Origin of the sequence: Streptomyces sp. NPDC028722, assembly GCF_040637655.1 — a bacterium.
Lineage (GTDB): Bacteria > Actinomycetota > Actinomycetes > Streptomycetales > Streptomycetaceae > Streptomyces.
Map to the genome: position 1 here is coordinate 113,214 of NZ_JBEZWU010000013.1, position 57,671 is coordinate 170,884.

General features: G+C 72.8%; 40 protein-coding genes and 2 pseudogenes (2 of these 42 cut by a window edge). 32 read left to right on the forward strand and 10 right to left on the reverse strand.

Features of this window, described 5'->3' with window-relative positions:
- The 5 genes from AB0F03_RS21155 to AB0F03_RS21175 all read left to right on the forward strand — a co-directional run.
- Nucleotides 1-350: the 3' end of an ABC transporter permease gene (locus tag AB0F03_RS21155; protein WP_361994049.1), read on the forward strand. 580 nt of this gene lie to the left of the window's left edge; only the last 350 of its 930 coding nucleotides appear in the window; the start codon falls outside the window, past its left edge; it ends in the stop codon at nt 348-350.
- Nucleotides 351-1,151, forward strand: coding sequence for an ABC transporter permease (locus AB0F03_RS21160; protein ID WP_361994052.1), 801 nt, complete (start codon nt 351-353; stop codon nt 1,149-1,151).
- A 22-nt stretch (nt 1,152-1,173) separates the two neighbouring features.
- Nucleotides 1,174-2,604 carry an FAD-dependent oxidoreductase gene (locus AB0F03_RS21165; RefSeq protein WP_361994054.1) on the forward strand — a complete coding sequence of 477 codons (1,431 nt, stop codon included), beginning with the start codon at nt 1,174-1,176 and terminating at the stop codon, nt 2,602-2,604.
- 175 nt (nt 2,605-2,779) lie between these two features.
- Complete coding sequence (locus AB0F03_RS21170) at nt 2,780-3,238, forward strand: hypothetical protein (RefSeq protein WP_361994057.1); 459 nt, start codon at nt 2,780-2,782, stop codon at nt 3,236-3,238.
- An 85-nt stretch (nt 3,239-3,323) separates the two neighbouring features.
- A complete protein-coding gene (locus tag AB0F03_RS21175; RefSeq protein ID WP_361994060.1) occupies nt 3,324-5,141 on the forward strand; it encodes a glycoside hydrolase family 18 protein in 1,818 nt (605 codons plus the stop codon).
- 49 nt (nt 5,142-5,190) lie between these two features.
- On the opposite strand, the pseudogene AB0F03_RS21180 reads toward AB0F03_RS21175, so the two are convergent.
- Both AB0F03_RS21180 and gabT read right to left on the reverse strand, forming a co-directional pair.
- Nucleotides 5,191-6,060, reverse strand: a pseudogene (locus tag AB0F03_RS21180) (phosphatase PAP2 family protein); the annotation flags it as partial.
- Nucleotides 6,061-6,137: 77 nt separating this feature from the next.
- The gene (gabT, locus tag AB0F03_RS21185) at nt 6,138-7,472 is read right to left on the reverse strand and encodes a 4-aminobutyrate--2-oxoglutarate transaminase (protein ID WP_361994063.1); all 1,335 of its coding nucleotides are present in this window, start codon (nt 7,470-7,472) and stop codon (nt 6,138-6,140) included.
- Nucleotides 7,473-7,751: 279 nt separating this feature from the next.
- On the opposite strand from gabT, the gene AB0F03_RS21190 reads away from it, so the two are divergent.
- The 3 genes from AB0F03_RS21190 (at nt 7,752) to AB0F03_RS21200 (ending at nt 13,180) form a co-directional block, all read left to right on the forward strand.
- Nucleotides 7,752-9,878: an ATP-binding protein gene (locus AB0F03_RS21190; protein ID WP_361994066.1), complete on the forward strand. Its 2,127-nt coding sequence runs from the start codon at nt 7,752-7,754 to the stop codon at nt 9,876-9,878.
- A 94-nt stretch (nt 9,879-9,972) separates the two neighbouring features.
- A complete protein-coding gene (locus tag AB0F03_RS21195; RefSeq protein WP_361994069.1) occupies nt 9,973-11,550 on the forward strand; it encodes a PucR family transcriptional regulator in 1,578 nt (525 codons plus the stop codon).
- A gap of 184 nt (nt 11,551-11,734) precedes the next feature.
- Nucleotides 11,735-13,180: an aldehyde dehydrogenase family protein gene (locus AB0F03_RS21200; RefSeq protein WP_361994072.1), complete on the forward strand. Its 1,446-nt coding sequence runs from the start codon at nt 11,735-11,737 to the stop codon at nt 13,178-13,180.
- Nucleotides 13,181-13,271: 91 nt separating this feature from the next.
- Here the strand turns inward: AB0F03_RS21200 and AB0F03_RS21205 are convergent, their stop codons facing one another.
- On the reverse strand, nt 13,272-16,106 hold the full coding sequence (locus AB0F03_RS21205; protein ID WP_361994074.1) for a glycoside hydrolase family 3 C-terminal domain-containing protein: 2,835 nt from the start codon (nt 16,104-16,106) through the stop codon (nt 13,272-13,274).
- Nucleotides 16,107-16,443: 337 nt separating this feature from the next.
- Here AB0F03_RS21205 and AB0F03_RS21210 point away from each other — a divergent pair, with 337 nt between their 5' ends.
- From AB0F03_RS21210 to AB0F03_RS21240, 7 genes are all read left to right on the forward strand, one after another.
- Nucleotides 16,444-18,132 carry an extracellular solute-binding protein gene (locus tag AB0F03_RS21210; protein WP_361994077.1) on the forward strand — a complete coding sequence of 563 codons (1,689 nt, stop codon included), beginning with the start codon at nt 16,444-16,446 and terminating at the stop codon, nt 18,130-18,132.
- A gap of 27 nt (nt 18,133-18,159) precedes the next feature.
- Nucleotides 18,160-19,194: an ABC transporter permease subunit gene (locus tag AB0F03_RS21215; protein ID WP_361994080.1), complete on the forward strand. Its 1,035-nt coding sequence runs from the start codon at nt 18,160-18,162 to the stop codon at nt 19,192-19,194.
- The gene (locus tag AB0F03_RS21220) at nt 19,191-20,138 is read left to right on the forward strand and encodes a carbohydrate ABC transporter permease (RefSeq protein ID WP_361994083.1); all 948 of its coding nucleotides are present in this window, start codon (nt 19,191-19,193) and stop codon (nt 20,136-20,138) included. The genes AB0F03_RS21215 and AB0F03_RS21220 overlap by 4 nt, the downstream gene beginning before the upstream one ends.
- A 351-nt stretch (nt 20,139-20,489) precedes the next feature.
- Nucleotides 20,490-22,658 (forward strand): sialidase family protein, encoded by a 2,169-nt coding sequence (locus AB0F03_RS21225; RefSeq protein WP_361994086.1) that lies wholly within the window; start codon nt 20,490-20,492, stop codon nt 22,656-22,658.
- On the forward strand, nt 22,655-24,625 hold the full coding sequence (locus AB0F03_RS21230) for a beta-galactosidase (protein ID WP_361994089.1): 1,971 nt from the start codon (nt 22,655-22,657) through the stop codon (nt 24,623-24,625). The genes AB0F03_RS21225 and AB0F03_RS21230 overlap by 4 nt, the downstream gene beginning before the upstream one ends.
- Complete coding sequence (locus AB0F03_RS21235; RefSeq protein ID WP_361994092.1) at nt 24,622-26,880, forward strand: glycoside hydrolase N-terminal domain-containing protein; 2,259 nt, start codon at nt 24,622-24,624, stop codon at nt 26,878-26,880. The genes AB0F03_RS21230 and AB0F03_RS21235 overlap by 4 nt, the downstream gene beginning before the upstream one ends.
- On the forward strand, nt 26,862-27,575 hold the full coding sequence (locus AB0F03_RS21240; protein WP_361994095.1) for a hypothetical protein: 714 nt from the start codon (nt 26,862-26,864) through the stop codon (nt 27,573-27,575). The genes AB0F03_RS21235 and AB0F03_RS21240 overlap by 19 nt, the downstream gene beginning before the upstream one ends.
- Nucleotides 27,576-27,620: 45 nt before the next feature.
- On the opposite strand, the gene AB0F03_RS21245 is transcribed toward AB0F03_RS21240, so the two are convergent.
- On the reverse strand, nt 27,621-29,663 hold the full coding sequence (locus tag AB0F03_RS21245; RefSeq protein ID WP_361994098.1) for a TIM-barrel domain-containing protein: 2,043 nt from the start codon (nt 29,661-29,663) through the stop codon (nt 27,621-27,623).
- A gap of 277 nt (nt 29,664-29,940) precedes the next feature.
- Nucleotides 29,941-30,954, reverse strand: a complete 1,014-nt coding sequence (locus tag AB0F03_RS21250; RefSeq protein WP_361994100.1) for a LacI family DNA-binding transcriptional regulator — start codon at nt 30,952-30,954, stop codon at nt 29,941-29,943.
- A 335-nt stretch (nt 30,955-31,289) separates the two neighbouring features.
- Between AB0F03_RS21250 and AB0F03_RS21255 the strand changes: the two genes are divergently transcribed.
- Complete coding sequence (locus AB0F03_RS21255; protein WP_361994103.1) at nt 31,290-33,227, forward strand: acyl-CoA dehydrogenase family protein; 1,938 nt, start codon at nt 31,290-31,292, stop codon at nt 33,225-33,227.
- Nucleotides 33,228-33,255: 28 nt separating this feature from the next.
- Here AB0F03_RS21255 and AB0F03_RS21260 read toward each other — a convergent pair whose 3' ends face one another.
- Nucleotides 33,256-33,714 (reverse strand): lamin tail domain-containing protein, encoded by a 459-nt coding sequence (locus tag AB0F03_RS21260; protein WP_361994106.1) that lies wholly within the window; start codon nt 33,712-33,714, stop codon nt 33,256-33,258.
- 175 nt (nt 33,715-33,889) lie between these two features.
- Between AB0F03_RS21260 and dxr the strand changes: the two genes are divergently transcribed.
- The 7 genes and pseudogenes from dxr to AB0F03_RS21295 all read left to right on the forward strand — a co-directional run.
- Nucleotides 33,890-35,161 (forward strand): 1-deoxy-D-xylulose-5-phosphate reductoisomerase, encoded by a 1,272-nt coding sequence (dxr, locus tag AB0F03_RS21265; protein WP_361994109.1) that lies wholly within the window; start codon nt 33,890-33,892, stop codon nt 35,159-35,161.
- Nucleotides 35,158-36,459 carry a site-2 protease family protein gene (locus tag AB0F03_RS21270; protein WP_361994112.1) on the forward strand — a complete coding sequence of 434 codons (1,302 nt, stop codon included), beginning with the start codon at nt 35,158-35,160 and terminating at the stop codon, nt 36,457-36,459. Before dxr ends, AB0F03_RS21270 begins: the two co-directional genes overlap by 4 nt.
- A gap of 170 nt (nt 36,460-36,629) precedes the next feature.
- The gene (gene ispG / locus AB0F03_RS21275) at nt 36,630-37,787 is read left to right on the forward strand and encodes a flavodoxin-dependent (E)-4-hydroxy-3-methylbut-2-enyl-diphosphate synthase (RefSeq protein ID WP_361994115.1); all 1,158 of its coding nucleotides are present in this window, start codon (nt 36,630-36,632) and stop codon (nt 37,785-37,787) included.
- Between the two features lie 99 nt (nt 37,788-37,886).
- Nucleotides 37,887-38,735: a GNAT family N-acetyltransferase gene (locus tag AB0F03_RS21280; protein WP_361994118.1), complete on the forward strand. Its 849-nt coding sequence runs from the start codon at nt 37,887-37,889 to the stop codon at nt 38,733-38,735.
- 20 nt (nt 38,736-38,755) lie between these two features.
- Nucleotides 38,756-39,286 carry a GNAT family N-acetyltransferase gene (locus AB0F03_RS21285; protein ID WP_361994120.1) on the forward strand — a complete coding sequence of 177 codons (531 nt, stop codon included), beginning with the start codon at nt 38,756-38,758 and terminating at the stop codon, nt 39,284-39,286.
- 109 nt (nt 39,287-39,395) lie between these two features.
- A complete protein-coding gene (locus AB0F03_RS21290; protein WP_361994123.1) occupies nt 39,396-41,102 on the forward strand; it encodes a proline--tRNA ligase in 1,707 nt (568 codons plus the stop codon).
- 109 nt (nt 41,103-41,211) lie between these two features.
- A pseudogene (locus tag AB0F03_RS21295) lies at nt 41,212-41,688 on the forward strand (GNAT family N-acetyltransferase); the annotation flags it as partial.
- A 237-nt stretch (nt 41,689-41,925) separates the two neighbouring features.
- Here AB0F03_RS21295 and AB0F03_RS21300 read toward each other — a convergent pair.
- Genes AB0F03_RS21300 through AB0F03_RS21310 form a run of 3 tightly spaced genes read right to left on the reverse strand, consistent with a single transcriptional unit; the run spans nt 41,926 to nt 43,899 of the window.
- Nucleotides 41,926-42,825, reverse strand: a complete 900-nt coding sequence (locus AB0F03_RS21300) for an aminoglycoside phosphotransferase family protein (RefSeq protein WP_361994126.1) — start codon at nt 42,823-42,825, stop codon at nt 41,926-41,928.
- A gap of 55 nt (nt 42,826-42,880) precedes the next feature.
- Nucleotides 42,881-43,372: a DUF4439 domain-containing protein gene (locus AB0F03_RS21305; protein WP_361994129.1), complete on the reverse strand. Its 492-nt coding sequence runs from the start codon at nt 43,370-43,372 to the stop codon at nt 42,881-42,883.
- Nucleotides 43,369-43,899, reverse strand: coding sequence for a hypothetical protein (locus AB0F03_RS21310; protein ID WP_361994132.1), 531 nt, complete (start codon nt 43,897-43,899; stop codon nt 43,369-43,371). The genes AB0F03_RS21305 and AB0F03_RS21310 overlap by 4 nt, the downstream gene beginning before the upstream one ends.
- Nucleotides 43,900-44,105: 206 nt before the next feature.
- On the opposite strand from AB0F03_RS21310, the gene rimP reads away from it, so the two are divergent.
- The 9 genes from rimP to AB0F03_RS21355 all read left to right on the forward strand — a co-directional run bounded on the left by rimP (nt 44,106) and on the right by AB0F03_RS21355 (nt 56,672).
- Nucleotides 44,106-44,645 carry a ribosome maturation factor RimP gene (rimP, locus tag AB0F03_RS21315; protein ID WP_361994135.1) on the forward strand — a complete coding sequence of 180 codons (540 nt, stop codon included), beginning with the start codon at nt 44,106-44,108 and terminating at the stop codon, nt 44,643-44,645.
- A gap of 2 nt (nt 44,646-44,647) precedes the next feature.
- A complete protein-coding gene (gene nusA / locus AB0F03_RS21320; protein WP_361994138.1) occupies nt 44,648-45,634 on the forward strand; it encodes a transcription termination factor NusA in 987 nt (328 codons plus the stop codon).
- Between the two features lie 122 nt (nt 45,635-45,756).
- Nucleotides 45,757-46,053: a YlxR family protein gene (locus AB0F03_RS21325; protein ID WP_361994141.1), complete on the forward strand. Its 297-nt coding sequence runs from the start codon at nt 45,757-45,759 to the stop codon at nt 46,051-46,053.
- 145 nt (nt 46,054-46,198) lie between these two features.
- Nucleotides 46,199-49,309, forward strand: coding sequence for a translation initiation factor IF-2 (gene infB / locus AB0F03_RS21330; protein WP_361994144.1), 3,111 nt, complete (start codon nt 46,199-46,201; stop codon nt 49,307-49,309).
- Between the two features lie 193 nt (nt 49,310-49,502).
- Nucleotides 49,503-49,796 (forward strand): DUF503 domain-containing protein, encoded by a 294-nt coding sequence (locus AB0F03_RS21335; RefSeq protein ID WP_361994147.1) that lies wholly within the window; start codon nt 49,503-49,505, stop codon nt 49,794-49,796.
- A 41-nt stretch (nt 49,797-49,837) separates the two neighbouring features.
- Entirely contained in the window at nt 49,838-50,296 is a 459-nt protein-coding gene (gene rbfA / locus AB0F03_RS21340) for a 30S ribosome-binding factor RbfA (RefSeq protein WP_361994150.1), read from the forward strand.
- Complete coding sequence (gene truB, locus AB0F03_RS21345; protein WP_361994152.1) at nt 50,293-51,198, forward strand: tRNA pseudouridine(55) synthase TruB; 906 nt, start codon at nt 50,293-50,295, stop codon at nt 51,196-51,198. The genes rbfA and truB overlap by 4 nt, the downstream gene beginning before the upstream one ends.
- Before the next feature lie 358 nt (nt 51,199-51,556).
- The gene (locus AB0F03_RS21350; RefSeq protein ID WP_361994154.1) at nt 51,557-55,594 is read left to right on the forward strand and encodes a trypsin-like peptidase domain-containing protein; all 4,038 of its coding nucleotides are present in this window, start codon (nt 51,557-51,559) and stop codon (nt 55,592-55,594) included.
- Between the two features lie 130 nt (nt 55,595-55,724).
- Nucleotides 55,725-56,672 carry a bifunctional riboflavin kinase/FAD synthetase gene (locus AB0F03_RS21355; protein WP_361994156.1) on the forward strand — a complete coding sequence of 316 codons (948 nt, stop codon included), beginning with the start codon at nt 55,725-55,727 and terminating at the stop codon, nt 56,670-56,672.
- Nucleotides 56,673-56,764: 92 nt separating this feature from the next.
- Here AB0F03_RS21355 and AB0F03_RS21360 read toward each other — a convergent pair whose 3' ends face one another.
- Nucleotides 56,765-57,671 carry the 3' portion of an SCO5717 family growth-regulating ATPase gene (locus tag AB0F03_RS21360; protein WP_361994159.1) on the reverse strand. It continues 2,750 nt past the right edge of the window, so only the last 907 of its 3,657 coding nucleotides appear in the window; its start codon lies beyond the right edge, outside the window — the gene reads right to left on this strand; the stop codon is at nt 56,765-56,767.

The window sequence follows — 57,671 nt, forward strand, 5'->3', positions numbered from 1 at the left end:
TCCTGCCGCTGTACAGCTCGCTGGAGCGGATCGACGGGCGGCTGCACGAGGCGGCCGGCGACCTGTACGCCAAGCCCTGGACCACCTTCCGCAAGGTGACCTTCCCGCTGTCGATGCCGGGCGTGGTCTCCGGGACCCTGCTGACGTTCATCCCGGCGGCCGGCGACTACGTCAACGCCGAACTCCTCGGCTCCACCGACACCCGCATGATCGGCAACGTCATCCAGACGCAGTTCCTGCGCATCCTGGACTACCCGACGGCGGCGGCGCTCTCCTTCATCCTCATGGCCGCGATCCTGGCCATGGTCACGCTCTACATCCGCCGGTCGGGGACGGAGGACCTGGTCTAAATGCTCCTCGTCAACTGGCTCAAGCGCCGTCTCGTCGTCATCGCGGGACTGCTGACGCTCGCCTATCTGCTGCTGCCGAACGTCATCGTCACGGTGTTCTCCTTCAACCGGCCGAAGGGCCGCTTCAACTACGAGTGGCAGCAGTTCTCCACGGACGCCTGGCGGGACCCGTGCGGGGTCGCCGGCATGTGCGGCTCGCTGTCCCTCAGCCTCCAGATCGCCGTGTGGGCGACGGTCGGCGCCACCGTCCTCGGCACGATGATCTCCTTCGCGCTGGTCCGCTACCGCTTCCGCGCCCGCGGCGCCGTCAACTCGCTGATCTTCCTGCCGATGGCCATGCCCGAGGTCGTCATGGCCGCCTCGCTGCTCACCCTGTTCCTCAACATGGGCGCTCAGCTGGGCTTCTGGACGATCCTCATCGCGCACATCATGTTCTGCCTGAGCTTCGTCGTCACCGCCGTCAAGGCGCGCGTGATGTCGATGGACCCGCGTCTGGAGGAGGCCGCCCGGGACCTGTACGCCGGTCCCGTGCAGACCTTCGTGCGGGTCACCCTGCCCATCGCGGCACCCGGGATCGCCGCGGGCGCGCTGCTCTCCTTCGCGCTGTCCTTCGACGATTTCATCATCACCAACTTCAACGCCGGTTCGACCGTCACCTTCCCCATGTTCGTGTGGGGATCGGCGCAGCGCGGCACACCCGTGCAGATCAACGTGATCGGCACGGCCATGTTCCTGGTCGCCGTGCTGTTCGTGCTGACGTCGATGGCCGTCACCGGTCGCCGTGACAAACACAAGGCATAAGCCCCTGTAGGGAGTTGAAATCATGGCCCCGAGCGCCATGAGCCGTGGCAGAGACAACTGGACCGCCTCTCTCTCCGAGGCACGACCGGTGCCGTACTGGCTGGAGGACCCCGGCAAGCCGCCCGCCGAACCCGCCCTCACCGGCACCGAGACCTGCGACCTGCTGGTCGTGGGCGGCGGCTACAGCGGACTGTGGACCGCGCTCAACGCCAAGGAGCGCGACCCGCAGCGCGACGTGGTGCTGCTGGAGGGCCGCGAGGTGGGCTGGGCCGCCTCCGGCCGCAACGGCGGCTTCTGCGCCGCCTCCCTCACCCACGGCCTGCCCAACGGGCTCGCCCGCTGGCCCGGCGAGATCCAGCGGCTCCAGGAGCTGGGCCTGCGCAACCTCGACGAGATCGAGGCCGCCGTCGCCCGGCACGGCATCGACTGCGACTTCGAACGCACCGGCGAGATCGACGTCGCCACCGAGACCTACCAGGCCTGGGAACTGCGCGACTGGCACCGGGAACTGGAGGAGAAGGGGCTCGCCGACGGCGTCGAGTTCCTGGACGCCGACGCGGTGCGCGAACAGGTGAACTCGCCGACCTTCGAGGCCGGCCTGTGGGACCGCAGGGGCGTGGCCATGCTGCACCCGGCGAAACTGGCGTGGGGCCTGAAGCAGGCATGCGTCAGGCTCGGCGTCCGGGTCTACGAACACACGCCCGCGCTGACGCTGAAGCAGTACGGCGGCGGCATGGCCGTACGCACCCCGTACGGCGCGGTCCGCGCCCGCAGGGTGGCGCTCGGCACGAACATCTTCCCGAGCCTGCTGCGCCGCGTGCGGTCGTACACCGTCCCCGTCTACGACTACGCGCTGATGACCGAGCCGCTCACGCCCGACCAGCTGGCGGAGATCGGCTGGAAGAACCGGCAGGGGCTGGGGGACAGCGCCAACCAGTTCCACTACTTCCGGCTGTCCGCCGACAACCGTGTCCTGTGGGGCGGCTACGACGCGATCTACCCGTACGGCGGCCGGGTCCGCGCCGAGTACGACGACCGGCCCGAGACGTACGCCAAGCTCGCCGGCCACTTCTTCACCTGCTTCCCGCAGCTGGAAGGCGTCCGCTTCACCCACGCCTGGGGCGGCGCGATCGACACCTGCTCCCGCTTCTCGGCGTTCTTCGGCACCGCCCACCAGGGCCGCGTGGCCTACGCGGCCGGCTACACGGGCCTCGGTGTCGGCGCGACCCGCTTCGGCGCGGACGTCATGCTGGACCTGCTGGACGGGGAGCGCACCGAGCGGACCGAGCTGGAGATGGTCCGCAAGAAGCCGCTGCCGTTCCCGCCGGAACCCTTCGCCTGGACCGGGATCGCCCTCACCAAGTGGTCCCTGGCCCGCGCGGACGCCCACGGCGGCCGCCGGAACCTGTGGCTGCGGACCATGGACCGGCTCGGCCTGGGCTTCGACAGCTAGGGCCTCTCGTTCGGATCATGCCGGGCTCGCGGGGTCCGGCCTGATCCGAACGAAAGACTCCGGCCACCACCCGGACCGCGGGACGAAGGCCGGGAAACCCGCGTAATGCTCGGGCCGGACCTCCCTCTCTCTCCCTGTGACGCGACCGCGTCGGACGAGAGAGGGAGGTTCTTCGATGACTGGGCCGAAGACGGCGGTCGAATGGCTGGCATCCGTCGCACCGGACCCCGGAGCCTGCCGCTGGGAGTGGGAACGCAACCCCCTCGGGGTCGCCCTGCTGCCCGCGGGCAAGGCGTGGGACGTCCTCATCCTGCCGGGCGACCTCGGCTACCCGACCCTGGACGTGCTCACCCGCATGCTCGACCGGCCCGGCCCGGTGCTCGCCGACTTCGGCGACAGCCGGGTCGGGTTCTTCGTGCCGCCGGGCACCGCGGCCCGCTGGCTCGGCACCGGCATCCGTACCGCCGGGTCCGGCACCTGGATCGTCGTGCCGTATCCGGGCCGGATGTCCCGGGGGGTGCGCTGGCTGGTGCCGCCGGACGGCTCGGGCACGCTGACCGACCCGGCGCTGCTGGAGCTGGCGATGCACGAGGCGGTGGCGGGGCCGGCCCGGGAGAGGAACGCGGACGGGTGACGCCCGGACACCTTGACAACAGGATTGGTCTGGACCAAGTTGTGTCCGCTCGGCCCCGTCAACTCCCCTGACCCCGGAGGCCCTTGTGGATCGCCCCAGACGTCCCGGCACCGTCCTCACCGTGCTCACGGCCGCGCTGCTGGCCGTGCCCGGCATCACCGCGCTCTCCTCGCCCGCCGACGCGGCCGTCGGGGCCGACGTGGACGCAGTCGTCAACGGCGGCTTCGAGTCCGGCCTGACCGGCTGGACCTGCACGGCCGGTACGATCGTCGGCTCGCCCGTGCACAGCGGGAAGGCCGCCCTCCAGGCGACCCCCGCGGGCGGCGACAACGCCCAGTGCGGCCAGACCGTGAGCGTCCAGCCCGACGCGCAGTACACCCTGTCCGGTTACGTCCGCGGCTCCTACGTCTACCTCGCCGCGGCCGGCACCGGCACCACCGACGTCTCCGCCTGGACCCAGTCCGCCCCCGACTGGCAGAAGCTGAGCACCACCTTCCGCACCGGACCCACGACCACCAAGGTCACGATCAACACCCACGGCTGGTACGGCACCGGCGCCTACGACGCCGACGACATCACCCTCGTCGGCCCCGGCGGCAGCGGCACCGGGCAGCCGCCCGCCGCGCCCGCCGGCCTGAGGGCCACCTCCGTGACGCAGTCCTCCGTCGGCCTGTCCTGGTCGGCGGTGACCGGCGCCACCGGCTACACCGTCTACCGCGACGGCGCCAAGGTCCAGACCGTGACCGGCACGTCGGCGACCGTCTCCGGACTCGCGGCCTCCACCGCCTACAGCTTCCAGGTCACCGCGGTCAACGACGCCGGCGAGTCCGCGAAGTCCACGGCCGTGACCGCCACGACCGGCGCGGGCACCGGCGGCGGCCCGGCCGACCTGCCCGCCCACGCCCTCGTCGGCTACCTCCACGCCAGCTTCGCCAACGGCGCCGGCTACACCCGCCTCGCGGACGTCCCCGACAGCTGGGACGTCATCGACCTGTCCTTCGGCGAGCCCACCTCGGCCACCTCCGGCGACATCCGCTTCAACCGCTGCCCGGTCACCGAGTGCCCGAACGTGGAGAGCGACGCCGACTTCAAGGCCGCGGTCAAGGCCAAGCAGGCGGCCGGCAAGAAGGTGCTGATCTCGATCGGCGGCCAGAACGGCCAGGTCCAGCTGACCACGACGGCCGCCCGCGACACCTTCGTCTCCTCCGTCTCGAAGATCATCGACACCTACGGCCTCGACGGACTCGACGTCGACTTCGAGGGCCACTCGCTGTCCCTGAACACCGGCGACACCGACTTCCGGAACCCGACCACCCCCGTGATCGTCAACCTGATCTCGGCACTGAAGACCCTCAAGGCCAAGTACGGCGCCAAGTTCGTCCTGACCATGGCTCCCGAGACCTTCTTCGTGCAGAACGGCTACCAGTACTACGGCACCGGCAAGTGGGGCGGCCAGGACCCGCGCTGCGGCGCCTACCTCCCGGTGATCCACGCCCTGCGCGACGACCTGACCCTGCTCCACGTCCAGGACTACAACTCGGGCCCGATCATGGGCCTGGACAACCAGTACCACTCCATGGGCGGCGCCGACTTCCACGTCGCCATGACCGACATGCTCCTCACCGGCTTCCCGGTCGCCGGCGACGCGAACAACGTCTTCCCGCCGCTGCGCCCCGACCAGGTCGCCATCGGCATGCCGGCGTCGACGAACGCGGGCAACGGCTACGTCTCCCCGTCCGAGGTCACCAAGGCCCTGGACTGCCTCACGAAGAAGACGAACTGCGGCTCGTACGCGCCCCACGGGACCTGGCCCGCCCTGCGCGGTCTGATGACGTGGTCGGTGAACTGGGACCGCTACGCGAACTGGGAGTTCCAGAAGAACTTCGACGCCTACTTCGGCTGACCGCCAGGACGAGGGCGGTCAGCAGCACCGTGCCCAGGCACCAGCCGGCCACCACGTCCAGCGGCCAGTGCCAGCCCCGGCGGACCAGGCCGTACGACACCCCGAGGACGAGCGCCGCACAGCCGGCGACCAGCAGGCGGCGGGCGGCGGGCGAACGCAGCCCGGGCAGCAGGAGCAGGGTCGCGGAACCGTACGCGACCACCGCCGTCACCGTGTGACCCGACGGGAAGTAGCCGGTCGCCGGGGGCACCACAGGGGTCCCCGGCCGGCCGGTGAGGTCCTTCAGCGGCACGACGACCGCCGGGACCAGCGCCATCAGCACGGCCGCGGCGAGCGGCGGCAGCCACCACCGGTCCACGCCGCTGGCACGGCCCCGCCGGGCCGCGTACGCGAGGGCCGCGGCGAGCGCGGGGACGGCGACCTGGACGTTGCCGAGGTCGGAGAGGAGCTCGGAGAACCGGTCCGGGCGGATCAGGGCCCGACTCAGCCGGGCGTCCGGTCCCAGCAGCGGGCCGTGCGCCAGGACCTGCCAGGTGATCAGGAGGAAGAGGACGGCCGCGACGGCCGGGACGCCGGCGAGCAGGGCGCGGCGGACTGAGGTCGACACGGCGACCAGCTTGGCAGACATCGCGGAGAAGGAGGCCGGCCGCCCCGGAACAAGGGGGGGTCGTTCCGGGGCGGCCGCCCGGACCGGAACGTCGCGCGCCCCGGGGGGTTTGGGGCGGCGACCGTCCGATCGGTGAGGAGATCCCGGAGCCGTCAGGCGCCGGATCTGTGCGCGAGGGCACGACCAGGTCGAAGCTGGGGAGGCCTCGGCCCGGCGCCGCCCACAGTCCCCTGTGGGCGGGGTGTATCTCTCATCTGGAGGAAACCTACGGCAGGCCGGGGCGCTTGGGCAGACGGAATCGGCTCCCGTCATCCACCCCGCACACCTTCTTCACACGGCCTGCCGCAGGCGTCCTACAGAGGTGCGAACCAGTCGCTCGGATGTGCGGCTCAGACGCCCGCGAAGGCCTGCTCGATGATGTCGAGGCCCTCGTTCAGCAGGTCCTCGCCGATGACGAGCGGGGGCAGGAAGCGCAGCACGTTGCCGTAGGTGCCGCAGGTCAGGACCAGCAGCCCCTCGGCGTGGCAGGCCTTGGCCAGCGCGGCGGTGGCCTCCGGGTTCGGCTCCTTGGTGGCGCGGTCCTTGACCAGCTCGACGGCGATCATCGCGCCACGGCCACGGATGTCGCCGATGACGTCGAACTTCTCGGCCATGGCGGTGAGGCGACCCTTCATGATCTCCTCGATGCGCTTGGCCTTGCCGTTGAGGTCCAGCTCGCGCATGGTCTCGATGGCGCCGAGCGCACCCGCGCAGGCGACGGGGTTACCGCCGTACGTACCACCGAGGCCGCCCGCGTGCGCGGCGTCCATGATCTCCGCGCGGCCGGTGACGGCGGCCAGCGGCAGACCGCCGGCGATGCCCTTGGCGGTGGTGATCAGGTCCGGGACGATGCCCTCGTCCTCGCACGCGAACCACTGGCCGGTACGGCAGAAACCGGACTGGATCTCGTCGGCGACGAACACGATGCCGTTGTCGTTGGCGAACTTCACGATCTCCGGCAGGAAGCCCTTGGCCGGCTCGATGAAGCCGCCCTCGCCGAGCACCGGCTCGATGATGATCGCGGCGACGTTGTCCGGGCCGACCTGCTTGGTGATCTGGTCGATGGCCTGCGCGGCGGCCTCCGGGCCGGCGTTCTCCGCACCGGTCGGCCAGCGGTAGCCGTACGCCACCGGCACGCGGTACACCTCCGGCGCGAACGGCCCGAAGCCGTGCTTGTACGGCATGTTCTTCGCCGTCAGCGCCATCGTGAGGTTGGTCCGGCCGTGGTAACCGTGGTCGAACACGACCACGGCCTGCCGCTTGGTGTACGCGCGAGCGATCTTGACGGCGTTCTCGACGGCCTCGGCGCCGGAGTTGAACAGCGCCGACTTCTTGGCGTGGTCGCCCGGGGTCAGCTCGGCCAGCGCCTCGGCGACCTCCACGTAGCCCTCGTACGGGGTGACCATGAAACAGGTGTGGGTGAAGTCGGCGAGCTGGGCCGAGGCCCGGCGCACGACGGCCTCGGCGGACGCGCCGACGCTCGTCACCGCGATACCGGAACCGAAGTCGATGAGCCGGTTGCCGTCGACGTCCTCGATGATGCCGCCGCCCGCGCGGGTGGTGAACACGGGCAGCACGGAGCCCACGCCCTGCGCGACCGCGGCGGTACGGCGGGCCTGAAGCTCCTGCGACTTCGGGCCGGGGATGGCGGTGACGACGCGGCGCTCCTGCGGAAGTGCGGTCATGGGGGGCTCCCTGATGATCTTGCGTTCCGGGCAGTCCCGGGCGGTTCCGGGTGGTGCGTTTTCGGACGCATACCTTCTTTTCTCGCAGGCTAAGACCGCTTCCGCGGGGTGGGCATGCTCCATGTGGGCGTTGTCGGCGGGACCCGTTGTCCGCGGTGGACATAGCCCACCCGGACGGGTACGGCGCCTTACGGCCACGTAAGCGGTGAACTCCCCAGGCCGGGGCGTTAGATTGACTCGCTGATGGCGGACGGAACGGCTGGTCAGGGGGCAGGGCGGATGGACAGCGACGGCACACACGACACACGCGGCACCCACACCACACCGGTACCGCATCCGGGGGGTCCGCCGGACGCCTTCGGGGTGCCGGCCATGCCCTCGATGCCGCCCGGCGTGCCGCCCCGGCCGGACGGCTCGGCGTTCCTGGCCTGGCTGCGGACCCCCCGCCCGGAGGCGGCGCCCGGCGTCTGGCGCTTCGGGCACCGGCCCCGGCCCGAACAGGAGCCCCAGCAGATCCCGGCCCGGCAGTTGCTCAGCGGCGCGGTGATCGCCTTCCTGGTGGGGTGGCTGGTGTGGTCCCTGCTGTGGAACAACTACCTCGGCGGCTGGTGGGTGCTGCCGCTGGAGCTGTTCACCCCCGACTCCTGGCGCCAGGGCAACGACCGCGTCGGCAACGCGATCCTCTGGTACTCGTACTACACCGTCATCGCCCTCGCCATCCTGCTGGTCGTCGGCCGCCTCGGCCGCTGGGGCGAGATCTGGCGCCGGTACGGCCCCCCCGCCTGGAACTCCGCCGCGCCCGAGGCGGCACAGCCGTCCACCCCCGACCACGACCCCGCCGCATGGCCCCAGCTGCGGCAGGCCGGGGCGTACGAGGCTGCTGAGCGGCTGGCCGGTGAGGCGCGGGCCGGGCTGATGCGGGACGTGGACCACGCGCGGATCAGCAGGGCCTGGCAGAGCGTACGGTCCGGGCGGCACGCCCTGGCCGCCTTCACCGGTGCCGTGCTCAAGGACGGCGCCGCCGCCTGTCCGCACCCGTCCGGCGACCGGGACCTGCCCGTCCGGCAGGCCCGGCACGACCTGCTCACCGGCCAGGTCCGGCTCGGAACCGCCGCCGACGACCCCCGCAACCCCTATCACTACCGCGGCGCCGGCCTGGCCCTCGGGCCCGACCTGCTCGGCACCTCGCTGCTCGCCGTCGGCCCGGCCGGATCCGGCAAGACCGGCGCCGTCGTGCGGCCGCTCGCCGAGTCCCTGTGTCTGCACGCCCTCGCCGGCCGGGCGGCGGTCGTGGTGGCCGGCGCGGCGGGCGCCGGACTCGGCCCGGCCGAGGCCTACGACGTCGTCGTACGCGTCGGCCACCCCGAATCCGCCCACGACCTCGACCTCTACGGCGGCACCACCGATCCCGACGAAGCGGCCGCCATACTCGCCGAGGCCCTCGTCGGCGACCTCACCGACCCGCACCCGGGCAGTGACACCCGCCGCTCCACCACCGTCCTCGCCCAGCTGCTCGGCCCCTTCCGGGCCGTCCACGACCGCTTTCCCTCCGTGCCGGAACTGCGGCAGCTCCTCGACGGCGCGCCCGGCCCGCTGGCCGCGCTGCGCAAGGCGCTGACCAATGCCGGGCACTCCTCGCTGCTGCGCGAACTGGACGCCCGTGAGCGGCAGATGGCCCACCCGGGCGATGTCGGCACGGTTCTCGCCGACCGGATCGCGCTGCTCGACCGGCCCGCGTTCGCCGCCTTCTTCGACACCTCCGGGCAGAGCCGGCCGTTCTCGCTGCGGGCCCTCGACCACCCGGTCCGGGTCCGCATCGACCTGCCCCAGCGCGGCCACGCCGACGCCTCCCGGATCCTGGCCCGGCTGGTGCTCGCCCAGTTCACGGCCGCCGTGACGGTACGCGAGGACCGCTCGCTCTTCGCCTGCCTGCTGCTCGACGACGCCACGGGCGTCGTCACCCCGGAGGCCGTGCGCGGCATCCAGCGGCTGCGCAGCGTCAACGCCGGGACCGTGCTCACGCTGCGCACCCTGGACGACGCACCCCGGCCGGTGCGCGGCCCGCTGCTCGGTGCCACCGGCTGCCGGATGGCGCTGTCCGGGCTCACGCCCTGGGACGGGCAGGACTTCGCCGAGGTGTGGGGCAAGGAGTGGACCGAGACCCGGGACGTCACCGACCGGCAGATCATCGCCGAGACCCCGGCCGGCAAGGCCGTGCACATGCTGCGCCGGATCATCACGGGTCAGGCGCCGACGGCGCGCGCCGTCACCGTTCGGCAGGTGGAGCGGGAGCGGTGGTCTGCTTCCGAGTTGGCTCATGGGGTGCCGGCGGGGCACGCGGTGCTGTCGTTGACCACCGTGCAGGGGGAGCACGCGCCGCCGTTGCTGGTGGATCTGCGGGGGTGACGGCCAGCGGGTGATCGTACGGTGAGGCAGAATCGGCGTAGGCCGTTCATACACCGTGGCCAAAAGATCACCCCTCCCTCACCGTGAAGGCGCCATGCCCCCGACTCTCGCCTCGCTCGTCCACCACTCCGCGCTCAAGCTGACCGTGCGCGCGGGCGAGGACCGTCTCGACGTGCCCGTCCGCTGGGCGCACGTCAGCGAGCTGGCCGACCCCGTGCCCTACATGGAGGGCGGCGAGCTGCTGCTGGTCACCGCGCTGAAACTGGACGCCGAGAACCCGGAGGCCATGCGGCGGTACGTGCGGCGGCTGTCCGGCGCGGGCGTGGTCGGCCTGGGGTTCGCCGTGGGCGTCAACTACGAGCAGGTACCCGAGCCGCTCGTCGACGCCTGCGCGCAGGAGGGGCTGCCGCTGCTGGAGGTGCCCCGCCGCACCCCGTTCCTCGCCATCAGCAAGGCGGTGTCCGCGGCGATCGCCGCCGACCAGTACCGCGCGGTCACGGCAGGCTTCGCCGCCCAGCGGGAGCTGACCCGGCAGGCGCTGAACTCCGGCCCCGAGGGTGTGCTCGGCGTGCTCGCCACGCAGGTCGACGGCTGGGCCGCGCTGTACGACGCCTCGGGTGCCGTCGTCGCCGCCGCCCCGGACTGGGCCGGCCGGCGGGCCGCCCGGATCACCGCGGAGGTCGAACGGCTGCGGGAGCGGCCCGCCCCCGCGTCCTCCGTCGTCGGCGGACCGGACCACGAGGACCGGGTGGAACTGCACAGTCTCGGCACCGGCCGCCGCCCGCGGGCGGCGCTCGCCGTCGGCACGGCCGCGCCCCTCGGCACCGCCGAGCGGTACGCCGTCCACTCGGCCATCGCCCTGCTCACCCTCACCACCGAACGCTCCCGCTCCCTGCACGCGGCCGAGCAGCGGATCGGTACGGCGGTGCTGCGCATGCTGCTCGCAGGCGAGCCCGATCACGCCCGGGCCGTCGCCGGGGACCTGTACGGCGGACTGCTCGACGCGCCGTTCCGGATCATCGTGGCCGAGTCCCCGGCCGGCACGGCGGGGGAGTCGCTGGGTGAGCTCGCGGAGGCCGTGGAGTCCGCCGCGGCGCGTTCCGGGGAGGCCGTGCTGGTCGTGCCGGAGGGGGAGCGGCTGGTGGTGCTGGCCGCCGACGAGGGTACGGCGGTGGCCGCGTGTGCCACGTACGCGGCGGCGCGCGAGAGCGCGCGGGCCGTGCCCGAGCAGGGGCGTGCGGACGAGAACGACCTGGTCGTCGGCCTGTCGGCGCCCGCCGGGCCGACCGCGGCGGCAGCGGCGTACAAGCAGGCCGGGCAGGCGCTGTCGGTGGCGCGGCGGCGGGGGCGGGTGTTCGTGGAGCACGAGCAGCTGGCCGCGGGCTCCGTGCTGCCGCTGCTGGCCGACGACGCGGTGAAGGCGTTCGCCGACGGGCTGCTGCGGGCGTTGCACGACCACGACGCGACGGGCCGGGGCGATCTGGTGGCCTCGTTGCGGGCGTGGCTGTCCCGGCACGGGCAGTGGGACGCGGCCGCGGCCGACCTCGGCGTCCACCGGCACACGCTGCGGTACCGGATGCGCCGGGTCGAGGAGATCCTGGGGCGCAGCCTGGACGACCCGGACGTACGCATGGAGCTGTGGCTGGCCCTGAAGGCGACGTCGACCGAGTGACCGCCCCGGGGGAGACGGTCTCCGCGGGCATCCCCGGCCCACCGGGTGCCGTCCACCCCGCCAAACCGGCGTACCCCCCGTCCCGAGTGGTACGGCACGGACAAGCGACCCTCCGGCGGCGCCGTCCTACCGTGGAGCACGCAAGCCAAGTACACCCCCAACGCGGAAGGGCCGGGACTCGTACATGACTTCCACCCATGCCTTCTGGCTCGCCGGCCGCCAGGTCACCGGCGAGGACACCTTCGACGTCACCTCCCCGTGGGACGGCCGGCTCGTGGGGAAGGTCGGCGTGCCGACCGACGCCCAGGTCGAGGAGGCCGTGGCCGCCGCGTACGCCGTGCGGGACGAGTTCGCCGCCACCCCGGCGCACGTGCGCGCCGCCGCGCTCGACCACGTCAGCAGGCGGCTGGCCGAGCGCACCGAGGAGATCGCCCAGCTGATCTCCGCCGAGAACGGCAAGCCGATCAAGTGGGCCCGGGGTGAGGTCGGCCGCGCGGTGTCCGTGTTCCGGTTCGCCGCCGAGGAGGCCCGCCGGTTCAACGGCGGCGAGGCCCAGCGGCTCGACACCGACGCCGGCGGCCAGGGCCGGCTGGGGCTCACCCGCCGCTTCCCGAAGGGTGTCGTGCTCGGCATCGCGCCGTTCAACTTCCCGCTGAACCTGTGCGCCCACAAGGTCGCCCCGGCGATCGCCGCCGGCGCGCCGATCATCCTGAAGCCGGCCCCGGCCACGCCGCTGTCCGGGCTGATCCTGGGTGACCTGCTGGCCGAGACCGACCTGCCCGCCGGTTCCTGGTCGATCCTCCCGGTCGCCAACGACCGCATGCCCGCCCTCGTCCAGGACGAGCGCCTGCCGGTGATCTCCTTCACCGGTTCCGAGAAGGTCGGCTACGCGATCATGGACTCGGTGCCGCGCAAGCACTGCACGCTGGAGCTGGGCGGCAACGGCGCGGCGGTCGTCCTCGGCGACTACGCCTCCGACGCCGACCTGGACTGGGCCGCGACCCGCATCGCGACCTTCTCCAACTACCAGGGCGGCCAGTCCTGCATCTCGGTGCAGCGGGTGATCGCCGACGCGTCCGTGTACGACCGGCTGTTGCCGCGCATCGTCGCCGCCGTCGAGGCCCAGGTCACCGGTGACCCCACCGACGACACGACGGACGTCGGCCCGCTGGTCAGCGAGGACGCCGCCAAGCGCGTGGAGTCGTGGGTGGACGAGGCCGTCGCGGCGGGGGCGCAGCTCCTCACCGGCGGCAAGCGCGACGGCGCCTCCTACGCGCCGACCGTCCTCACCGACGTACCGGCCGACACCAAGATCGCCTGCGAGGAGGTCTTCGGGCCCGTCCTCACCGTGCGGAAGGTGGACGGCGAGGCCGAGGCGTTCGCCGCGGTCAACGACTCCAAGTACGGCCTCCAGGCGGGCGTGTTCACCCACGACCTCCAGGTCGCCTTCCGTGCCCACCGCGCCCTCGAGGTCGGCGGTGTGGTGATCGGCGACGTCCCGTCCTACCGTGCCGACCAGATGCCGTACGGCGGCGCCAAGCAGTCCGGTGTGGGCCGCGAGGGCGTCCGGTTCGCGATGGAGGACTACACCTACGAGCGCGTGCTGGTTCTCACCGGTCTCGCGCTCTGACCTGCCACGGACAGGTCGGAAGAGGAACGGCCGCAGCCCACTGTGCGGGGGCTGCGGCCGTTTCGTGTGTCCGTCGCTTCCCCGCGCCCCCTCAGCCGGGGAAACCGACGTGCGCCAGCCGCAGGGGGCCGCGCAGCGTGAGGCGGACGTCGTGGACGCCCGCGGTGACGAGCCCGGCGGTGCGGGTGGTGTAGGCGTACGGGCCGGCCGTGGGGGTGTCCAGGGTGAGGGCGGCCAGTACCGGGCCGCCGTCCAGGGACAGTTCCAGGGTGCCCTCGCCCGCCAGCTGTGCGGTCACCTCGGTCACCCCGGCGCCGAAGTCGCAGGCACGATAGAGGAGTTCGGCGCTCCGGTCGTGGGCCGGGGTCACCGCGTCGCCCGCCGTCCTCGTCCGGTCCACGATCGCGACGCCGGACTGCTCGTCGAAGTCGGCGGCCGGAAGGCCCCGCTCCAGCACCGGCCGCGCGGTGGCAGGCCGGCCCCCGGGGCGGACGGTCGCGCGCAGCCGTACGTCCTCGCTCGACGCCCCCACCAGCAGCTCGTACGGGCCGTCCGCCAGCCGCCGGACGCCGTGGGCCACGTCCCAGAACTCCAGGGCTGACAGCGGGACTTCGAACGCGACCTCGGCCGTCTCGCTGGGGACGAGCGTGAGCCGGCGGTGGGCCAGCAGTTCGCGGCGCGGGCGGGGCACCGACGGGTCCACGGCCCGGCCGTAGAGCTGGACCACCTCGTCCGCCGGCCGGTCCCCGGTGTTGCCGACGGTGCAGCTCACGAGGACCGCGCCCGCCCGCACGCGGGCCGTCAGGCCGTCGTACGCGAACGAGGCGTACGACAGGCCGTGGCCGAAGGGGAAGAGCGGGCTGCCGTCGAAGTAGAGGTAGGTCTGCCGGCCGCCGATCACGTCGTAGTCGAGGAGGCCGGGCAGGTCGGCGTTGTCGGCGTACCAGGTCTGGGGGAGGCGGCCGGCCGGGGAGACGTCGCCGGCCAGCACCCGGGCCAGCGCCGTGCCCGCCGCCTGGCCGCCGTGCGCCGTCCACAGAACGGCCGGCAGCGGGGCCGCGTCCACCGCGTACGGGTACGCCGACACGAGCGCCAGCACGGTGCGCGGGTTGGCCGCCCGGGCCGCGCGCAGCAGCCGCTGCTGGTGCTCCGGCAGCAGCAGCGTCGTACGGTCCTCGGTCTCGCGGCCGTTGATGTGCGGATCGTTGCCGGCCACCACCACGACGACGTCGGCCTCTCCCGCCACCCGGGCCACCGCGTCCTCGCCCCGTTCGACCGTGACCACCTGAAAGACGTCGCCCGTGTCGGCAACCCGCACGCCGTCGGCGGCGACACGGAGATGACGACCCGTGCCCAGGTGCTCGAGGAGGTGACCGCCGTCGTGCGGTTCCAGGCGGAACGTCTCCTGGACGACCCAGCCGCCGGGCTGGTCGGCACAGGCCCGGACGCGGCCGTCCTCGGCGACCGAGAGGTAGCGGCCGTCGGGGGCGCGCAGGGTCAACACCCCCTCGCCCCAGTCGGCCAGCGCGAACACGGTGCCGGTGGCGTCGGTGGTGAGCGGCGGCAGGTCGGTGCGTCCGGACAGCAGCGCCGGGTCCAGGGCGCCCTCGGCGCCGCGCGCCTCGTCGGGGGCGTCCGCCACGGGCACGGCGAGGAAGGCGCCGTCCGCCGTCCGCAGCCGGATCCGGTCCACGCCCTCCGCGAACCGCACCCGCTGCGCGCCGAACCGCTCGTACAGGCCCTCCAGCGGGGTGGAGCGGTGCAGGAGGCTGCCGCTGTACCAGTCCAGTTTGCACTCGTCGGCGAGCAGGCCGACGACCGCGAGCCGGGTGTCCGGGGCGAGCGGCAGCAGGTCCGCGTCGTTCTTCAGCAGTACGACCGCCTGCTCGGCCGTCTCCTGCGCGAGCGCCCGGTGCGCCGGGGTGTCGAACGCGCCGGTGCCCGCGTGCGGGTCGAGGAGCGGGTCGAACTCGCCGAGCCGGAACCGGACGGAGAGCTGGCGGCGCACGGCGGTGTCGATGTCCGCCTCCGTCAACAGGCCCCGTGCGAGAGCACCTTCGACCCGCTCGGTGATCAGCGTGCCGTCGGTGCCGTGGTCGGTGAAGCTGTCCACGCCGGCCAGCAGGGCCGCCGCGACGGCTTCCTCGTGGGTGTCGAAGTAGTGCTCGCTGTCGACCAGGTTGGAGGGCGCGCCCGCGTCCGAGCAGACCAGCAGCTCCTCGTCGGTCCAGGTGCGCAGGTGCTCGCGCAGGTACGGGGAGACGTGGTTGGGGCGGCCGTTGACCAGGTTGTAGGCCGGCATCACCCCGGCCACCGCGCCCGCCCCGACCGTGTCCCGGAAGGCGCGCAGGTCGTACTCGTGCAGCACGCGCGGACGCACCGAGGACGACGAGGTGTCCCGGTCCTGCTCGTTGTTGTGTGCCAGCCAGTGCTTCAGCACCGGCGCGGTGCGCCAGTACAAGGGGTGGTCGCCGCGCAGGCCGCGGGTGTACGCCGTGGCGATGGCCGAGGTCAGCTTCGGGTCCTCCGCGTAACCCTCCTCGTTACGGCCCCACAGCGGGTGGCGCAGCAGGTTGACCGTCGGGGCCCAGACGTTCAGGCCGACCCGCTCGTCGCGGGCGCGCATCGCCCGGACCTCCCGGGACACCGCCTCGCCGACCCGCCGTACGAGGTCCGGGTTCCAGGTCGCGCCGAGCCCGACGGCCTGCGGGAACACCGTCGCCGGTCCCATCCAGGCCACGCCGTGCAGTGCCTCCTGGCCGGTCCGCCAGGCGGCGATGCCCAGGCGTTCCACGGCGGGCGTGAACTGGTGCAGGAAGGAGATCTTCTCCGCACGGGTGAGCCGGGCCAGCAGGTCCTCGACGCGCTTCGCGAACGGCAGACACGGATCGCGGAAGGGCGGGGTGGACGGCGAGTCGACGGTCACGAGTGGTCCCCTTGCGAATGGAGCGGCACGACGCTTTCGAAGCGCTTCGATGCTCAGTCGCCCGAGGCCGGGTGTCAAGGTGCAGGGGCGAAACACCCACCGACTTCTCCATGGTGCCACCGGCGTAGCCGACTTCCGGCGCGGTCACCGGAGTTCGCAGGAATCTTGGCGACGACCCTTGTGCGCCCCCAGGCGTTCACTTAACCTCGCTGCAACATCGAAGCGCTTCGACTCACGTGCCCCGCCGAAGAACGCTTCCGCTCGGCCAGATCCACTCGAGACACCGCAGCCGACGGCCACCGCCGGGTGTCCTGGTGCGCCACGAAGGGTTGACGCAATGACGCCGAACGCCGCCTCCTCCGCTCCCAGCAGGAGAGGCTTCCTCGCCTCCACCGCGGTCGCCGCCGCCGCGGTGGCCGGGGGGATGCCGCTGCTCACCGCCTGCGGAAGCGCGGACAGCGGTGCCCGAGGGGGTACCTCGGCCGGCAGGAACGCCAGGAAACTGCTCCCGGCGTACGTGGCGGGGAACGTGGTGACACCGGACATCCCCGCCAAGAACGGCTCGGCCGCCGGGTTCACCCGCAGGCTCGATCTCACGGACCTGAAGACGTCCGTGCCCCGGAAGCTCGGCAAGGGCAACGAGGTCACCGTCATGTCGCCGTTCTGGGGCTCACCGCCCAAACAGGACAACGCCTACTACCGGGCCATGAACGACCTCGTCGGCGTCGACGTCCGGTGGCGGAACCAGGACGGCAACACCTACGAGCAGAAGCTCGGCGCGGTCCTCGCCTCCAGCGAGGTGCCCGACGTGGTGGTCATCCCCGGCTGGAACATGAACGGCAAGATCCCCAGCGCCGTCATCTCCAAGTTCGCCGACCTCGGCCCCTACCTCTCCGGCGACGCCGTCAAGGACTACCCGAACCTGGCCGCGATCCCGACGGACGCCTGGCAGCGCTCCATCTTCGGCGGCAAGCTGCGCGGCCTGCCCCAACCCGCCCCGTACGTCACCGGCATCGTGCCCCTCTACCGCAAGGACGTCTTCGACAAGGAGGGCTACCGGGTACCGCGCTCGGCGGACGAGTTCATGGCCCTCGCCAAGGACATCACCGACGCCAAGGCCAAGCGGTGGGCCTGCCTCGACATGAAGTGGACCGCCTTCCAGATGTTCGGCGTGCTCTCCGGCAGCGAGAAGCCGCTCGGCTGGAACCTGGCCGACGGCAAGCTCGTCAACCGCATCGAGACCGACCAGTACCTCGAGGCGCTGGAGTGGACCCGCAAGCTCTTCGCCGCCGGCGTCGTGCACCCCGACGCCGAGCTCGGCAAGAGCCAGGCCACCGACCCCGGCCCCAAGTTCGCGGCCGGCGAGTTCCTCATCTACGCCAACAACATCTCGCAGTGGTGGGGCCGTACCGCCGAACAGGCCACCCACAACCCCGAGTTCAAGATCTGGGGCATGGACGTCTTCGGCCACGACGGCGGTGACCCCCGGCTCTACGCCGAACAGCCCGCCGGGATCTTCGCCTTCGTCAACAAGAAGGCCTCCGAGGCGGTGATCCGGGACGTGCTCGCCGTCGCCGACGCCACCGCCGCGCCGTACGGCACCAAGGAGTACATGCTCACCAACTACGGCGTCGAGGGCACCCACTACACCGTCAAGAAGGGCGTCCCCACCAAGACCGACCAGGGCAACCTCGACGTGCTCAACGCCTACGTCATGATCGCGAGCCCCGCCCCGACCATCGCCCACCCCGACTTCCCCGAGGTCGCCAGGGGCCAGGTCGAGTGGCAGCAGCGGATGGGCGCCTTCACCACCAAGTCCTCCTTCTACGGCATGCAGATCACCGAGCCCAGCCGCTACACCGACCTCGGCAACGACTTCGAGCAGCTGGAGGACGACATCGTGCGCGGCCGCAAGAAGATCGGCGACATGCAGCAGGCCGTCTCCGACTGGCGCAGCAGGGGCGGCGACAAGCTGCGCGACTGGTACAAGAAGATCCTCGACGAGAACGGCCCGGCGGCCGGCTGACCCGAGGCACGAGGCAAGGAGAAGTCCGTGTCCCACAGCACGGTGCCTCGGAGCAGGGCCGAGGCCGACATGACGGCGACCGCCCCGGCGGCGCCCGGCGACACCACCGGTTCCCGTGACGGACGACGCGCGGCCAGGCCCAGCCTGCGCCTGAGGTTCGGACGCGACCGCGTCCTGCTCCTGATGACGCTCCCGGCCGTCGCCCTGCTCCTGCTCTTCGACTACCTGCCGATCCTCGGCAACATCGTCGCCTTCGAGGACTACGACCCTTACATCAGCGACAACGGCGTCGTCTCCATCCTGCACAGTCCCTGGGTCGGCCTGGCCAACTTCCAGCAGATCTTCCAGGACTCCGCGTTCTGGAACGCGATGTCGAACACGCTGGTGCTGTTCGTCCTCCAGCTGGTCCTCTACTTCCCGATCCCGATCCTCCTCGCGCTGCTCATCAACAGCGTCGTCAGGCCCCGGATCCGGGCCGTCGCCCAGGCCGTGCTCTACCTGCCGCACTTCTTCTCCTGGGTGCTGGTCATCGCCGTGTTCCAGCAACTCCTGGGCGGCGCCGGACTGTTCTCCCAGCTGATGCGGCAGCACGGCTTCGACGGCCTCGACATCATGACCGACCCCGACACCTTCAAGTTCCTCGTCACCGCGCAGAGCGTGTGGAAGGACGCCGGCTGGGGGATCATCGTCTTCCTCGCCGCCCTGGCCTCCGTCAGCCCCGACCTGTACGAGGCCGCCGCGATGGACGGCGCCGGCCGCCGGCGCCGCATGTGGCACGTCACGCTGCCCGCGCTGCGCCCGGTGATCGCGCTGCTGCTGGTGCTGCGCGTGGGTGACGCGCTGACCGTCGGCTTCGAACAGATCCTGCTCCAGCGCGACGCCGTCGGACCGGGAGCCTCGGAGGTCCTGGACACCTTCGTGTGGTGGAACGGCGTCCGCAACCAGGACTTCGGCTACGCGGCTGCCGCCGGTCTCGTCAAGGGCGTGGTCAGCATCGGCCTGGTCCTCGCCGCCAACAAGGTGGCCCATCTCATGGGCGAGCAGGGGGTGTACCAGAAGTGACAACCGTCCTCGGCCGACCGGCGGACCCGGTGGTGGACAGGCCGCGCCGGTGGGCCGCCCCGCCCCGCCCGGTGTGGGAGGAGAAGCCGGGCCGGGCGGGCCTCGCGGCCAAGAGCCTCGTGCTCACCCTCGCCTGCCTGGGCGTCCTCTTCCCGCTGTGGATCGTCCTCGTCACCAGCCTGTCCTCGCGGCGGACCGTCGACGAGGCCGGCGGCCTGGTCATGATCCCCAAGGGCATCACCTTCGTCGCCTACCGGGAACTGCTCGGCGGCGGCCAGGTCACCCGGGCCGCGCTCATCAGCGTCCTCGTCACGCTGGTCGGCACGGTGTTCTCGATGACGGTGTCCGTCCTGTGCGCCTACGGCCTCTCGCGCAGCGGGTCGCTGGGGCACCGGTGGATCCTGATGCTGCTGATGGCCACCATGTTCTTCAGCGCCGGGCTCATCCCGACGTACCTGCTGGTGCAGTCCCTCGGGCTGACCGACACCTACCTCGCGCTGATCCTGCCCAGCGCGATCAGCGTCTTCAACATCCTCGTCCTGCGCGGTTTCTTCATGGGCATCTCGCCGGAACTGACCGACAGCGCGCGCATCGACGGGGCGGGAGACATCCGCATCCTGTTCCAGATCGTGATGCCGCTCTCCCGGGCGGTCCTCGCGGTGATCACGCTGTTCTACGCGGTCGGGTACTGGAGCGCCTGGTTCAACGCCTCGCTGTACCTCAACGACCAGGACATGATGCCGCTCCAGAACGTCATGATCCAGCTCGTGCAGAAGCAGGAGGCCCCCGTGGGGCTGGGTCAGGCCATCAAGACGGGTGAACTGTCCGGGCTGGCCGTGCAGATGGCGGTCATGGTGATGGCCCTGCTGCCGGTGGCCGTGCTGTCGCCGTTCGTCCAGAAGCATTTCAGGAAGGGGATGCTGACGGGGGCGGTGAAGGGCTGACCGGCGCCCCGGGGCGGGCGGTGCGGCTCGCCGGTGACCTGGGGCCCGCCCCGCGGGCGGCACCGCAGGGCCGCGGGCCGCCCGGCGGACCCGACCGCGCGGGCCCCCACCGCTCCGCGCCCCACCGCTCCGCGCCCCACCCCTCCGGCCCCCACCGCCCCGCGCTCCCGTGCCCCCGAAGTTCTGTGCCCCCGCAGTTCCTGCATCCCTCAAGCCCTGCGGCCCCCATCTCCGCCGCCCGCACCCCGGCACCCCGGCTCCGTCGCCCGACGAACCGCCCCGCCCCCGTACCCGCCCCGGATCCCCACCCGGCCCACGCCCCCCACCCGCCCCCGTCCAGTGAGGTACCTCATGCCCGACCCGAGCCGCAGAACCGTACTCGCCGGAACCGCCGCGGCCGCCACGCTCGCCGGTCTGCCCACGCAGGGACACGCGGCCGAGGCCCGGCACCCGGCGTACCGCTGGCGCACGGCGGTGATCGGCGGCACCGGGTTCGTCACCGGCATCCTCTTCCACCCCGCCGTTCCCGGCCTCGCCTACGCCCGCACGGACATCGGCGGCGCCTACCGCTGGGACCGGGAGACCGCCCGCTGGACCCCGCTCACCGACCACTTCGGCTGGGACGACTGGAACCTCCTCGGGGTGGAGGCCCTGGCCGTCGATCCCGCCCACCCGGACCGGCTGTATCTCGCCCTCGGCACGTACACCCAGCCCTGGGCCGGCGACGGCGCGTTCCTGCGCTCCGACGACCGCGGCGCCACCTGGCACCGCACCGGTCTGCCCGCGCGGCTCGGCGCCAACGAGGACGGCCGGGGCACCGGCGAACGGCTCCTCGTCGACCCCCGTGACAGCGACACCCTCTGGCTCGGCACCCGCCACGACGGGTTGCTCAGGTCGACGGACCGGGGCGCCACCTGGTCGGCGGCGACGGGCTTCCCGGCCACGCCGGCCGACACCGGCCAGGGCGTCACCCTCCTCGTCGCCGCCGGCCGCACCGTGTACGCCGGCTGGGGCGACGCCGACGGCACCTCCGCGCGGCCCAACCTGTACCGCACCGCGGACGGCACCGCCTGGGAGCCCGTCCCCGGGCAGCCGGCCGGCGCCTCCGCCCGGGTCCCGGTCCGTGCCGCCCACGACCACCACACCCGCGAGCTGTACGTCACGTACGCCGACGCACCGGGCCCCAACGGCCAGTCCACCGGCAGCGTGCACAAGCTGGACACCGCCACCGGCGCCTGGACCGACGTCACCCCGGCCGTCCCGGGCGGCACCGACACCTTCGGGTACGGCGGGGTCGCCGTCGCCGCCCGCCGTCCCGGCACGGTGGTCGTCTCCACCAACAACCGCTGGTCGGCCGTCGACACCCTGTACCGGACCACCGACGGGGGCCGCAGCTGGGTGTCCCTCGAGGACACCGCCGTCCTCGACGTCTCCGAGACCCCCTACCTCCGCTGGGGCCGGGACGAGCCCACGTTCGGCTGGTGGATCCAGGCCGTCGCCGTCGACCCGTACGACCCGGAGCACGTCCTGTACGGCACCGGCGCCACGCTCTACGGCACCCGCGACCTCGTCCACTGGGCGCCCCGCGTCCGCGGCCTGGAGGAGACCTCCGTACGGCAGCTGCTCTCGCCGCCCACCGGAGCGGCCCATCTGATCAGCGGGAACGGCGACGTCGGCGTGCTGTACCACGAGCGGCTCACCGCCTCCCCGGCGCGCGGCATGGCGACCAACCCCGTGTTCGGCACGGCGACCGGTCTCGCACTGGCCGCGGCGAAACCGTCGTACGTCGTGCGGACCGGGTGGGGCGACCACGGCAACGGCGCCTTCTCCGAGGACGGCGGACGCACCTGGGCCCCCTTCCCGGCCCAGCCCGCCCACGCCGGTGACGGCCCCGGCCCGATCGCCGTCAGCGCCGACGGCGGTGTGCTGCTGTGGGCTCCCACGAACGGGCCCGCCCACCGGTCGGCCGACGGCGGTGCCTCCTGGCAGGAGGTGCCCTCCTTCCCGCAGGGAGCCACCCCGCTGGCCGACCCGGCCGACCCGGCCGCCTTCTACGCCTACGACACCGCCACCGGCACGCTGTACGCCGGCACCGGCCACGGCCGTACGTTCACCGCCCGCGCCACCGGACTGCCCGCCGGCGACAGCCAGTTCCAGCTCGCCGTGGCACCCGGGCGCACCGGAGACCTGTGGCTGAGCGCCAAGGAGCACGGGCTGTACCGGTCCACCGACGGCGGGGTGAGCTTCACCGCGGTCGGCGGTGTCCGGGCCGCCTACACCCTCGGCTTCGGCAAGGCCGCACCAGGCGCCCGGTACCCGGCGCTCTACCTGGTCGGCGCCACGGACTCCGGCCCCGCCGTCCTGTGCTCCGACGACCGGGCCAGGACCTGGACCCGGATCAACGACGACGCCCACCAGTGGGGCTGGACCGGGCAGGCGATCACCGGTGACCCACGCGTCCACGGCCGGGTCTACCTCGCCACCAACGGGCGGGGCATCCAGTACGGGGAACGCATATGAGACCGGCCCTCGGCGACGCCACCCGGGGCCGCATCCTCTTCGGCGGCGACTACAACCCCGAGCAGTGGCCGGAGGAGACCTGGCAGGACGACGTCCGGCTGATGACGCGGGCCCGGGTCAACTCCGTCACCCTCGGCGTCTTCTCCTGGTCCCGGCTCGAACCCGAGCCGGGGGCACGCGAGTTCGGCTGGCTCGACCGGCTCATGGACCTCCTGCACGCCAACGGCATCGGCGTCGTCCTCGCCACGCCCACCTCCTCCCCGCCCCCCTGGATGGGCCGGCTGCACCCGGACACCCTGCCCCGGGACGCCGACGGCCACACCGAGTGGTGGGGCGGACGGCAGCACTTCTCGCACTCCAGCGCCACCTACCGCCGGTACGCCGCCGCCATCACCGAGGACCTCGCCGCCCGCTACGGCACCCACCCGGCCCTCACCATGTGGCACATCAACAACGAGTACTGCACCGCCGACCACGGCGACGAGGCCGCCGCCGCCTTCCGCCGCTGGCTCCGGCAGCGGTACACGACCCTGGACGCGCTCAACTCCGCCTGGGGGACCGCCTTCTGGAGCCAGGGATACGACACCTGGGACGGCATCCTGCCCCCGCGCCGAGCCCACTACCTGAAGAACCCCGCCCAGGTGCTGGACTTCCGCCGGTTCACCTCCGACATGCTCCTGGAGTGCTGCACCGCCGAACGGGACATCGTCCGCCGGTACACCCCGCACCTCCCCGTGACCACCAACTTCATGCCGCTGTGGATCGGGCAGGACGCCTGGCGCTGGGCCCGGGAGGAGGACGTCGTCTCCGTCGACCTCTACCCCGACCCGCGCGATCCGCTGGGCGCACAGCACGGGGCGCTCGTGCAGGACCTCACCCGTTCCCAGGCCCGCGGGCCGTGGATGCTCATGGAACAGGCGGCCGGCCCGGTCAACTGGCGGGGCGTGAACCATCCCAAACCGCGCGGCCTCAACCGCCTGTGGTCGCTCCAGGCCGTCGCCCGCGGTGCCGACGCCGTCTGCTACTTCCAGTGGCGCCAGTCCCGGCAGGGCGCCGAGAAGTTCCACTCCGGGATGGTCGGCCACGCGGGGGAGCAGGGACGCACGTACCAGGAGATCCGGCAGCTCGGGGCCGAGCTGGAGCGGATCTCGGGCGACGTGAGCGGCGGCCGGATCGACGCGGACGTCGCCGTCCTGCACGACTGGCACTCCTGGTGGGCCGGCGCGCACGAGGGACGGCTCTCGACGCTCGTGGACCTCCCGGAGGTGCTCACCGCCTGGCACCGGGCCCTGTGGGAGGCCCACCTGACCACCGACTTCGCCCACCCGGAGCACGACCTGTCCGGCTACCGGCTCGTCGTCGTCCCACAGCTGTACCTCCTCACCGACAGCGCCGTCGACAACCTCCTCGCGTACGTCCGCGGTGGCGGCACCCTCGTCTGCGGTTTCCTCACCGGTGTCGCCGACGAGGACGACCGGGTCCGGACCGGCGGCATGGACGCCCGGCTGCGCGAGCTGTTCGGCATCCGCACCCTGCACGAGTGGTGGCCGCTGGAGGCGGGGGAGACCGTGGAGTGCGAAGGTTTCCGCGGCACGCTGTGGTCGGAGGAGCTCGAACCGGAGCCGGGCGCCGCCGAGACCGTGCCGTACCGGGGCGGTGAACTCGACGGGCTGCCCGCCGTGCTGCGCCGGGGCCGCGCCTGGTACGTCTCCACCCTCCCCGAGCCGGACGCGCTGCGCTCCCTGCTGGCCGGCATCGCCGCCGGGGCGGGGGTGCGGCCGGTGCTCGACGGGCTCCCGGCGGGAGTGGAGGCGGTGCGCCGCGGGGAACTGCTGTTCCTGCTCAACCACGGGCGCGAACAGGTCACCGTCCAGGTGCCCGGCAGGCATCACGAGCTGCTCGCCGGTACGGACGTCACGGACGCGGTCACCCTCGGCCGCCACGGCGTGGCGGTGCTGCGGTCATGAGCCACACCCCGGTCCACGGCACCTGGGAACCGGCCCCGGCCACCCGCTGGGAGGACGCCTTCCTGAGCGGCAACGGCCACCACGGCGTCCTCGTGTCCGGTGACCCGAACGACGAGCGGGTCGTCGTCACCCATCACACCCTGGTGCGGCCCAACGGCGCAGAGCACGCCCGGCCGCCGCGGCTCGCCGCCGGACTCCCCGCCGTCCAGGACCGGTTGCTCGCCGGGGACCTCACCGCGGCCGACGGCTTCACCGACGGCCGGCCGTTGCAGTGGGTGCAGCCCTTCCACCCGGCCTTCCGGATACGGCTGCGCGGACCGGCGGGCAGCGGACCCGACGGCCACCACCGTGCCGTCGACTTCACCACCGGCGAGGTCACCGCGGTCCGCGCCGGCACCGGCAGCCGCGTCTTCGTCTCCCGCGCCGACGACGTCATCGTGCACGAGGTCACCGCCGGAGATCTCGAGGTCTGCCTGGACCACCGGCTGCCGGGCGCCCCCACCGGACTGCGGGTCGGCCAGGGCACTCTGCTCACTCCCGAGGGTGCCCTGCTCAGCCTGCGCGCCCGCTACCCGGACAGCGACCGCGCCTACACCGGCGTGACCCTCGTCGCCGTCCTCGGCGGCCGTACCGAACTCGTCCCGCCGGGCGTCCGCGTCACCGGCGCCCGCTCGGTGCTGTTGCTCACCCGGGTGCGCCGGCACACCGGCGAGGCGGACGTGGTCGCCGAGGCCCGCCGGCTCCAGGACCTGCTCGACGGCACCGAGCGGCCGTACGACGGCCTGCTCGCCCGCCATCTGGCCCGGCACCGCACCGCCTACCTGCGGGTCACCCTCGATCTCGGCGCCGACCCGGCCGAGCGCGCCCTGCCCGGCTCCGAGCTGCTGCGGCGCCCGCACAGCCCGGCCCTGCTGGAGAGGCTCTTCGCGGCGGGCCGCTACCACCTGCTCTCCGCCAGCGGCCTGCTCCCGCCCCGGCTCACCGGACTGTGGACCGGCGACTGGGACACCGCCTGGTCGGGGGCGTTCACCACGAACGCCAACCTCAACCTCCAGACCGCCGCCGCACCCGCCGCCGCCCTGCCCGAGGTCACCGAATCCCTGGCCGCGCTCGTCGAGCGGCAGCTGCCGGACTGGCGGGCCAACGCGCGCGCCGTCTTCGGCGCCCGGGGCGCCCTCGCGCCCTCGCACACCGACGGCGAGTCCGGGCTGACGTACCACTTCAGCCGCGACTACCCGCTGCACCTGTGGACCGCCGGCGCGGACTGGCTGCTCAAACCGCTGGTGGACCACGACGAGATCCGCGGCGCCCAGGATCCGCGCACCGCCGCCGCCCTCGCCGAGGCGGCCGTCTTCTACGAGGACTTCCTCACCCGCACCGACACCGACGGCCACCTCGTCGTCGTGCCCTCCTACTCGCCCGAGAACCGCCCCGCGAACGGCGGCTGCGGCGCGGTCAACGCGGCCATGGACCTCTCCGCCGCCCGGCACGCCCTGCGCACCGCCGCCCGCTACCACCCCCGACGCGCCGCGACCTGGCGGGCGTTGGCGGACCGGCTGCCCCCGCACCGGATCAACGCCGACGGCGCCCTCGCCGAATGGGCCTGGCCGGGGCTCGACGACACGTACGACCACCGCCACCTCAGCCACCTGTACGGCGTCTGGCCGCTGGAGGAGATCACCCCGTACGACACCCCGCGCCTGGCCGCCGCCGCCCACCGGGCGCTCGCCCTGCGCGGCACCGGGAACGACTCTGCCCACGGCCACCTGCACCACGCCCTGATCGCCGCCCGGCTCGGGGACACCGTCCGGGCCGCCGGGGCCCTGCGCCGGGTCCTGGACGGTGACTTCTTCCACGCCTCCCTGATGAGCGCCCACTACCCGCACCGCGACGTCTACAACGCGGACGCCGCGCACACCCTGCCCGGCGTGCTGATCGAGATGCTCGTCCAGTCCACCCCCCACCGGCTGGTCCTGCTGCCCGCCGTGCCGGAGACGTGCCCCAGCGGCGAACTGCGCGGCATACGCACCCGGTTCGGCGCGGAACTCGACCTCGGCTGGAGCCCCGACGGTGCCCGAGCCGTCCTGCGGCCCCACCGCACCCACCGCATCGAACTGCGGACTTCCTCCGGCACCGAGCCGCTCGACCTGGTCGCCGGAGAAGAACGCGTCCTCACCCTGAGGGCGCGGCGATCAGCACCACCCTCCCCACCTCCCCCACCCATGGAAGGGACACCATGGCAACAGGCACACTGACCAGGGTCGCCAAGGCCCTGATCGCCCCCGCGCTCGCCCTCGGCGCCACCGTCGGCCTCGCCTCGGCACCCGCCTCCGCCGCCGTCTGGAACTCCTGCGACCAGTGGGGCAACACCACCCTGAACGGCTACACCCTCTACAACGACATCTGGGGCTCCGGCGCCGGCAGCCAGTGCATCTGGGCCAACTCCGGCACCAACTGGGGCGTGTGGGCGAACCACCCGAACACCGGCGGCATCAAGTCCTACCCCAACGCCAAGAAGGTCATCAACAAGCCGATCGGCTCCCTGACCTCGCTCACCAGCAGCTACAACGTCACCGTCCCGTCGTCCGGCGCGTACAACACGTCGTACGACATCTGGGACACGGCCCACCACTACGAGATCATGCTCTGGGTCAACAGGACCGGCGCGGTCGGCCCGCTCGGCACCTCGCAGGGCACGGTCACCCTCGGCGGCTCCACCTGGACCGTCTACAAGGGCGACAACGGCGCCAACGCGGTGTTCTCCTTCGTCCGCAGCTCCAACTCCGGCTCCGGCACGGTCGACGTCCTGCCGATCCTGAAGTGGATCAGGGACACCAAGGGCTGGTTCGGCAACGTGACCATCGGCGACGTCCAGTTCGGCTACGAGATCACGTCCTCCTCCGGCGGACTGGACTTCATCACCAACAGCCTCAGCGTCAGCAGCAGCTGAGCCGCCGGGGCCGGCTCCCTCCCCGGGGGCCGGCCCCTTGTGGTCCTACTCCGCGACCGGCAGCCGCGCCCCGTCCCGCAGGAACAGCGGAATCCGGTCCAGCGGCGCGTCCACCGTCACGGCGGCGCCCCCCTCGTACGTCACGCCCGTCCACGCGTCCGTCCAGCGCGCGCCCGCCGGGAGGTACGCCGTCCGGGCCGTCGCCCCCGCCGTCAGCACCGGGGCGACGAGCAGGTCCCGGCCGAAGAGATAGGCGTCGTCCACCCCCCAGGCCGCCTGGTCCGCGGGGAACTCCAGGAACAGCGGGCGCATCACCGGCAGGCCCTCCTCGTGCGCCTCCCGCATGACCGTCAGGATGTACGGCCTCAGCCGCTCGCGCAGCCGCAGGAAGCGCTCCAGGATCGCGCCGGCCTCCTCGCCGTACGACCACACCTCGTTCGGGCCGCCCGTCATCTCCGGGCCCAGCGGCATGCCCGGGTCCCGGAAACCGTGCAGCCGCATCAGCGGGGACAGCGCGCCGAACTGGAACCAGCGGACCAGCACCTCCCGGTACGCCGGGTCGTCCGGGTCGCCGCCGTGGAAGCCGCCGATGTCGGTGTTCCACCACGGGATGCCGGACAGGGCGGTGTTCAGCCCGGCCGCTATCTGCCGGCGCAGGGTCGCGAAGTCGGTGCCGATGTCACCGGACCACAGCGCGGCGCCGTAGCGCTGACTGCCCGCCCACGCAGATCGGTTGAGGGTGATCACCTCCTGCTCGCCGGACGCGCGCAGGCCCTCGTGGAAGGTGCGGGCGTTCTCGGCCGGATAGAGGTTGCCGACCTCCAGGCCCGGCCCCGCCCAGTACCGCAGGTTCTCCTGGAAGCCGGGCTTCAGCTCGGGTTCGCACGCGTCCAGCCAGAAGGCGGTGATGCCGTACGGGATCAGGTAGTTGTCGCGGACCCGCGACCACACGAACTCCCGGGCCTCGGGATTCGTGGCGTCGTAGAACGCGACCTGGACGGTGGAGTCGACGCCCTTGTCCGGCCAGTCGGCGTGCGCGAGCGGGCCGTACTGCGTGCCGACGAAGTGGCCGCGCTGCTCCATCAACGGGTGGTTCTCCGACAGCGGGGACACCGACGGCCAGACGGAGACGACCAGCTTGACGCCGAGTTCCTCCAGCTCCCGCACCATCGCCGCCGGGTCGGGCCACTCCTTCGGGTCGAACTTCCACTCGCCCAGGTGCGTCCAGTGGAAGAAGTCGCAGACGATCGCCGCGAGGGGCAGCTCCCGGCGCTTGTACTCCCGGGCCACGGCGAGGAGTTCGTCCTGCGTGCGGTAGCGCAGCTTGCACTGCCAGAAGCCCGCCGCCCACTCCGGCAGCATCGGCGAACGCCCGGTCACCGCGCTGTAGGCGCGCTGTCCCTCGGCCGGTGTGCCCGCCGTGATCCAGTAGTCGATCTGCCGGGCGGAGTCCGCCACCCACCGGGTGCCGTTGCCGGCCAGCTCCACCCGGCCGATCGCCGGGTTGTTCCACAGCAGGGTGTAGCCACGGCTGGAGACCAGCACCGGCACGCTGACCTCGGCGTTGCGCTGCACCAGGTCCAGCACCAGCCCCTTCTGGTCGAGGCGGCCGTGCTGGTGCTGGCCCAGGCCGTACAGCCTCTCGCCCTCGTAGGCGGCGAACCGCTGCTCCAGCCGGTGGTGGCCGTTGCCGGCCGGCGTGTACAGACGGGGGCCCGGCCACCAGAAGTGGGCGCGCTCCTCGGCGAGCAGCTCGGTACCGCCGTCGGTGCGCAGGAAGCGGATCAGTCCCTCGGCGGACACCTCGACGGTGAGGGCGCCGACGGTCAGCCGACCCACGCCGTCACCGGTGACGACCGTGCCGTCCCGGGCCGGCGGCGGTTCGAGGAGCGCCCCGGGCAGCCCCTGGAGCACCGGGCCGCCGAGCCGGGCCCGCACCCGGACCGCGTCCGGACCCCACGGCTCGATCCGCACCGTCTCCTGACGGCCGCTCCACTCCAGCGCCCCGTCCCGTTCCCGGAGCGTGCCGACGGTGGGGGAGGACTGGGCGAGGCTGATCGCGGGCTGCGCGACGGCAGGCTGGTTCACGGCGGCTCCCGAGGAGAGGCGTGCGGACAGGTACGGGACAGGCGACGGGCGTACCCCGCCGGTGCGGGGCGCGGTGCGGACGGTGCGGGCGAATGGTGCGGGGGCAGGGGCGGGGCCGGGATGCGGTGGGTCAGCGGCGACGGGCCGGGACACGGCGGGCCGAAGGCGGTGGGGGCCGGGAAATGGCGGGAGAACGGTGCTGGGCCGGGAAGTGGCGGAAGTACGGTGCTGGGCCGGGAAGTGGGCGGGGAAAAGCGCCGGGCCGGGACCCGGTGGGTCAGGACGTCGCGGGTGCCGGTCCCGAACTCGCCCGTACCGTCAGCTCGGGCGCGAGCAGCTCGACCTCGTCGCCGCCCCGCCCCTCCAGCTTGGCGACCAGGTGCTCCACGGCGTGCCGGCCCAGCTCCTGGGCGGGGACGGCGACCGAGGTCAGCCGCACCGAGGCCTGGACGGCGACCTGGTCCGGGCAGACCGCGACCACGGACACGTCCTCGGGCACGGCCCGGCCCTGCTGGCGCAGCAGCGCCAGCAGCGGTTCCACCGCCGACTCGTTCTGCACCACGAACCCGGTCGTCCCCGGCCGCTCGTCGAAGATCCGGGCCAGTGTGAGGGCCATCGCGTCGTACCCCCCCTCGCAGGGCCGGTGCAGCACGCGCAGCCCCGTCTCCCGGGCCCGGGAGCGCAGCCCGTCGAGCGTGCGCTCGGCGAAGCCGGTGTGCCGTTCGTAGACCGCCGGGGCCTCGCCGATGACAGCGATGTCACGGTGGCCGAGCCCGGCCAGGTGCTCCACACAGAGCGCGCCCGTCGCGCTCCAGTCGAGGTCCACGCAGGTCAGACCGGTGGTGTCGGCGGGCAGTCCGATCAGCACCGACGGCTGGTCGGTTTCCCGCAGCAGCGGCAGCCGCTCGTCGTCCAGCTCCACGTCCATCAGGATCATGGCGTCGGCGAGCCCGCTGCCGGTCACCCGGCGAACCGCGTCGGACCCCTCCTCACCGGTGAGCAGCAGGACGTCGTACCCGTGTGTGCGGGCCGTGGTGGCCACCGCGATGGCGATCTCCATCATCACCGGTACGTACATGTCGGTGCGCAGCGGGACCATCAGGGCGATGATGTTGGAACGGCTGCTCGCCAGGGCGCGGGCGCCCGCGTTCGGGTGGTATCCCAGTTCCCGGATGCTCTGCTCGACGCGATGCCGGGTGCTGGTGGAGATGGACCGCTTGCCGCTGAGGACATAGCTCACCGTGCTCGCCGATACTCCGGCGTGCCGGGCGACCTCGGCGAGGGTGACCATCCAGCTCTCCCAACCTGGTGAAGCGCTTCGACAACGCTCGCTGTCGATACGACGAGTGACGATGAGAAGGAGACTAGCTCCAGCCGAGGCAGGGTGTCCAGAGGTTGTCGAAGCGCTTCGACAACGTCCCCGCTGCCTTCCGGCTGTCTTCCGGCTGCCTCCCGCGGTCTCCCCTAGTTTCCCCGGCCCACCCCCAGCGGCCATCGGCGGGCCTTTCGGCCGTTCGGACGCGCGAGGGGTGGTGGGGCGGGTGCGTTTCGGGTACCAACGATCCAGTAGCACCGATCGGTCGTGAACCATCCCCCTCATCCCTTTTCGCGGCGAGGTGAGCCTCCATGTCCGCCCCCTCCACCCCACGCACCACCGTCACCGAGCGCGAGGCCCGACAGGTGGCGGAGGCCGCCCGGGAACAGGACTGGCGCAAGCCCAGCTTCGCCAAGGAACTCTTCCTCGGACGCTTCCGGCTCGACCTCATCCACCCCCACCCGCTCCCCGCCGACGAGTCCGTCCGGCGCGGCGAGGAGTTCCTGGCGAAGCTGCGCGCCTTCTGCGAGTCGGGCATCGACCCCGCCCGCATCGAGCGCGAGGCCCGCATCCCCGACGAGGTCGTGGCCGGCCTGAAGGAACTCGGCGCCCTCGGCATGAAGATCGACCCCCGGTACGGCGGTCTCGGCCTCAGCCAGCTCTACTACAACAAGGCCCTCGCCCTGGTCGGCTCCGTCAGCCCCGCCGTCGGCGCGCTCCTGTCCGCCCACCAGTCGATCGGCGTACCGCAGCCGGTGAAGATGTTCGGCACCCAGGAGCAGAAGGACGCCTTCCTGCCCCGCTGCGCCCGCACCGACATCTCCGCCTTCCTGCTCACCGAGCCGGACGTCGGCTCGGACCCGGCCCGGCTCGCCACCACGGCCGTGCCGGACGGCGACGACTACGTCCTCGACGGGGTGAAACTGTGGACCACCAACGGGGTGGTCGCCGACCTGCTCGTGGTCATGGCGCGTGTGCCGAGGTCCGAGGGCCACAAGGGCGGCATCACCGCGTTCGTCGTGGAGGCCACGTCCGAGGGCATCACCGTGGAGAACCGCAACGCCTTCATGGGCCTGCGCGGCATCGAGAACGGCGTCACCCGCTTCCACCGGGTCCGCGTCCCCGCCGCCCACCGCATCGGCCCCGAGGGCGCGGGACTCAAGATCGCCCTCACCACCCTCAACACCGGCCGGCTCTCGCTGCCCGCCATGTGCGCGGGCGCCGGGAAGTGGTGTCTGAAGATCGCCCGGCAATGGGCGGCGGAGCGCGAGCAGTGGGGCAAGCCGGTCGCGCTGCACGAGGCCGTCGGCTCCAAGATCAGCTTCATCGCGGCCACCACGTTCGCCCTCGAAGCCGTCCTCGACCTGTCCTCGCAGATGGCCGACGAGGACCGCAACGACATCCGCATCGAGGCCGCCCTCGCCAAGCTCTACGGCTCCGAGATGGCCTGGACGATGGCCGACGAACTGGTCCAGATCCGCGGCGGCCGGGGGTACGAGACGGCCGAGTCGCTGCGGGCGCGGGGCGAGCGCGCCGTCCCGGCCGAGCAGATCCTGCGCGACCTGCGCATCAACCGCATCTTCGAGGGCTCGACCGAGATCATGCACCTGCTGATCGCCCGCGAGGCCGTCGACACCCACCTCTCGGTCGCCGGTGACCTCATCGACCCCGACAAGTCCCTGGCCGCCAAGGCGAAGGCGGGCGCGAGCGCGGGCGTCTTCTACGCCGGGTGGCTGCCGAAACTGGTCGCCGGACCGGGCCAACTGCCCACCTCGTACGGCGACTTCCGGCACGGCATCGACCTCTCCGGGCACCTGAGGTACGTCGAGCGCACGGCCCGCAAACTGGCCCGCTCCACCTTCTACGCCATGTCCCGCTGGCAGGGCCGGATGGAGACCAAGCAGGGCTTCCTCGGCCGGATCGTGGACATCGGCGCGGAGCTGTTCGCGATGAGCGCGGCCTGTGTCCGGGCCGAGCGCCTGCGCACCCGGGGCGAGCACGGCCGCGAGGCCTACCAGCTCGCCGACGCCTTCTGCCGCCAGGCCCGCATCCGGGTGGACGAACTCTTCACCCGACTGTGGACCAACACCGACGACCTGGACCGCAAGGTGGTCAGGCAGGTCCTCGGCGGAGCGTACGAGTGGCTGGAGGAGGGCATCCTCGACCCCTCGGGGGACGGCCCGTGGATCGCCGACGCGACCCCCGGACCGTCCGCGCGGGAGAACGCCCGTCGTCCGTTCGGGGACTAGGGGACTAGGGGACTAGGGGACTAGGGGACTAGCAGTACTTGTCGCTCGGGTCCCGCGTCGTCCAGGAGCAGGAGTCGACCTTGGTGCCGCTCGCCCTGGTCAGCGTGGCCGTGTCCTTGTCGTTGTTCCAGACGTAGGCGCGGCGGTCCTGGTACTTGTCCGACGCGGTGTCCGAGCCGCTGCCGGTGTGGACCTTCAGGTACTTCCCGGCGCCGATCCTGACGCTCGGGAAGACGTACTTGTGGTTCGAGGCGTCCTTCAGGACCCAGCCCTTGAGGGAGACCGCGGAACCGCTGGTGTTCTTCAGCTGCACCCACTCGGCGTTCAGGCTCTTGTTCGAGCGGTTGTCCGAGCCCGGGCTGTCGAACCAGACGTGATGGATCCGCACGCCGCCGGCGGCCTCGGCCGGGGTGCTGAGCAGGGTGCCGGTGAGCACGGCGGCCCCGGCGAAGGCGGGCAGGGCGGCGCGCAGGTGCGCAGTACGCATGGAGATCCCCCCAGGATGTCGTCCGCGAAATCGTGTGAACAGAAGTGTTATCACACGATCTTCACGAGGACTTCACTTTCGGAGAACCCTCCCCCTCCGGCCACGCGGGCCGCCGGGACACCCGTGCGAGGGACGCCCTGCCCGGCGCGGCTCCGCTTGCGGCCACAATGGGGGGATGACCGACAGTCCCGCCCATCCGGCGCCCCTCGCCGACCCGCACCTCGTGTACGACCCCGCCACCGGGGACGGCCCCAAGGACGTGGTGATCCTCGGTTCCACCGGATCCATCGGCACGCAGGCCATCGACCTGGTGCTGCGCAACCCCGACCGCTTCCGGGTCACCGGCCTCTCCGCGAACGGCGGCCGGATCGCCCTCCTCGCCGAGCAGGCGCACCGGCTGCGGGTACGGACCGTGGCGGTCGCCCGCGAGGACGTCGTACCCGCGCTGCGCGAGGCGCTCGCCGCCGAGTACGGCACCGGGGAGCCGCTGCCCGAGATACTCGCCGGAGCCGACGCGGCCACCCTGCTCGCCGCCTCCGACTGCCACACCGTGCTGAACGGCATCACCGGCTCCATCGGCCTCGCCCCCACCCTCGCCGCCCTGGAGGCGGGCCGCACCCTCGCGCTCGCCAACAAGGAGTCGCTGATCGTCGGCGGCCCGCTGGTCAGGGCGCTCGCCGCGCCGGGCCAGATCATCCCGGTCGACTCCGAGCACGCGGCCCTCTTCCAGGCCCTCGCCGCCGGCACCCGCGCCGACGTCCGCAAGCTCGTCGTCACCGCCTCCGGCGGCCCCTTCCGCGGCCGGAGCAGGGCGGACCTCGCGCACGTCACCGTGGCGGACGCCCTCGCCCACCCCACCTGGGCGATGGGCCCGGTGATCACGGTCAACTCCGCGACCCTCGTCAACAAGGGGCTGGAGGTCATCGAGGCGCACCTGCTGTACGACATTCCCTTCGACCGCATTGAGGTCGTCGTGCACCCGCAGTCGTATGTCCACTCGATGATCGAGTTCACCGATGGATCCACGATCGCCCAGGCGACGCCCCCCGACATGCGCGGGCCGATCGCCATCGGCCTGGGCTGGCCCGAACGCGTTCCCGACGCCGCCCCCGCCTTCTCCTGGAGCGAGGCTTCCACCTGGGAGTTCTTCCCCCTGGACAACGAGGCCTTCCCCTCGGTGAACCTCGCCCGGCACGTGGGGCGGCTCGCGGGCACCGCCCCGGCGGTGTTCAATGCCGCCAACGAGGAGTGCGTCGCGGCCTTCCTGGACGGCGCGCTGCCCTTCAACGGGATCATGGAGACCGTGACCCGGGTGGTCGAGGAGCACGGCACCCCGCTCGCGGGAACCTCGCTCACCGTGTCGGACGTCCTCGAAGCGGAGACCTGGGCGCGGGCCCGGGCCCGCGAACTCACAGTCACGACGGCGACCGCGGAGGCGCGTGCATGACGACCTTGATGTTCATCCTCGGCATAGTGGTCTTCGCCGTCGGCCTGCTCGTCTCCATCGCCTGGCACGAGCTGGGGCACCTGTCCACGGCCAAGCTCTTCGGCATCCGCGTCCCGCAGTACATGGTGGGATTCGGCCCCACCATCTGGTCGCGGAAGAAGGGCGACACCGAGTACGGCATCAAGGCCGTCCCGCTCGGCGGTTACATCCGCATGATCGGCATGTTCCCGCCCGACGGCCAGGGCCGGGTCTCCGCCCGTTCCACCTCGCCGTGGCGGGGCATGATCGAGGACGCCCGCTCGGCGGCCTTCGAGGAACTCCAGCCGGGTGACGAGACGCGCATGTTCTACACGCGCAAACCGTGGAAGCGCGTCATCGTCATGTTCGCGGGCCCCTTCATGAACCTGGTGCTCGCGATCGCCCTGTTCCTCACGGTGCTGATGGGCTTCGGCATCCAGCAGCAGACCACCACCGTCGCCTCCGTCTCGGCCTGCGTCATCGAACAGAGCCAGCACCGCGACACCTGCAAGAAGTCCGACCCCGAGTCCCCGGCGGCGCGAGCCGGCATGAAGGCGGGCGACAAGATCGTCTCCTTCGGCGGCGTGCCCACCAAGGACTGGAACACGCTCTCGGACCTCATCCGGGACAGCGCCGGCAAGAACGTCGCGATCGTCGTCGACCGCAAGGGCCGGGAAGTGACCCTGCACGCGAAGATCACCGAGAACCGGGTCGCGAAGAAGGACGCCGCAGGCAACTACGTCGACGGCTACGTCAAGGCCGGCTTCCTCGGCTTCGGCTCCGCCACCGGCGTCGTCAAGCAGAACTTCGGCGAGTCCGTGACCTGGATGGACGACCGGGTCGGCGACGCCGTCGACTCCCTCGTCGCCCTGCCCGGCAAGATCCCGGCCCTGTGGGACGCGGCCTTCGGCGACGGCCCGCGCGAACCGGACTCCCCGATGGGCATCGTCGGCGCGGCCCGGGTCACCGGCGAGATCGCCACCCTGGACATCCCCGCCTCGCAGCAGCTGGCCATGTTCGTGTTCGTGCTCGCCGGCTTCAACCTCTCCCTGTTCCTGTTCAACATGCTCCCGCTGCTCCCGCTCGACGGCGGGCACATCGCGGGCGCCCTGTGGGAGTCGCTGCGGCGCAACCTGGCCCGGGTGCTGCGCCGGCCCGACCCCGGCCCGTTCGACGTCGCCAAGCTCATGCCGGTGGCGTACGTGGTGGCCGGGATCTTCGTCTGCTTCACCGTCCTGGTCCTGATCGCCGACGTGGTGAACCCCGTGAAGATCACCTAGCCGAGCGGCCTTCCGGGCGGCCCGGGACACCACCGTTCCCGGGCCGCCCCGAACGGGTGCCATTACCGGGTGGGATGTGCCCGCGCCCGGGCCGGTGCCGTAATCTCGAAGCCCGGGACCCGCGGTTCACGGGACCGGACCTTGATCCACGACTTGGGGTTGCACAGCAGATGACTGCGATTTCTCTCGGCATGCCGTCCGTTCCGACCAAGCTCGCCGAACGCCGCAGGAGCCGGCAGATCCAGGTCGGAAGCGTGGCGGTCGGCGGAGACGCACCCGTATCGGTCCAGTCGATGACCACGACCCGTACGTCCGACATCGGCGCCACCCTCCAGCAGATCGCCGAACTGACCGCGTCCGGCTGCCAGATCGTCCGCGTCGCCTGCCCCACCCAGGACGACGCCGACGCCCTCGCGACCATCGCCCGCAAGTCGCAGATCCCGGTCATCGCGGACATCCACTTCCAGCCCAAGTACGTCTTCGCCGCCATCGAGGCGGGCTGCGCCGCCGTCCGCGTCAACCCCGGCAACATCAAGCAGTTCGACGACAAGGTCAAGGAGATCGCCAAGGCCGCCACGGAGCACGGCACCCCGATCCGCATCGGTGTCAACGCCGGCTCCCTCGACCGCCGCCTGCTCCAGAAGTACGGCAAGGCGACCCCCGAGGCCCTGGTCGAATCGGCCCTGTGGGAGGCGTCCCTCTTCGAGGAGCACGACTTCCGCGACATCAAGATCTCCGTCAAGCACAACGACCCGGTCGTCATGATCGAGGCCTACCGCCAGCTCGCCGAGCAGTGCGACTACCCCCTCCACCTCGGCGTCACCGAGGCCGGCCCCGCCTTCCAGGGCACCATCAAGTCGGCCGTGGCCTTCGGCGCCCTCCTCTCCCAGGGCATCGGCGACACCATCCGCGTCTCCCTCTCCGCGCCGCCCGCCGAGGAGGTCAAGGTCGGCATCCAGATCCTGGAGTCGCTGAACCTGCGCCAGCGCGGCCTGGAGATCGTCTCCTGCCCGTCCTGCGGCCGCGCCCAGGTCGACGTCTACAAGCTCGCCGAAGAGGTCACCGCCGGCCTCACCGGCATGGAGGTCCCGCTGCGCGTCGCCGTCATGGGCTGCGTCGTCAACGGCCCCGGCGAGGCCCGCGAGGCCGACCTCGGCGTCGCCTCCGGCAACGGCAAGGGTCAGATCTTCGTCAAGGGCGAGGTCATCAAGACCGTCCCCGAGTCCAAGATCGTGGAAACCCTCATCGAGGAGGCCATGAAGCTGGCCGCCGCGATGGAGGCCGACGGCACCGCCTCCGGTGAACCGTCGGTGTCCGTGACGGGCTGATCCGGCCGACCGCGGACCACAGGCCGGGAGGCGCACCGCACAAGCGGCGCGGCTATAGTGCGGAGATCAGCAGAACCCAGCCAGGGTGAGGCCCCGCACGTGTTGACCCAGACCACCTCACGGGTGCTCGAACCGAGCGACCTGGACGCCGCCCTCGCCGTCCTCGACCGCGAGCCGGTGACCAACGCCTTCGTGACCTCCCGGGTCCAGGTCGCCGGCCTCGACCCCTGGCGCCTCGGCGGTGAGATGTGGGGCTGGTACGAGGACGGCATGCTCACGTCCCTGTGCTACGCGGGCGCCAACCTCGTCCCCCTCTGCGCCACCCCCCGCGCCGTCCGCGCCTTCGCCGACCGCGCCCGGCGGGCCGGCCGCCGCTGCTCCTCCATCGTCGGCTCCGCCGATGCCACCGCCGAGCTGTGGCGGCTGCTGGAGCCGCACTGGGGCCCGGCCCGCGAGGTCCGCGCCCACCAGCCGCTGATGGTCACCGACCGCGTGCCGGCCGGTATCGCCCCCGACCCGCACGTCCGCCGCGTCCGCAAGGACGAGATGGAGACGATCATGCCGGCGTGCGTGGCGATGTTCACCGAGGAGGTCGGCGTCTCCCCGATGGCCGGCGACGGCGGCCTGCTCTACCAGGCCCGTGTCGCCGAGCTGGTCGGCGCCGGCCGCTCCTTCGCCCGCGTCGACGACAACGGCCGGGTCGTGTTCAAGGCGGAGATCGGCGCCGCCACCCCCCACGCCTGCCAGATCCAGGGCGTCTGGGTGGCCCCCGAGTACCGGGGCCGGAACCTGGCCGCCCCCGGCATGGCGGCGGTCCTGCGCTACGCCCTGGCCGACATCGCCCCCGTCGCCAGTCTCTACGTGAACGACTACAACACCGCGGCCCGCCGGACGTACCACCGCGTGGGCTTCCACGAGGTCGGCGCCTTCATGAGTGTGCTGTTCTGAACCCCCTGTACGCTCCCCGCATGGACCCCGTGATCGGCACTCTGGACCTCACCGCCCACGTCGACGAGGCCCTGGCGGTCCAGGCCCTCGCCTTCGGACTGGGTCCCGACGAGGTCGCCGTACGCCGCCAGATCGTCCTGCGCCACATGCAGTACCAGGGCGCCCGGGCCTACGGCGCGAGAGTCGACGGTCTGCTCGTCGGGTTCGTGTACGGCATGCCCAACAGCCGCATCCACTGGTGGTCCACCGTCGTGGAGCCCTACCTGCGCGCCAACGGCAACCAGGCCTGGCTGGACGACTCCTTCGTCATCACCGAGCTGCACGTCCACCCCGACCACCAGAACCACGGCATCGGCCGGCGCCTGATCACCACGATCACCGACACCGCCGCGCAGCCCCGCTCGATCCTCTCCGCGATCGACACCGACAGCCCCGCCCGCGGCCTCTACCACTCCCTCGGCTACACCGACCTGGCCCGCCAGGTCCACTTCCCGAGCGCGACGCGACCGTACGCCGTCATGGGCGCCCCCCTGCCCCTGCGCAGGCGTTAACCGATTTCCACCGGCACAGGCGGCCCGGCTAACCTCCTGTGCCAGCACCCTTTCCCACTCCCGGCCCCGCCCGAGTGGGGGACCCCCATCCGGCAGGAGTACGAGAACCATGGCCAACGTACCGGTCCAGCGCATGTCCCAGTTGATGGCGAAGACGCTGCGCGACGACCCGGCGGACGCCGAGGTCCTCAGCCACAAGCTCCTCGTCCGCGCCGGCTACGTCCGTCGCACGGCCGCCGGCATCTGGAGCTGGCTGCCCCTCGGCAAGAAGGTCCTCGCCAACGTGGAGCGGATCGTGCGCGAGGAGATGGACGCCATCGGCGCCCAGGAGGTCTCGCTGCCCGCCCTGCTGCCCCGCGAGCCCTACGAGGCGACCGGCCGCTGGGAGGAGTACGGCCAGGAACTGTTCCGGCTCAAGGACCGCAAGGGCGGCGACTACCTCCTCGGCCCCACCCACGAGGAGATCTTCACCCTCCTGGTCAAGGACCAGTGCACGTCCTACAAGGACCTGCCGGTGATCCTCTACCAGATCCAGACCAAGTTCCGCGACGAGGCCCGCCCCCGCGCCGGCATCCTGCGCGGCCGTGAGTTCCTCATGAAGGACTCGTACTCCTTCGACACCGACGACGAGGGCCTCGCCAAGTCCTACGCCCTGCACCGCCAGGCCTACCAGCGCGTCTTCGAGCGCCTCGGCCTCGACTACCGCATCTGCGCCGCCACCGCCGGCGCGATGGGCGGCTCGAAGTCCGAGGAGTTCCTCGCCCCCGCCGAGGCCGGCGAGGACACCTTCGCGGACTGCCCGAACTGCGACTTCGCCGCCAACACCGAGGCGATCACCTACGAGCTGAAGCCGGTCGACGGCTCCGCCGTGCCCGCGCTCGAGGAGATCCCCACCCCCGACACCCCCACCATCGAGACCCTCGCCGCCTCCCTCGGCGTCCCGGCGTCCGCCACGCTGAAGAACCTGCTGGTCAAGGTGGACGGCGAGATCGTCGCCGTCGGCGTGCCCGGGGACCGCGAGGTCGACCTGGACAAGGTCGAGGCGCACTTCGCCCCGGCCGCCGTCGAGATGGTCACCGAGGCGGACTTCGCCGGCCGCCCCGACCTGGTGCGCGGCTACGTCGGACCGCAGGGCCTGGGCGAGAAGGTGACGTACATCGCCGACCCGCGCGTGGCCCCCGGCACCGCCTGGATCACCGGCGCCAACAAGGAGCACACGCACGCCCGGAACGTCGTCGCCGGCCGGGACTTCGAGGTCGACGCGTACGTGGACGTCGTCGTGGTCCAGGACGGCGACCCCTGCCCGAAGTGCGGCACCGGCCTGAAGCTGGACCGCGCCATCGAGATCGGCCACATCTTCCAGCTGGGCCGCAAGTACGCCGACGCCCTCAAGCTGGACGTCCTCGGCCAGAACGGCAAGCCCGTCCGCGTCACCATGGGCTCCTACGGCATCGGCGTCTCCCGCGCCGTCGCCGCGCTCGCCGAGCAGACCGCCGACGAGCACGGCCTGGTGTGGAGCAAGGAGGTCGCCCCGGCCGACGTGCACGTCGTCGCCGCCGGCAAGGCCCTCCAGACCGAGCTGGCCCTCGACGTCGCCGGGAAGCTGGCCGCCGCGGGCGTCCGCGTCCTGGTGGACGACCGGGCCGGGGTCTCCCCGGGCGTGAAGTTCACCGACGCCGAGCTGATCGGCGTCCCGCAGATCCTGGTGGCCGGCCGCCGCTCCGGCGAGGGCGTCCTGGAACTGAAGGACCGCAGGACCGGTGAGCGCGAGGAGCTGACGGTCGAGGACGCGATCGCCCGCCTGACCGCGCAGTAGAGCGGACCCACGGGAGTCCGCGGGCGGACGGCCGCCCCCGGACTCCCGCCGGTGCGGACCCCGGAAAACCGTTTCGGCCGGACGCGGACCCCTGCCTACGCTGGCCCGCATGCCGACACTCGAGCGACTGGGGCCCGGCCACGAGGCCGCCCTGCTGGCCTTCGAACGCGCCAACCGGGCGTACTTCGCCCGGACGGTGTCCGACCGAGGCGAGGCGTACTTCACCGGGTTCGCCGCCCGCCACCGCGCACTCCTCGCCGAACAGGCGGCCGGCGTCTGCCACTTCCACGTCGTCCTCGACGACCGGGGCGAACTCGTCGGCCGCGTCAACCTGATGGACGTCGACGCGGGGAGCGCCGAACTCGGCTACCGGATCGCCGAGCAGGCAGCGGGCCGCGGACTGGCCACCGCGATGGTCGCCGAGATCTGCGGCCTGGCCCGCGCGGCGTACGGGCTGTCCGCCCTCACCGCGCGCACCACCGCCGACCACACGGCCTCCCGGACCGTCCTGGAGCGCAACGGTTTCACCGTGACCGGGAACATCCCCGTCGCCGGCCGCCCCGGCGTCCACTACCGACGCCACCTGACCCCGGACCCCGGCCGAGCCCAGCCGCCCTCCGCGCCGGCCCTCCCTCGCCCCGCGGCGGCACGCACCGGGGCCGCACGGGGCCGGCTGCCCGCCCCGCAGGAAGAGCCCGGCGCCCTCAAGGCCCTGCCGGGCCCGTGGCCGGACGGCGGGCGCGGCGAACGGTAGCGGGCCGGGCCCGTTCGGACGGCGGGCGCAGCGAAACGGTAGCGGGCCGACCGGTCCGAACGGCGGGCTTCACAGCCAGCCAGCGAACTCCAGCAGCAGTTCCGCGTCCTTCTCGCGGCCGACCCGGCGGGCCCGGATCCCCGACTCCACCGCCCGGAACAGCGTCCAGCCGCGCAGCCGCTCCTGGTCCACCTCCAGCGACTCCGCGAGCCGCTTGATCCGGCGCCGGGTGACGGCCGGCCCGGACGGCGCCGCGATCAGGTCCTCCACCCGGTCCCGCACCAGCCGGGCCAGGTCGAAGGCGCTCTCACCGACCACCGGGTCCGGGCCCACCGCGAGCCACGGCGTCCGCTCCCCGGCGAGCACCTTGCTCTGCCGGAACGTGCCGTGCAGCAGCAGCTGCCCGGGCGGCGCGGCCAGCAGCTCCTCGCGGGCCGCGAGCGCCGCGTCGACCAGCGGCGCCACCTCCGCGTCGGCCCCGGCGCCCGCCCGCATCGCCGCCGCCTGCCGGCCCGTGCGCTCCGCGACGGTCTCGAAGACCTGACCGGCCGGCGGCTCCACCCACAGCCTGCGCAGCGTCCCCGCCGCCTCCAGCAGCGCCTTCGCCTCCGGCAGCGACCGCACCGACACATCCGGGTGCAGCCGCTCCAGCAGTAGCACCCCCTCGTCCGGCTCCGCGTCCAGCAGCTGTACGGCGCCCAGCCCGGCCCAGTGCGCCAGCGCCGCCCGCTCGCTGCCCGGGCGGGCCCGCGGCGGGGCCAGCTTCAGCACGGCCGGTGTGCCGTCCGCCCGCCGTACCAGCACCACCAGGCTGCTGCGCCCGCCCGGCACCTGGACCCGCTCGACGGTCAACTCGCGCCGGGCCACGGCCCGCTCGGCCACCGCGGGCAGCCGCGCCAGCCAGTCGTCACCGGCCGGTGCCGTCTCACCGAGCGCCCGAACCAGGCGCTGCGGCGGTTCGAAAGCCATGCGCGAGTCGTTCCCTTCCGTCCGGTCCCGTCCTGTCCGGCCCCTTGCCGAGCGCCTACCGGGACGCCGGTGCCGACGCCGACGGAGTCGTACCGGCCGCACCCGCCTGCCCGGCGGACCGCTCGGCGAGCCCAGGGAAGGCTACGCTCTCCCCGCTCCAGCGCACCGCCCGCACCGCGGCCTCCCGCAGCGCGCCGGCGGCATCGGCCCGCCGCGCGCCGCTCGCCGCCCGCACCAGGTCCGAGTACACCGCGGCCACCCGCTCCTCCAGCCGGGCCGCGAGCCGTACCGCCGACCCCCCGTCCCGGACCGGGAACGGCAGCGCGTACGCGGCGCTCGCGGCGACCGGCGCGCCGCCCAGGTCCCGCACCGCGCGCACCAGCGTGTCCCGGCGTGCCCGGTGGGCGTCGTACGCCGCCCGCGCCTCGGACCGGCGCTGCTCGCCGACCCGGCCGCCGACGACGCCGTAGCCGTACACCGCCGCGTGTTCCGCCGCCAGCGCCGCCTGGAGCGCCGTCAGCTCGGCCTGCTCGGTGACGTCGCTCACCTGGCCCCCTCCGTCAGCAGGTACGCGTGCGCGGCCCCGGCCGCCGCGACCGACGCCAGCAGCCGCGCCAGCTCGCCGGGCACGTCCAGCAGCTCCCGGCCCCGCCGGTCGGCGAGGGCCCGCTCGGCGGCGGCGAGAGCGGCGAGGGCCTCCTTGTCGGTGCCGGGCACGGGAGCGGCGGCGGGACCGGGGGAGGACGACGCCGTGGCCGTGGCCGTGCCGGCGATCGCGCCGGTGGGCGCCGTACCGTCCCCGAAGGCCGCCGCGTGGGCCGCGACCTGCGCCCGCAGCGGGCGCAGCCGCTCCGCTAGCCCCGGACGGGCGGCGAGCACGGCGTCGTAGCGCTCCAGCAGCCCCCGGCTGTCCCGGGCCGCACGCGCGCGGGCCGCGGCGACGGCCGACGGGCCGTCGCCGCCGGTGTCCGGTCCGGCCGAGCAGCCCGCCAGCAGGGCGGCGGCGCCGGCCGAGGCGAGCAGGGATCTTCTGCGCGGCCCCGAGGGGGTGCGCGGCGGTGGGGGGTACGGCACGGCGGACGTCCTCGGAGAACTCGTGCGGAGGGAGAAACAGCTGGCGGGCGGCCCGCCCGTGATCACCGTACCCGCGCACCCGTCCCGTGCCACTCACCGGCACCGCGGGGCCTCGGGTGGACGGCAACACCTCCCGCGACCCGATACCCTTTGACCAGACACGCGACCCATCCCACAACAGCACACGCGGCCGAGGAGTCACCCGGATGAGCACCACCCAGAGCGAGAGGCTGCGAGAGCTGCTCGAACCGCTCGTCACCTCCCAGGGGCTGGATCTCGAAGAGATCGCCGTGGACTCGGTCGGACGCAAGCGGGTGCTGCGCGTGGTCGTGGACTCCGACACCGGAGCGGACCTGGACGCGATCGCCGATGTGAGCCGTGCGCTCTCGGCGAAGCTCGACGAGACGAACGCGATGGGCGAGGACGCGTACGACCTGGAGGTCGGGACCCCCGGCGCGGAGCGCCTCCTCACCGAGCACCGGCACTTCGTGCGCGCCACCGACCGGCTGGTGCGGTTCCAGCTGGCCGAGGGCGGCGAGCTGGTGGCGCGGATCCTGCGGGTGGACGACGAGGGCGTCGACGTCGAGGTGCCCGGGGTGAAGGGCCGCAAGGCCACCGCCCGCAGGCTCACCTTCCCGGAGGTGGACAGGGCCCGGGTGCAGGTCGAGTTCAACCGCAAGGACAGCAAGAACAGCACGGACAGCAAGAACACCGAGAAGGACATGAAGGAAGAGGAGGAGGCGTAGCCGTGGACATCGACATGAGCGCCCTGCGGGGCTTGGTGCGGGAGAAGGAGATCTCCTTCGACCTGCTGGTCGAGGCGATCGAGTCGGCCCTCCTCATCGCGTACCACCGCACCGAGGGAAGCCGCCGGCACGCGCGCGTGAAGCTCGACCGGGAGACCGGACATGTGACCGTGTGGGCGAAGGAGGATCCCGACGACCTCGAAGAGGGCCAGGAGTCCCGCGAGTTCGACGACACCCCGTCCGGCTTCGGCCGGATCGCCGCGACCACCGCCAAGCAGGTGATCCTCCAGCGGCTGCGCGACGCCGAGGACGACGCGACGCTCGGTGAGTACGCCGGCCGGGAGGGCGACATCGTCACCGGCGTCGTCCAGCAGGGCCGCGACCCGAAGAACGTGCTCGTGGACATCGGCAAGCTGGAGGCCATCCTCCCGGTGCAGGAGCAGGTGCCCGGCGAGACCTACCCGCACGGCATGCGGCTGCGCAGCTACGTCGTCCGGGTCGCCAAGGGCGTGCGCGGCCCCTCCGTGACCCTTTCGCGTACGCACCCCAACCTGGTGAAGAAGCTCTTCGCCCTGGAGGTGCCGGAGATCGCCGACGGTTCGGTGGAGATCGCCGCGATCGCCCGTGAGGCCGGTCACCGCACGAAGATCGCCGTACGGTCCACCCGTTCGGGTCTGAACGCCAAGGGCGCCTGCATCGGCCCGATGGGCGGCCGGGTGCGCAACGTGATGGGCGAGCTGAACGGCGAGAAGATCGACATCGTCGACTGGTCGGACGACCCGGCGGAGATGGTCGCGAACGCCCTGTCACCCGCGCGGGTGAACAAGGTGGAGGTCGTGGACATGGGCGCCCGCTCCGCCCGGGTGACCGTGCCGGACTACCAGCTGTCGCTGGCGATCGGCAAGGAGGGCCAGAACGCCCGCCTCGCCGCCCGCCTCACCGGCTGGCGGATCGACATCCGGCCCGACACCGAGCCGGCCGGGGAGTAGGACCCGGAGGAGACCGTGGCTCCGGGGAATAGATCCAGGCCGTAGGTCGCTTGAATCACGACAAGAGCCGTTCGATCGCTGCCCCGAAGGGGTGAGGTCGGTACGGGGAGGTAGACTTAGCTGTGTCTGGCCGGACGCACGACCGAGCATGCCCCGAACGCACCTGTGTGGGGTGCCGGGAGCGGGCGGCCAAGAACGATCTCCTGCGGATCGTGAAGAGCGAGGACGCTTGCGTCCCCGATCCTCGCGGTACGCTGCCCGGCCGGGGTGCCTACGTGCATCCCGTCCTGGTCTGTCTCGACCAGGCGGTACGCCGCCGGGTGTTCCCGCGGGCACTGCGCGCCCCGGGAGCGCTCGACACAAAGGCGTTGCGCCGATACGTCGAGCAGACGACAGTTGCCAAGCAGGCAACGCCGTAAGACATGCCGTACGGAACACCGTGCGGTCTGGTACCTCGCGAGTCGAAAGCAGGTCGAGATTGCGATGAGCACTCGATGAGTACGCGATGAGTACGCCCATGAACTAGCGACGGTCCGGCTTCAACCCGGACCTCAAAGGAGCGAAGTGGCTAAGGTCCGGGTATACGAACTCGCCAAGGAGTTCGGTGTGGAGAGCAAGGCCGTCATGGCCAAGCTCCAGGAACTCGGTGAATTCGTCCGTTCGGCGTCTTCGACCATCGAAGCGCCGGTTGTACGCAAGCTGACCGACGCCTTCCAGGGTGGTGGCTCCGGCAAGTCCGCCGGTAAGCCCGCCCCGCGCAAGGCTGCCCCCAGGCCCGCCGCGCCCTCTCCGGCGCAGGCGGCACGTCCGGCTGCCCCGAGGCCGCCGGCCCCCAAGCCGTCGACGGCGCCCGCTGCCCAGCAGCCGGCCGCCCCGGCGGCCTCTTCGGCATCCGCGCCGGCCCCCGGCCCGCGCCCCGTGCCGGGTCCCAAGCCCGCGCCCCGCCCGGCCCCGGCCGCCCCGGAGTTCACCGCTCCGCCGGCTGCCCCGGCCCCGCAGGCTCCGGCAGCCCAGAGCCAGCCGCAGAGTCAGCCCCAGAGCCAGAACCAGGGCCAGCGTCCGGGTGCTCGTCCCGGTGCCCCCAGGCCCGGTGGCCGCCCCGGCGGTCCCGGTCAGGGCCAGCAGGGCCAGCGTCCCGCAGCCGCCCAGGGCGGCTCGCGTCCCGGCGGTTCCGCGCCGCGTCCGGGTGGCCGTCCGGCCGGCCCGCGTCCGGGTAACAACCCCTTCACCTCCGGTGGTTCCACCGGCATGGCCCGCCCGCAGGCTCCGCGCCCGCAGGGCGGTCCGCGTCCCGGTGGCCCCGGTGCCCCCGGCGCCGGCCCCCGGCCGCAGTCTCCCGGTGCCCAGGGTGGCGGTCCGCGTCCGCAGTCTCCCGGCGGTTCCCGTCCGTCGCCCGCCGGCATGCCCCGCCCGCAGGGCGGCCCGCGTCCCGGCCCGGCCGGTCCGCGTCCGAACCCCGGCATGATGCCGCAGCGTCCCGCTGCCGGCCCGCGTCCGGGCGGCGGTGGCCCCGGCGGCCGCGGTCCCGGTGCCGGCGGTCGTCCCGGTGGCGGCGGCGGTCGCCCGGGTGGTGGCGGCGGCTTCGCCGGCCGTCCCGGTGGCGGCGGTGGCGGTTTCGCCGGTCGTCCCGGTGGTCCCGGTGGCGGCGGTGGCGGTGGCTTCGCCGGCCGTCCGGGTGGTCCCGGCGGTGGCGGCGGTGGCCGTCCCGGCTTCGGTGGCCGTCCCGGTGGTCCCGGTGGCCGTGGTGGCACGCAGGGTGCCTTCGGCCGTCCCGGTGGTCCCGCGCGTCGTGGCCGCAAGTCGAAGCGGCAGAGGCGCCAGGAGTACGAGGCCATGCAGGCCCCGAGCGTCGGCGGCGTGATGCTGCCGCGCGGCAACGGTGAGGCCATCCGCCTCTCCCGCGGCGCGTCGCTCACGGACTTCGCGGAGAAGATCAACGCCAACCCGGCGTCGCTCGTCGCGGTCATGATGAACCTCGGCGAGATGGTCACGGCCACGCAGTCCGTCTCCGACGAGACCCTGGAACTCCTCGCCGGCGAGATGAACTACACGGTTCAGATCGTCAGCCCCGAGGAGGAGGACCGCGAGCTGCTCGAGTCCTTCGACATCGAGTTCGGCGAGGACGAGGGCGACGAGGACGACCTGGTCGTCCGTCCGCCGGTCGTGACCGTCATGGGTCACGTCGACCACGGTAAGACCCGACTGCTCGACGCCATCCGCAAGACGAACGTCATCGCGGGCGAGGCCGGCGGCATCACCCAGCACATCGGTGCCTACCAGGTCTCGACCGAGGTCAACGACGAAGAGCGCAAGATCACCTTCATCGACACCCCGGGTCACGAGGCGTTCACCGCCATGCGTGCCCGTGGTGCGAAGTCGACCGACATCGCGATCCTGGTCGTCGCGGCCAACGACGGCGTCATGCCGCAGACGGTCGAGGCGCTCAACCACGCCAAGGCGGCCGACGTGCCGATCGTGGTCGCGGTGAACAAGATCGACGTCGAGGGTGCCGACCCGACCAAGGTGCGCGGTCAGCTGACCGAGTACGGCCTGGTGGCCGAGGAGTACGGCGGCGACACCATGTTCGTCGACATCTCCGCCAAGCAGGGTCTGCACATCGACTCGCTGCTGGAGGCCGTGGTCCTCACGGCCGACGCCTCGCTCGACCTGCGGGCCAACCCGCACCAGGACGCGCAGGGCATCTCCATCGAGTCCCGTCTCGACCGCGGCCGTGGTGCCGTGGCGACGGTCCTCGTCCAGCGAGGCACGCTGCGGGTCGGCGACACGATGGTCGTGGGCGACGCCTACGGCCGGGTGCGCGCCATGCTCGACGACAACGGCAACAACGTCGCCGAGGCGGGCCCGTCGACGCCGGTCCAGGTCCTGGGCCTGACCAACGTCCCGGGTGCCGGTGACAACTTCCTCGTGGTCGAGGAGGACCGTACGGCCCGCCAGATCGCGGAGAAGCGCGCCGCCCGTGAGCGCAACGCGGCCTTCGCGAAGCGCACGCGCCGCGTGTCCCTGGAGGACCTGGACAAGGTGCTCAAGGCCGGCGAGGTCCAGCAGCTGAACCTGATCATCAAGGGTGACGCCTCTGGTTCCGTCGAGGCCCTCGAGTCCTCCCTGCTCCAGCTGGACGTCGGCGAAGAGGTCGACATCCGCGTCCTGCACCGCGGCGTCGGTGCGGTCACGGAGTCCGACATCGACCTGGCGATGGGCTCCGACGCCATCGTGATCGGCTTCAACGTCCGTGCGGCCGGCCGCGCGGCGCAGATGGCCGAGCGCGAAGGGGTGGACGTCCGGTACTACTCGGTCATCTACCAGGCGATCGAAGAGATCGAGGCGGCCCTCAAGGGCATGCTCAAGCCGGAGTTCGAAGAGGTCGAGCTGGGTACGGCGGAGATCCGCGAGGTCTTCAAGTCGTCCAAGCTGGGCAACATCGCGGGTGTTCTCATCCGCTCCGGCGAGGTCAAGCGCAACACCAAGGCGCGCCTCATCCGCGACGGCAAGGTGGTCGCGGAGAACCTCAACATCGATGGTCTGCGTCGCTTCAAGGACGACGTCACCGAGATCCGCGAAGGGTTCGAGGGCGGTATCAACCTCGGCAACTTCAACGACATCAAGGTCGACGACGTCATCGCGACGTACGAGATGCGCGAGAAGCCGCGGGCGTAACGCTCACGGTGCGTGCCGGCCGACGGGACTCCGGTCCCGTCGGCCGGCGCGCCGTTTGCGGCCCGTGTCCACGGCCCACGGAGCGTAATATCCGTCGAGCCCACGGGCCGCTTCGTTGTACGGTTCTTGGTGTCCCCGGCCATACGGATCCGGGGCCATCGATCCCGTACCGGCGGGTGAACCGGTTACACACATGTACGTGGGGACACTGTCCTTCGACCTCCTCCTCGGCGACGTCCACTCGCTGAAGGAGAAACGCTCCGTCGTCCGCCCGATCGTCGCCGAACTCCAGCGGAAGTACGCCGTGAGCGCGGGCGAGGTGGACCACATGGACCTCCACCGGCGGGCAGTCATCGGCCTCGCCGTGGTCTCCGGCGACACGGCGCACGTCACCGACGTACTGGACCGGTGCGAACGGCTGGTCGCCGGCCGCCCCGAGGTGGAGTTGCTGTCCGTACGACGGCGCCTCCACGGCGACGACGACTGACCACAGAACACGAAGCAGAAGAAAGAACGGGAGACGGACCAGTGGCCGACAACGCGCGGGCGAAAAGGCTGGCGGACCTCATCCGGGAGGTGGTGGCCCAGAAGCTTCAGCGCGGGATCAAGGACCCGCGGCTCGGCTCGCACGTCACCATCACGGACACCCGGGTCACGGGTGACCTGCGGGAGGCGACCGTCTTCTACACGGTCTACGGTGACGACGAGGAGCGGGCCGCCGCCGCCGCGGGCCTGGAGAGCGCCAAGGGCGTCCTGCGGTCCGAGGTGGGCCGCGCGGCCCAGGTGAAGTTCACGCCGACCCTCACCTTCGTCGCCGACGCCCTGCCGGACACCGCCAAGACCATCGAGGACCTCCTCGACCGGGCCCGGCAGTCCGACCAGCAGGTACGCGACGCGGCCACGGGTGCCTCGTACGCCGCCGGCGCGGACCCCTACCGCAAGCCTGGCGACGACGAGACCGACACGGACGGCGACGCCGCGGAATGACCCAGAAGCACACCACGCCCGACGGCCTTGTCATCGTCGACAAGCCGTCGGGCTTCACTTCGCACGACGTGGTCGCCAAGATGCGCGGGATCGCGAGAACGCGCCGCGTCGGCCACGCCGGCACCCTCGACCCGATGGCTACCGGCGTCCTGGTCCTCGGGATCGAACGCGCCACCAAGCTCCTCGGGCACCTGGCGCTCACCGAGAAGGAGTACCTGGGCACCATCCGCCTGGGCCAGAACACCCTCACCGACGACGCCGAGGGCGACATCACCTCCGCCACCGACGCCTCCGAGGTGACCCGGGACGCCATCGACGCCGGCATCGCCCGGCTGAGCGGCGACATCATGCAGGTGCCGTCCAAGGTCAGCGCCATCAAGATCGACGGCGTACGGTCCTACAAGCGGGCCCGTGAGGGCGAGGAGTTCGAGATCCCCGCCCGGCCCGTGACCGTCTCCTCGTTCACGGTGTACGACGTCCGGGACGCCGTCGCCGAGGACGGCACGCCCGTGCTCGACCTGATCGTGTCGGTGGTCTGCTCCTCCGGCACCTACATCCGCGCCCTCGCCCGCGACCTGGGTGCCGGCCTCGGCGTGGGCGGACATCTCACCGCGCTGCGCCGGACGCGCGTCGGCCCGTACAAGCTCGACGCGGCCAAGACGCTCGACCAGCTCCAGCAGGAGCTGACCGTGATGCCGGTCGCCGAGGCCGCGTCGGCGGCGTTCCGCCGCTGGGACGTCGACGCCAGGCGGTCGCAGCTGCTGCTGAACGGCGTCCGGCTGGAGATGCCGGACGAGTACGCGGGCGCCGGTCCCGTGGCCGTGTTCGACCGCGAGGGCCGCTTCCTCGCGCTCGTCGAGGAGCACAAGGGCAAGGCGAAGAGCCTGGCCGTCTTCGGCTGACCGGTCACCCGGCCGGTCCTCCGGGACAGGCCGGTCCTCCGGGGCAGGCCAGTCTCCGGGACAGGCGGCCGGGCGGTCGACCGGGACGAGCGGCCGGGTGGTCCGCCGGGCCGTCGTCCTCCCGTGGAGCGGCGGCGGGGCACGGACTCCGCCCCGGCCGCCGCTCCACGGACCCCCCCTCGGTTCCCCCACCCCTAGCCTTGTCCAGCCGCCCCCGCCTATTCACCCGTCCGGGCAGGCGCTCGGAGTGAACCGGGGGAGCGGAAGGGGGCGCGTTCACCGGGGGATCTGTCCCGCCGATCATCACGCGCCTACCGTCGGTGCCCAGGGCACGCGGGGACGGCGGGGAGGTACGGCCATGACGGAACGGGGCCCGCGCACCGCGGGCGGGCACCGGGAGCAGGGGGACGAGTCCGGCCGGGGCGACTGCGAGGCCGACGTGGACAGTGCCGGTGCCGGTGCTGGCGGTGGCCGGGCCGATGCCGCTCTCGTCCGGCTCCACGACCCGGCCGGCCGCCCCCGGGGCCTCGGCTTCCTCGTCGATCACGAGGGCACCCTGCTCACCAGCCACGAGAACGTCGACGGCCTCTCCCGGCTGGCGCTCCACGCGGCCGGCCGGACCTGCGTGGTCACCTCCGACGCCGTCACCCCGCTGCCCGCCCTCGACCTCGCCCTGGTGCGCACCGAGGGCCTGGGCGTGGACCCGTTACCGCTGACGGTGCGCGAGCGGATCGACGCCGGCACATACGTACGGATCTTCGCCGGCTGCTGGCGCGAGGCCCGGGTGCTGGCGGCCACCCCGGTGACCTACACCGCCCCGCACGGCGCCCACCTCCTCGACGACGCCCTGGAGCTGGCCATCGGTACGGCCGGCCGGGACGCGCTCCGGCTCGGCGGCGGCGCGGCCGGCGGACCGGTGCTCGACGCCCGCACCGGCGCGGTCGTCGGGGTCCTCGGCACCGCCCTGCGGACCGGCCGGCGCGACGCGGGCTTCGCGGTTCCGCTGCGGCCCGCCGCCGACACGACCCTCGCCGGTGTGCTCGCCCGCAACGCGGCCACCGTGCCCGCGTACGGCGCCGACCTGAACCTCGCCGGCATCCTCCAGCTGACCGCGACCTCCGTGGGCCAGGACGGGCCTCCGGGCGCCCTCACCGGCGACACGGACGCCGTCGAACGAGCCGACGTCGTACGGGAGCTGGCCGCGTTCACCGGGGGCGACCGGCCCGTGCTCGGCCTCGTCGGCGCCCCGGGCAGCGGCCGAACGACAGAACTCGCAGCACTCGCCGCCCGCCGGACCCGGACCGACCTGCCCACGCCGAGCCGGCACCCACGCGGCGCCGACCTGCCGGGGACCGAGGGTTCCGTGGCGGAGGCGGTCGGTGGCGAGTCGGTGGGGGCCGGGGGTTCTGTGGTGGGGGCGGTTGGTCGGACGGGGGACGGTCTGCCCGTGCCGGCGGTGCGGGCGGGTGGTGGCGAACCGGCGGGGACCGAGGGTTCTGTGATGGCGGCGGTTGGTCGGGTGGGGTGTGGGCTGCCTGCGCCGACGGTGTGGCTGCGTGGTGCCGACCTGATGGAGACCGACGGTTGCGTGGCGGAGGCCGCGGCTCGGGCCGTGGAGCGGGCCGCCCGGATCGTCGCCGCGTCGCGGGGCGCGCAGCCCGAGGACCTCGGCGACCTCACCCCCGAACGTCTGGCCCGCCTCGCCGCCCGGGCGGGCCGCCCGTTGCTGCTGCTCCTCGACGGCCCCGAGGAGATGCCGCCCGTCCTCGCCCACCGGCTGCCCGAGTGGACCCGGGGTACCGCCGACTGGTTGCGCGAGACCGGGGCCCGCCTGGTGGTGGCCTGCCGCGAGGAGTACTGGGAGCGCGCCGGAACGTGCTTCCCGGCCGGCCTGCTCCACACTCCGGCCACCCGCACGCCCCCACGGCCGACTGCGGACGCGCCGCCCCTTCCGGCCGGCCATGTGATCTCGCCGTCCGCCGTCCCGGTCGCGGGTGCGCGGTCCTTCGCCCCGTCCGACGCCCCTGTGGTTCCACCGCCGGCCGTCCCCACCGCGGACACCCGGCCCTTCTCCCCGGCTGCCGACACGGTCGCGCCCGCTGCCTGTCCCGGCCCGGTCGCGTCGGAGGCGCCACCCCCCACCCCGGCCCTGTCCCCGGCCCCGCCGCACACCACGGCCGATCCCGAGCCCGGTAAGGCACCCCTGTCGCTTCCGCCCTGTCTGCGTCTCGGTGATCTGGACGTCGCCGCGGCAGGTCGGGCCCGTGCTCGGTACGGCATCGCGGAGGGTGTTCTGGCCGAGCGGGACGCCGGGCATCCGCTCGCTCTGCGGCTGGTGTCCGAGGTCCGGGCCGCCGTGCCCGACGCCCCGGTCGCCGGGCCCGTCGACCGGCACGACCTCTTCGCCGCCTACCTCGATCTGATGTGCCTGCGCATCGCGGTGCGCCTCGCCGCCCCGGCCGGTCTGCGGGGTACGGCCGTACGGCGGCTCGCCGCGCGCGTGGCCGGCCAGGTGCACGAGGCCGCCCGGCGCAGTCTCGGGCCCGGGCAGGGCGAGCTGGACCGGGAGGCGTTCGAGGCGGTGTTCCCCTGGGGGCTCGCCCCGGCCCGGCTGGGCGGCGGTACCGGCTGGGCCTCAGCCGTCCTCACCGAAGGGCTCCTCGTGCCGGCCGGCCGCGGCTACCGCTTCGCCCACGAGGAACTGGCCGACTGGATCCAGGGCGTGCACCTGGACCTGGAGGAGGCTCTGCGGGCCCTGGTGCACCGCTCCGGCAGCCGCCACGCGTCCCACCCCGTCCCGGTGCCGCACCACCGCGTCGGCCCCGTCGTACAGGCGCTGCTGCACCTCGCCCGCCAGCACGGCCCCCAGGAACTGGTGCACCAACTCGGCGAGTTGCTCGACGCCCTGGAGCGGGACCCCGATTCGTGGTGGGCCGCCCGGCTGCTCGCGCGGACGCTGCTCGAGGTCCCGGACGCGACGCCGTACACCGAGGTGCTGCGCCTGCTCGCCGACCGCGTCGTCGCCTGGCGCCGTGCCGAGCGGCCCGTGCCGGCGGAATTCGGCCCCGCCTTCTGGACGGCCGTGCCCGTCTCCGGCGCCGAGCGCCTGGACCTGCTGCGCCGGCTGGTGCTGGCGGACCCGGCGCCGCCCGCGGCCGGGGACCGGTACCTGGACGCCGTCGCCGGAATGCTCGCCGCCACCCCTGCCGTCGTACAGCCCCTGCTGATCCGCTGGTTCGCCGACGAACGCCCGTTGCCCGCGACCCCGCACGCCACCGTGGCCACCGCCGCGCAGGCGCTGCTGCACACGCACCGGCACGGCGCACCGGACGATCTCATCGAGGTGCTGGTGGCCTGCGCACACCGCCGTGCCGGCGAGCTGCTCGCCGTACTCGCCGAGGACGAGCCGTCGGCCGTGTGCCGGGCCGTGGACCGCTGGGCGCACGACGAGCGTCCCGTCCGCAGGGCGGCGGCGGTGACGAGCGGCCTGCGCGCGGCCCCGCACGTCCGATCGGACGCCGACCGGGAACTGCTGCGCTGGGCCGCCCTCGCGCTGCTCGCCCGCCCCGCCGACCGTGACCTGCACGGCGCTGCCCTCGCCCTGCTGGTGCGCGACCCGCTGACCCGGGAGCGGCATCTGCCGGCCGCCCTGCACCGCTTCGCCGACGGTGACCCGCTGTTCCCGCCGGGCGCCCTGATCCCGGCCCTGACCACCCACCCGGAACCGGTCCTGGAGGCCTTCCGCACGCGCCTGCGTGCCCCGGACGCCGAGGGCCTGGACACCGCGGCGGCCCTGAGCAGCCTCGCCGAGGTCACCGTTCCGGCCCTCGCCCGCCATGTCGCCGTCCTCGTGGGGGAGGCGGTGCGGCTGCGCCCGGGTACCGCCGGACACGTCGCCGGCAACCTCGACCGCCGTCTCGCGCAGGGGCCCACCGCCCGCCCGGTCCTGCTGCCCCTCGTCACCGGCCTGCTCGACGGTGGCCCCGAGCAGCTCCGGGCGGCGCTCGCCACCGTCCTCGCCGCCGCCGGAACCCCCGCCTCCCGCCCGCTCCGCCGCGAACTGCTGGAGTTCCTGCTCACCCGGGAACAGGACCCGGCCGTCCTGGACGCCGTTCTGCACGCTGTCGTGGCCCAGGGTGGCGGCGGCCAGGAGGAGGACAGACCGGAGGAGGAGGTCCGCGGGCTCGTCCACCGCACCGGCCTGCTCCTCGCCCGCACGCCCGAGGGAGCCGCCCGGTTCGACCGCGGCCTGACCGACCTCGGCCGGCACGTGCCCGGCTTCGCCGCGCGCCTGGCCCGCTGGCTGACCGACGCCCCCGACGACTGGGCCGCCGTGCCTGGCCCCGGCACCCGCCGCGTGATCGAGAACCTGGCGGGCGTACGCGTACCGGCCTGAGCGGCGGCGGGAACGTGCGCCCCGTCACAGCCTCCATGCCGATGCGGGCAGCGAGCACCCGGCATGGCACCCTTAGACCTGCACAACGAGGTCAGGACAGACACGGACACGGGTTCGAGGAGCGGTCACAGTGCAGCGCTGGCGTGGCTTGGAGGACATCCCCCAGGACTGGGGGCGCAGCGTCGTCACCATCGGTTCCTACGACGGCGTCCACCGCGGCCACCAGCTGATCATCAAGCACACCGTCGACCGTGCCCGTGAACTGGGCGTGCCCGCCGTCGTGGTCACCTTCGACCCGCACCCCAGCGAGGTCGTCCGCCCCGGCAGCCACCCGCCGCTGCTCGCCCCGCACCACCGCCGCGCCGAACTGATGGCCGAGCTGGGCGTCGAGGCGGTCCTCATCCTCCCGTTCACCACCGAGTTCTCCAAGCTGTCGCCCGCCGACTTCGTGGTGAAGGTCCTGGTGGACAAGCTGCATGCCAAGGCGGTCGTGGAGGGCCCCAACTTCCGTTTCGGCCACAAGGCCGCCGGCAACGTCGAGTTCCTCACCGGGCAGGGCAAGGTCTACGACTTCGAGGTCGACGTCGTCGACCTGTACGTCACCGGTGAGGCGGGCGGCGGCGAGCCGTTCTCCTCGACTCTGACGCGCCGTCTGGTCGCCGAGGGCGATCTCACGGGCGCCCGCGAGATCCTGGGCCGCCCGCACCGCGTCGAGGGCATCGTCGTCCGCGGCGCCCAGCGCGGCCGTGAACTGGGCTTCCCGACGGCCAACGTCGAGACCCTGCCGCACACCGCCATCCCCGCCGACGGCGTGTACGCCGGCTATCTGCACGCCCAGGGCGAGGTCATGCCGGCCGCGATCTCCGTCGGCACGAACCCGCAGTTCGACGGCACCGAGCGCACGGTGGAGGCGTACGCCATCGACCGCGTCGGCCTCGACCTGTACGGCCTGCACGTCGCCGTCGACTTCCTCGCGTACGTGCGCGGCCAGGCGAAGTTCGAGTCGCTGGAGGCCCTGCTGGAGCAGATGGCGGCGGACGTGGAGCGGTGCCGGCAGATCGTGGCGGCGCAGGAGTGACCGCCGTACGGAGGTAGCGCGCAGCGCGGTAGGAAACGGAGGGCGGCCGGTGCGGTGGAGCACCGGCCGCCTTTGTGTCTTTTCGCGCGCGCCTACTGCTGAGGCGGGGCCGGGGGAGCCTGCGGGGGCTGCTGGCCCGGCTGCGGCTGGGGGTGTCCGGGCTGCGGATACCCGGGCTGCGCCGGGTACGGCTGCTGCGGCGGGGCGTACGGCTGTCCGGGGCCCTGCGGATACGGCGGCTGCCCCTGCGGGTACGGCTGTCCCTGCCCTTGCGGGTACGGCTGACCGGAGGCGTACGGCTGGCCCTGGGCGTGGCCCGGCATGGGCGGAGCGGCCACCGGCGGCGGGTTGCCGTCACTCGTCCACAGTCCGTGCGCCTGCTGGTGGCGGGTGAAGTCCTCGGCGACCAGTGCGGCGAGGTTGAAGTACGCCTCGCGTGTCCGTGGGCGCATCATGTCGAGGTCGACCTCTGCGCCGGCGGCCAGGTGCTCGTCGAAGGGCACGACCACGACGGCGCGGGTCCGCGTCTCGAAGTGCGCCACGATGTCCTCGACCTTGATCATCTTGCCGGTCTCGCGGACCCCGGAGATCACGGTGAGGGAACGGGAGACCAGGTCGGCGTACCCGTGCGCGGAGAGCCAGTCCAGCGTCGTACTCGCGCTGCTCGCCCCGTCCACGGACGGCGTCGAGACGATGATCAGCTGGTCGGCGAGGTCGAGCACCCCGCGCATGGCGCTGTACAGCAGGCCCGTACCCGAGTCGGTCAGGATGACCGGGTACTGCCGCCCGAGCACGTCTATCGCCCGCCGGTAGTCCTCGTCGTTGAACGTGGTCGAGACGGCGGGGTCCACGTCGTTGGCGATGATCTCCAGGCCGGAGGGCGCCTGCGAGGTGAACCGCCGGATGTCCATGTACGAGTTCAGATACGGGATCGCCTGGACGAGGTCACGGATGGTCGCCCCCGTCTCGCGCCGCACCCGCCGCCCGAGCGTGCCGGCG

What these genes read in the sequence shown, in the direction of transcription:
- AB0F03_RS21160 (WP_361994052.1), top strand. Translation starts at nt 351, where the DNA reads ATGCTCCTCGTCAACTGGCTCAAGCGCCGTCTCGTCGTCATCGCGGGA.
- AB0F03_RS21165 (WP_361994054.1), top strand. Translation starts at nt 1,174, where the DNA reads ATGGCCCCGAGCGCCATGAGCCGTGGCAGAGACAACTGGACCGCCTCT.
- AB0F03_RS21170 (WP_361994057.1), top strand. Translation starts at nt 2,780, where the DNA reads ATGACTGGGCCGAAGACGGCGGTCGAATGGCTGGCATCCGTCGCACCG.
- gabT (WP_361994063.1), bottom strand. Translation starts at nt 7,472, where the DNA reads ATGACCGCACTTCCGCAGGAGCGCCGCGTCGTCACCGCCATCCCCGGC.
- AB0F03_RS21190 (WP_361994066.1), top strand. Translation starts at nt 7,752, where the DNA reads ATGGACAGCGACGGCACACACGACACACGCGGCACCCACACCACACCG.
- AB0F03_RS21195 (WP_361994069.1), top strand. Translation starts at nt 9,973, where the DNA reads ATGCCCCCGACTCTCGCCTCGCTCGTCCACCACTCCGCGCTCAAGCTG.
- AB0F03_RS21200 (WP_361994072.1), top strand. Translation starts at nt 11,735, where the DNA reads ATGACTTCCACCCATGCCTTCTGGCTCGCCGGCCGCCAGGTCACCGGC.
- AB0F03_RS21210 (WP_361994077.1), top strand. Translation starts at nt 16,444, where the DNA reads ATGACGCCGAACGCCGCCTCCTCCGCTCCCAGCAGGAGAGGCTTCCTC.
- AB0F03_RS21225 (WP_361994086.1), top strand. Translation starts at nt 20,490, where the DNA reads ATGCCCGACCCGAGCCGCAGAACCGTACTCGCCGGAACCGCCGCGGCC.
- AB0F03_RS21230 (WP_361994089.1), top strand. Translation starts at nt 22,655, where the DNA reads ATGAGACCGGCCCTCGGCGACGCCACCCGGGGCCGCATCCTCTTCGGC.
- AB0F03_RS21235 (WP_361994092.1), top strand. Translation starts at nt 24,622, where the DNA reads ATGAGCCACACCCCGGTCCACGGCACCTGGGAACCGGCCCCGGCCACC.
- AB0F03_RS21240 (WP_361994095.1), top strand. Translation starts at nt 26,862, where the DNA reads ATGGCAACAGGCACACTGACCAGGGTCGCCAAGGCCCTGATCGCCCCC.
- AB0F03_RS21250 (WP_361994100.1), bottom strand. Translation starts at nt 30,954, where the DNA reads ATGGTCACCCTCGCCGAGGTCGCCCGGCACGCCGGAGTATCGGCGAGC.
- AB0F03_RS21255 (WP_361994103.1), top strand. Translation starts at nt 31,290, where the DNA reads ATGTCCGCCCCCTCCACCCCACGCACCACCGTCACCGAGCGCGAGGCC.
- AB0F03_RS21260 (WP_361994106.1), bottom strand. Translation starts at nt 33,714, where the DNA reads ATGCGTACTGCGCACCTGCGCGCCGCCCTGCCCGCCTTCGCCGGGGCC.
- dxr (WP_361994109.1), top strand. Translation starts at nt 33,890, where the DNA reads ATGACCGACAGTCCCGCCCATCCGGCGCCCCTCGCCGACCCGCACCTC.
- AB0F03_RS21270 (WP_361994112.1), top strand. Translation starts at nt 35,158, where the DNA reads ATGACGACCTTGATGTTCATCCTCGGCATAGTGGTCTTCGCCGTCGGC.
- ispG (WP_361994115.1), top strand. Translation starts at nt 36,630, where the DNA reads ATGACTGCGATTTCTCTCGGCATGCCGTCCGTTCCGACCAAGCTCGCC.
- AB0F03_RS21285 (WP_361994120.1), top strand. Translation starts at nt 38,756, where the DNA reads ATGGACCCCGTGATCGGCACTCTGGACCTCACCGCCCACGTCGACGAG.
- AB0F03_RS21290 (WP_361994123.1), top strand. Translation starts at nt 39,396, where the DNA reads ATGGCCAACGTACCGGTCCAGCGCATGTCCCAGTTGATGGCGAAGACG.
- AB0F03_RS21300 (WP_361994126.1), bottom strand. Translation starts at nt 42,825, where the DNA reads ATGGCTTTCGAACCGCCGCAGCGCCTGGTTCGGGCGCTCGGTGAGACG.
- rimP (WP_361994135.1), top strand. Translation starts at nt 44,106, where the DNA reads ATGAGCACCACCCAGAGCGAGAGGCTGCGAGAGCTGCTCGAACCGCTC.
- AB0F03_RS21335 (WP_361994147.1), top strand. Translation starts at nt 49,503, where the DNA reads ATGTACGTGGGGACACTGTCCTTCGACCTCCTCCTCGGCGACGTCCAC.
- truB (WP_361994152.1), top strand. Translation starts at nt 50,293, where the DNA reads ATGACCCAGAAGCACACCACGCCCGACGGCCTTGTCATCGTCGACAAG.
- AB0F03_RS21350 (WP_361994154.1), top strand. Translation starts at nt 51,557, where the DNA reads ATGACGGAACGGGGCCCGCGCACCGCGGGCGGGCACCGGGAGCAGGGG.